48 protein-coding genes, 1 tRNA gene and 2 pseudogenes (2 of these 51 running past the window's edge) are annotated in these 57671 nt (G+C 68.7%); 32 read left to right on the top strand and 19 right to left on the bottom strand.

What is annotated here, in order from left to right; genetic code table 11:
* On the top strand, nucleotides 1-765 hold the 3' end of the coding sequence (locus ACYVLT_RS12335; protein ID WP_461120275.1) for an ATP-binding protein. It extends 4068 nt beyond the left edge of the window; only the last 765 of its 4833 coding nucleotides appear in the window; its start codon lies beyond the left edge, outside the window; it ends in the stop codon at nucleotides 763-765.
* Between the two features lie 25 nt (nucleotides 766-790).
* Here the strand turns inward: ACYVLT_RS12335 and ACYVLT_RS12340 are convergent, their stop codons facing one another.
* Nucleotides 791-1339 carry a TetR/AcrR family transcriptional regulator gene (locus ACYVLT_RS12340; RefSeq protein ID WP_461120377.1) on the bottom strand — a complete coding sequence of 183 codons (549 nt, stop codon included), beginning with the start codon at nucleotides 1337-1339 and terminating at the stop codon, nucleotides 791-793.
* Between the two features lie 164 nt (nucleotides 1340-1503).
* Between ACYVLT_RS12340 and ACYVLT_RS12345 the strand changes: the two genes are divergently transcribed.
* The 8 genes from ACYVLT_RS12345 (at nucleotide 1504) to ACYVLT_RS12380 (ending at nucleotide 9288) form a co-directional block, all read left to right on the top strand.
* Entirely contained in the window at nucleotides 1504-2649 is a 1146-nt protein-coding gene (locus tag ACYVLT_RS12345; RefSeq protein WP_461120276.1) for an acyl-CoA dehydrogenase family protein, read from the top strand.
* A 20-nt stretch (nucleotides 2650-2669) separates the two neighbouring features.
* Complete coding sequence (locus ACYVLT_RS12350; RefSeq protein WP_461120277.1) at nucleotides 2670-3872, top strand: acetyl-CoA C-acetyltransferase; 1203 nt, start codon at nucleotides 2670-2672, stop codon at nucleotides 3870-3872.
* Nucleotides 3873-4634: an SDR family NAD(P)-dependent oxidoreductase gene (locus ACYVLT_RS12355; protein WP_461120278.1), complete on the top strand. Its 762-nt coding sequence runs from the start codon at nucleotides 3873-3875 to the stop codon at nucleotides 4632-4634.
* Nucleotides 4635-4716: 82 nt separating this feature from the next.
* Nucleotides 4717-5922, top strand: a complete 1206-nt coding sequence (locus ACYVLT_RS12360) for a hypothetical protein (protein WP_461120279.1) — start codon at nucleotides 4717-4719, stop codon at nucleotides 5920-5922.
* Nucleotides 5919-7379, top strand: coding sequence for a vWA domain-containing protein (locus ACYVLT_RS12365; RefSeq protein WP_461120280.1), 1461 nt, complete (start codon nucleotides 5919-5921; stop codon nucleotides 7377-7379). Before ACYVLT_RS12360 ends, ACYVLT_RS12365 begins: the two co-directional genes overlap by 4 nt.
* On the top strand, nucleotides 7366-8121 hold the full coding sequence (locus ACYVLT_RS12370; RefSeq protein ID WP_461120281.1) for a hypothetical protein: 756 nt from the start codon (nucleotides 7366-7368) through the stop codon (nucleotides 8119-8121). The genes ACYVLT_RS12365 and ACYVLT_RS12370 overlap by 14 nt, the downstream gene beginning before the upstream one ends.
* 22 nt (nucleotides 8122-8143) lie before the next feature.
* Complete coding sequence (locus tag ACYVLT_RS12375) at nucleotides 8144-8728, top strand: TetR/AcrR family transcriptional regulator (RefSeq protein ID WP_461120282.1); 585 nt, start codon at nucleotides 8144-8146, stop codon at nucleotides 8726-8728.
* Nucleotides 8725-9288, top strand: a complete 564-nt coding sequence (locus ACYVLT_RS12380) for a DinB family protein (protein WP_461120283.1) — start codon at nucleotides 8725-8727, stop codon at nucleotides 9286-9288. The genes ACYVLT_RS12375 and ACYVLT_RS12380 overlap by 4 nt, the downstream gene beginning before the upstream one ends.
* Before the next feature lie 253 nt (nucleotides 9289-9541).
* Here the strand turns inward: ACYVLT_RS12380 and ACYVLT_RS12385 are convergent, their stop codons facing one another.
* The 3 genes from ACYVLT_RS12385 to fabG form a co-directional block, all read right to left on the bottom strand.
* Entirely contained in the window at nucleotides 9542-10180 is a 639-nt protein-coding gene (locus tag ACYVLT_RS12385; RefSeq protein ID WP_461120284.1) for a hypothetical protein, read from the bottom strand.
* A 627-nt stretch (nucleotides 10181-10807) separates the two neighbouring features.
* Complete coding sequence (locus tag ACYVLT_RS12390; RefSeq protein ID WP_461120285.1) at nucleotides 10808-11266, bottom strand: MaoC family dehydratase; 459 nt, start codon at nucleotides 11264-11266, stop codon at nucleotides 10808-10810.
* A gap of 2 nt (nucleotides 11267-11268) precedes the next feature.
* The gene (gene fabG, locus ACYVLT_RS12395) at nucleotides 11269-12030 is read right to left on the bottom strand and encodes a 3-oxoacyl-ACP reductase FabG (protein ID WP_461120286.1); all 762 of its coding nucleotides are present in this window, start codon (nucleotides 12028-12030) and stop codon (nucleotides 11269-11271) included.
* Nucleotides 12031-12135: 105 nt separating this feature from the next.
* On the opposite strand from fabG, the gene ACYVLT_RS12400 reads away from it, so the two are divergent.
* Complete coding sequence (locus ACYVLT_RS12400; RefSeq protein WP_461120287.1) at nucleotides 12136-12948, top strand: SDR family NAD(P)-dependent oxidoreductase; 813 nt, start codon at nucleotides 12136-12138, stop codon at nucleotides 12946-12948.
* 5 nt (nucleotides 12949-12953) lie between these two features.
* On the top strand, nucleotides 12954-13907 hold the full coding sequence (locus ACYVLT_RS12405; protein WP_461120288.1) for a quinone oxidoreductase family protein: 954 nt from the start codon (nucleotides 12954-12956) through the stop codon (nucleotides 13905-13907).
* A 154-nt stretch (nucleotides 13908-14061) separates the two neighbouring features.
* Here ACYVLT_RS12405 and ACYVLT_RS12410 read toward each other — a convergent pair whose 3' ends face one another.
* Complete coding sequence (locus tag ACYVLT_RS12410; protein WP_461120289.1) at nucleotides 14062-14499, bottom strand: DUF6319 family protein; 438 nt, start codon at nucleotides 14497-14499, stop codon at nucleotides 14062-14064.
* Nucleotides 14500-14646: 147 nt separating this feature from the next.
* On the opposite strand from ACYVLT_RS12410, the gene ACYVLT_RS12415 reads away from it, so the two are divergent.
* The gene (locus ACYVLT_RS12415; RefSeq protein ID WP_461120290.1) at nucleotides 14647-14949 is read left to right on the top strand and encodes a DUF6401 family natural product biosynthesis protein; all 303 of its coding nucleotides are present in this window, start codon (nucleotides 14647-14649) and stop codon (nucleotides 14947-14949) included.
* On the opposite strand, the gene ACYVLT_RS12420 is transcribed toward ACYVLT_RS12415, so the two are convergent.
* The 6 genes from ACYVLT_RS12420 to ACYVLT_RS12445 all read right to left on the bottom strand — a co-directional run bounded on the left by ACYVLT_RS12420 (nucleotide 14946) and on the right by ACYVLT_RS12445 (nucleotide 20210).
* Nucleotides 14946-15653, bottom strand: a complete 708-nt coding sequence (locus ACYVLT_RS12420) for a RibD family protein (RefSeq protein WP_461120291.1) — start codon at nucleotides 15651-15653, stop codon at nucleotides 14946-14948. The two genes, ACYVLT_RS12415 and ACYVLT_RS12420, sit on opposite strands and share 4 nt — an antisense overlap.
* Nucleotides 15654-15923: 270 nt before the next feature.
* Nucleotides 15924-16841 (bottom strand): membrane protein, encoded by a 918-nt coding sequence (locus ACYVLT_RS12425; RefSeq protein WP_461120292.1) that lies wholly within the window; start codon nucleotides 16839-16841, stop codon nucleotides 15924-15926.
* A gap of 112 nt (nucleotides 16842-16953) precedes the next feature.
* On the bottom strand, nucleotides 16954-17181 hold the full coding sequence (locus ACYVLT_RS12430; protein ID WP_461120293.1) for a hypothetical protein: 228 nt from the start codon (nucleotides 17179-17181) through the stop codon (nucleotides 16954-16956).
* 20 nt (nucleotides 17182-17201) lie between these two features.
* Nucleotides 17202-18398: a S8 family serine peptidase gene (locus ACYVLT_RS12435; RefSeq protein ID WP_461120294.1), complete on the bottom strand. Its 1197-nt coding sequence runs from the start codon at nucleotides 18396-18398 to the stop codon at nucleotides 17202-17204.
* 139 nt (nucleotides 18399-18537) lie between these two features.
* The gene (locus ACYVLT_RS12440; RefSeq protein ID WP_461120295.1) at nucleotides 18538-19722 is read right to left on the bottom strand and encodes a cation:proton antiporter; all 1185 of its coding nucleotides are present in this window, start codon (nucleotides 19720-19722) and stop codon (nucleotides 18538-18540) included.
* Nucleotides 19723-19727: 5 nt separating this feature from the next.
* Entirely contained in the window at nucleotides 19728-20210 is a 483-nt protein-coding gene (locus ACYVLT_RS12445; RefSeq protein WP_461120296.1) for a cation:proton antiporter regulatory subunit, read from the bottom strand.
* A gap of 19 nt (nucleotides 20211-20229) precedes the next feature.
* Here ACYVLT_RS12445 and ACYVLT_RS12450 point away from each other — a divergent pair, with 19 nt between their 5' ends.
* The 7 genes from ACYVLT_RS12450 (at nucleotide 20230) to ACYVLT_RS12480 (ending at nucleotide 26300) form a co-directional block, all read left to right on the top strand.
* Nucleotides 20230-21339, top strand: a complete 1110-nt coding sequence (locus ACYVLT_RS12450) for a DUF1015 family protein (protein WP_461120297.1) — start codon at nucleotides 20230-20232, stop codon at nucleotides 21337-21339.
* A 111-nt stretch (nucleotides 21340-21450) separates the two neighbouring features.
* The gene (gene cmk / locus ACYVLT_RS12455; protein ID WP_461120298.1) at nucleotides 21451-22179 is read left to right on the top strand and encodes a (d)CMP kinase; all 729 of its coding nucleotides are present in this window, start codon (nucleotides 21451-21453) and stop codon (nucleotides 22177-22179) included.
* Complete coding sequence (locus ACYVLT_RS12460) at nucleotides 22176-22823, top strand: lysophospholipid acyltransferase family protein (protein ID WP_461120299.1); 648 nt, start codon at nucleotides 22176-22178, stop codon at nucleotides 22821-22823. Before cmk ends, ACYVLT_RS12460 begins: the two co-directional genes overlap by 4 nt.
* Nucleotides 22820-24226, top strand: coding sequence for a ribosome biogenesis GTPase Der (der, locus tag ACYVLT_RS12465; protein WP_461120300.1), 1407 nt, complete (start codon nucleotides 22820-22822; stop codon nucleotides 24224-24226). The genes ACYVLT_RS12460 and der overlap by 4 nt, the downstream gene beginning before the upstream one ends.
* A gap of 37 nt (nucleotides 24227-24263) precedes the next feature.
* Nucleotides 24264-24920 (top strand): response regulator, encoded by a 657-nt coding sequence (locus ACYVLT_RS12470; protein ID WP_461120301.1) that lies wholly within the window; start codon nucleotides 24264-24266, stop codon nucleotides 24918-24920.
* A complete protein-coding gene (locus tag ACYVLT_RS12475; protein ID WP_461120302.1) occupies nucleotides 24914-26050 on the top strand; it encodes a sensor histidine kinase in 1137 nt (378 codons plus the stop codon). The genes ACYVLT_RS12470 and ACYVLT_RS12475 overlap by 7 nt, the downstream gene beginning before the upstream one ends.
* A 176-nt stretch (nucleotides 26051-26226) precedes the next feature.
* Nucleotides 26227-26300 (top strand) — tRNA-Pro (locus ACYVLT_RS12480).
* Between the two features lie 89 nt (nucleotides 26301-26389).
* Here the strand turns inward: ACYVLT_RS12480 and ACYVLT_RS12485 are convergent.
* Both ACYVLT_RS12485 and ACYVLT_RS12490 read right to left on the bottom strand, forming a co-directional pair.
* Nucleotides 26390-27280, bottom strand: coding sequence for a tyrosine-type recombinase/integrase (locus tag ACYVLT_RS12485; protein ID WP_461120378.1), 891 nt, complete (start codon nucleotides 27278-27280; stop codon nucleotides 26390-26392).
* Nucleotides 27211-27561 (bottom strand): annotated as a pseudogene (locus ACYVLT_RS12490) (Arm DNA-binding domain-containing protein); the annotation flags it as partial. The pseudogene ACYVLT_RS12490 and the gene ACYVLT_RS12485, both read right to left, overlap by 70 nt.
* 967 nt (nucleotides 27562-28528) lie before the next feature.
* Here ACYVLT_RS12490 and ACYVLT_RS12495 point away from each other — a divergent pair.
* Nucleotides 28529-30979 carry an ATP-binding protein gene (locus ACYVLT_RS12495; protein ID WP_461120303.1) on the top strand — a complete coding sequence of 817 codons (2451 nt, stop codon included), beginning with the start codon at nucleotides 28529-28531 and terminating at the stop codon, nucleotides 30977-30979.
* On the opposite strand, the gene ACYVLT_RS12500 is transcribed toward ACYVLT_RS12495, so the two are convergent.
* Nucleotides 30976-31899: a serine/threonine protein kinase gene (locus ACYVLT_RS12500; protein WP_461120304.1), complete on the bottom strand. Its 924-nt coding sequence runs from the start codon at nucleotides 31897-31899 to the stop codon at nucleotides 30976-30978. The two genes, ACYVLT_RS12495 and ACYVLT_RS12500, sit on opposite strands and share 4 nt — an antisense overlap.
* Before the next feature lie 189 nt (nucleotides 31900-32088).
* On the opposite strand from ACYVLT_RS12500, the gene ACYVLT_RS12505 reads away from it, so the two are divergent.
* The 4 genes from ACYVLT_RS12505 to ACYVLT_RS12520 are packed head-to-tail and all read left to right on the top strand — an operon-like array spanning nucleotide 32089 to nucleotide 40653.
* A complete protein-coding gene (locus ACYVLT_RS12505) occupies nucleotides 32089-33534 on the top strand; it encodes a PD-(D/E)XK nuclease family protein (RefSeq protein WP_461120305.1) in 1446 nt (481 codons plus the stop codon).
* On the top strand, nucleotides 33498-34574 hold the full coding sequence (locus ACYVLT_RS12510) for a pPIWI_RE_Y domain-containing protein (RefSeq protein ID WP_461120306.1): 1077 nt from the start codon (nucleotides 33498-33500) through the stop codon (nucleotides 34572-34574). The genes ACYVLT_RS12505 and ACYVLT_RS12510 overlap by 37 nt, the downstream gene beginning before the upstream one ends.
* A complete protein-coding gene (locus ACYVLT_RS12515) occupies nucleotides 34571-37981 on the top strand; it encodes a pPIWI_RE_Z domain-containing protein (protein ID WP_461120307.1) in 3411 nt (1136 codons plus the stop codon). Before ACYVLT_RS12510 ends, ACYVLT_RS12515 begins: the two co-directional genes overlap by 4 nt.
* On the top strand, nucleotides 37969-40653 hold the full coding sequence (locus ACYVLT_RS12520; protein ID WP_461120308.1) for a pPIWI_RE module domain-containing protein: 2685 nt from the start codon (nucleotides 37969-37971) through the stop codon (nucleotides 40651-40653). Before ACYVLT_RS12515 ends, ACYVLT_RS12520 begins: the two co-directional genes overlap by 13 nt.
* 126 nt (nucleotides 40654-40779) lie before the next feature.
* Here the strand turns inward: ACYVLT_RS12520 and ACYVLT_RS12525 are convergent, their stop codons facing one another.
* A complete protein-coding gene (locus tag ACYVLT_RS12525) occupies nucleotides 40780-40956 on the bottom strand; it encodes a hypothetical protein (protein WP_461120309.1) in 177 nt (58 codons plus the stop codon).
* Between the two features lie 45 nt (nucleotides 40957-41001).
* On the opposite strand from ACYVLT_RS12525, the gene ACYVLT_RS12530 reads away from it, so the two are divergent.
* Nucleotides 41002-46089 carry an AAA domain-containing protein gene (locus tag ACYVLT_RS12530; RefSeq protein ID WP_461120310.1) on the top strand — a complete coding sequence of 1696 codons (5088 nt, stop codon included), beginning with the start codon at nucleotides 41002-41004 and terminating at the stop codon, nucleotides 46087-46089.
* Nucleotides 46090-46900: 811 nt separating this feature from the next.
* Here the strand turns inward: ACYVLT_RS12530 and ACYVLT_RS12535 are convergent.
* Both ACYVLT_RS12535 and ACYVLT_RS12540 read right to left on the bottom strand, forming a co-directional pair.
* Nucleotides 46901-47971 (bottom strand): integrase core domain-containing protein, encoded by a 1071-nt coding sequence (locus ACYVLT_RS12535; protein WP_461120311.1) that lies wholly within the window; start codon nucleotides 47969-47971, stop codon nucleotides 46901-46903.
* 80 nt (nucleotides 47972-48051) lie between these two features.
* Nucleotides 48052-48216, bottom strand: a pseudogene (locus ACYVLT_RS12540) (transposase); the annotation flags it as partial.
* Nucleotides 48217-48655: 439 nt separating this feature from the next.
* On the opposite strand from ACYVLT_RS12540, the gene ACYVLT_RS12545 reads away from it, so the two are divergent.
* Nucleotides 48656-49417 carry a bestrophin-like domain gene (locus tag ACYVLT_RS12545; protein WP_461120312.1) on the top strand — a complete coding sequence of 254 codons (762 nt, stop codon included), beginning with the start codon at nucleotides 48656-48658 and terminating at the stop codon, nucleotides 49415-49417.
* Nucleotides 49418-49452: 35 nt separating this feature from the next.
* Nucleotides 49453-49968, top strand: coding sequence for a dirigent protein (locus ACYVLT_RS12550; RefSeq protein WP_461120313.1), 516 nt, complete (start codon nucleotides 49453-49455; stop codon nucleotides 49966-49968).
* Here ACYVLT_RS12550 and ACYVLT_RS12555 read toward each other — a convergent pair.
* Nucleotides 49958-51097, bottom strand: coding sequence for an ABC transporter substrate-binding protein (locus tag ACYVLT_RS12555; protein ID WP_461120314.1), 1140 nt, complete (start codon nucleotides 51095-51097; stop codon nucleotides 49958-49960). The genes ACYVLT_RS12550 and ACYVLT_RS12555 overlap by 11 nt on opposite strands.
* Nucleotides 51098-51254: 157 nt before the next feature.
* On the bottom strand, nucleotides 51255-51842 hold the full coding sequence (locus ACYVLT_RS12560) for a DUF1059 domain-containing protein (protein ID WP_461120315.1): 588 nt from the start codon (nucleotides 51840-51842) through the stop codon (nucleotides 51255-51257).
* On the opposite strand from ACYVLT_RS12560, the gene ACYVLT_RS12565 reads away from it, so the two are divergent.
* The 5 genes from ACYVLT_RS12565 to ACYVLT_RS12585 all read left to right on the top strand — a co-directional run.
* On the top strand, nucleotides 51753-52103 hold the full coding sequence (locus ACYVLT_RS12565; RefSeq protein WP_461120383.1) for a hypothetical protein: 351 nt from the start codon (nucleotides 51753-51755) through the stop codon (nucleotides 52101-52103). The two genes, ACYVLT_RS12560 and ACYVLT_RS12565, sit on opposite strands and share 90 nt — an antisense overlap.
* Before the next feature lie 513 nt (nucleotides 52104-52616).
* The gene (locus ACYVLT_RS12570) at nucleotides 52617-54029 is read left to right on the top strand and encodes a family 43 glycosylhydrolase (RefSeq protein WP_461120316.1); all 1413 of its coding nucleotides are present in this window, start codon (nucleotides 52617-52619) and stop codon (nucleotides 54027-54029) included.
* A 184-nt stretch (nucleotides 54030-54213) separates the two neighbouring features.
* Nucleotides 54214-55626: a family 43 glycosylhydrolase gene (locus ACYVLT_RS12575; protein WP_461120317.1), complete on the top strand. Its 1413-nt coding sequence runs from the start codon at nucleotides 54214-54216 to the stop codon at nucleotides 55624-55626.
* A 38-nt stretch (nucleotides 55627-55664) separates the two neighbouring features.
* Nucleotides 55665-57053: a glycoside hydrolase family 43 protein gene (locus tag ACYVLT_RS12580; protein WP_461120318.1), complete on the top strand. Its 1389-nt coding sequence runs from the start codon at nucleotides 55665-55667 to the stop codon at nucleotides 57051-57053.
* Nucleotides 57054-57204: 151 nt separating this feature from the next.
* Nucleotides 57205-57671, top strand: the start of a protein-coding gene (locus ACYVLT_RS12585) for a glycoside hydrolase family 43 protein (protein ID WP_461120319.1). It continues 835 nt past the right edge of the window; only the first 467 of its 1302 coding nucleotides appear in the window; its start codon is at nucleotides 57205-57207; its stop codon lies off the right edge, out of view.

Genomic DNA, 57671 nt, shown 5'->3' on the forward strand with positions numbered 1-57671 from the left:
GCCCGGCTCAAGCACATGCTCCCAACCGACCTCAGGGCCCTGCCAGGGCTGCTGACCATGTTGGTGGCCTGTGACGCCGAGCACATGACCGACCCGATCGTCGAGGTCGTCGAGGACGCGGACCCCGACCGACTCGTGCACCGCCTCGACCTCAACGCGGCGCCCCGCCTGGTGCTGTGGCTGCAACGCCACGGCTACGAGCACGCCGACATCGCCTCCGCCTTGGCGCGGGTGATCGGCACGGCGGTCAAGCGGTTCCCGGTCCGGGACGAGGCCGAGCACTGGGTCCGGGTCGGGTGGGCCGCCGCGGCGGTGCGCCGGGTGGGTGCCACCAGTGAGATTCCGAAGGTCGAGCCGCCGGTGGAGACCAACCGCGTGTTCGCGGCGCAGGTCTCCTGGGGCATGACGTGCCTGCCCTCCCAGGAGTGGACCAGGGAGCAGCTCGAGCTGTCGCTCGACAAGCTGGCGGCGAAGGTGCCGACCTCGCCGAGCGAGGCGTTCTACACGCTGGCGGCGGCGTCCGCGGCCAACCGCACCCAGGAGTTCGTCGCCGAGCGCGACTGGTCCGTGCTGGCCCGGATGACCATCGGTCAGCTGGACGAGTTGCAGTGGATCGGCGGTCGCGACCCGCTCGTCGCGGCGCTGCTGCGCCGGCACGGCGACGCGGTCACCGAGCGCATCCAGCTGATGACCACGTCGTTCGACGACCGCGCCGAGGGAGTGGAGGAGTGGTTCTCGGGCCGGGACCTCGACGACCTGGGCTGACCGCCGGGCGGGGCGGTCAGGACGGTCAGCCGTGGCCGGCGCCGACCATGCGCAGCACCAGGTCGGCGTAGAGGTCGCCGATCTCCGCGGGCGTGCGGCGACCTCCCGGCTGGTACCAGCGGGCCACGTCGATGCACAGCGACAGCACCGCCAGGGCCGCCCCGCGCACGTCCGGCACGTCGAACGCGCCCGCCGCGACACCGGCCTCGACCATCCCGCGCACCGCGGCCTCGATCCGCCTGCGCAGCTCCACCACGTCGGCCAGGTGCTCGGGCGTCAGCGCGCTCAGCTCGTACTGCACGACCCGCGCGGTCGTGTGGTACTCGGCGTGCCACGACGCGAACGCCCGCACCGCCGCCGCCAACCGCCGCGTCGGGTCCACCTCGGACACACCCGTCAGCACCGACAGGGAGGTCGCGTGCCCGATGCGCGAGATCTGGAACAGCAGTTCCTCTTTGGACCGGTAGTGGATGTAGACCGCGGCGGGCGACATGCCGGCCTGCGCCGCGATGTCACGGGTGGTGGTCGCGTGGTAGCCGCGCACCGAGAACGCGGCGGCGGCGGCGATCAGCATCCGACGGGCGGCCGGGGGCGTGACCTCGGACCACGTCTCATCCAGGAGCGCGAACTCCCCACGGGTGGTTCTCACATCCGCCCTCCTTGACACGAGCCCGAACGATACCTCAGGCTAAGCACACGCTTAGACCTAAGCAACCGCTTAGTATGGAGGACCCGAGAGTGCGCCGCACGCTGTTCGAACCCGACCACGAAGCGTTCCGCGAGACCGCGCGGGCGTTCTGCGACCGCACCCTCCGCCCGAACTACGAGCGGTTCGTCGAGCAGCGCCACATCGACCGCGACGTGTGGCTGGAAGCCGGCAAGCAGGGCCTGCTCGGCCTGGAGGTCCCCGAGGAGCACGGCGGCAGCGGCGCGAACGACTACCGGTTCAACGCCGTGCTCGGCGAGGAGCTGTCCAAGGTCAGCGCCGGCATGTCCTCCTGCCTGGGCATCCACGGCGACGTCGTCGCCCCCTACCTGGTCGACCTGTGCACCGAGGAGCAGAAGCAGCGCTGGCTGCCCCGGTTCTGCTCGGGCGAGATGACGACCGGCATCGGCATGACCGAGCCCTCCGGCGGCTCCGACCTCGCGGCGCTCAAGAGCAACGCGGTCCGCGACGGCGACGACTGGATCCTCAACGGCTCGAAGACGTTCATCACCAACGGCTTCTCCGCCGACATGATCGTGGTCGCCGCCCGCACCAGCCCGGAGAAGAAGGCCAGGGGCATCACCCTGTTCGCGGTCGAGACCGGCATGAAGGGCTTCGAGCGCGGCCGCAAGCTGGACAAGGTCGGCCAGCCCGAGTCCGACACCGCCGAGCTGTTCTTCGACCACGTGCGCGTCCCGTCCGAGAACGTCATCGGCGAGGTCGACCAGGGCTTCATCTACATGATGGAACGCCTCCCGCAGGAACGCCTCGGCGGCGCGATCTCCAACCTGGCCCACGCCAAGCAGATCCTGCTGGAGACCATCGAGTACGCCAAGGAGCGCAAGGCGTTCGGCCAGGCGATCGGCTCGTTCCAGCACAACAAGTTCACCCTCGCCGAGCTGGTCACCAAGATCGACGTGACGCAGGCGTTCCTGGACCAGTGCACCGACGCGCACACGCGGCGCGAGCTGACCGCCGTGGACGCGGCGAAGGCGAAGTACTGGAGCGCGGACGTGCAGAACGACGTGATCGACGCGTGCGTGCAGCTGCACGGCGGCTACGGCTACATGACCGAGTACCGCGTGGCGCGAGCCTGGATGGACGCCCGCGTGACCCGGATCTGGGCCGGCTCCAACGAGATCATGAAGGAACTCATCGGCCGCGACCTCGGCCTCTAGGACAGGTAAGGAGCACCGCCATGCCCGAGGCCGTCATCGTCGCCACCTCGCGTTCCCCGATCGGCCGGGCGCGCAAGGGGTCGCTGGTCGACCTGCGCCCGGACGACCTGGCCGCGCAGGTCGTCGCCGCCGCGCTGGACCAGGTCCCCGAGCTGGACCGCGGGGAGATCACCGACCTGCACCTGGGTTGCGCCGAACCGCAGGACGAGCACGGCCAGAACGTGGCCCGCCGCATCGCCGTGCAACTCGGCCTGGACACCCTGCCCGGCACCACGGTCAACCGGTTCTGCGCCTCCTCGGTGCAGACCGCGCGGATGGCGTTCCACGCGATCAAGGCGGGCGAGGGGCACGCGTTCATCAGCGCGGGCGTCGAGTGCGTCTCGCGCTACCGCCACGGCGACCCGCACTTCAACCCGCTGTTCGACGAGGCACGCGCACGCACGCAGCGCACCGCCGAGACCAACGAGCCGTGGCACGACCCGCGCGAGGACGGCGTGCTGCCGGACTACTACATCGCGATGGGCCAGACCGCCGAGAACGTCGCGACGACGCTCGGCATCAGCCGCCGCGACCAGGACGAGTTCGGCGTCCGCTCGCACAACCTGGCCGAGAAGGCCATCGCGGACGGCTTCTTCGACCGCGAGATCACCCCGGTGACGCTCCCGGACGGAACGGTCGTCTCCGCCGACGACGGGCCGCGCAAGGGCGTCACCTACGACGCCGTGTCGGCGCTCAACCCGTCGTTCCGCCCGCAGGGGACCGTGACGCCCGGCAACTGCTGCCCCCTCAACGACGGCGCGGCGGCCGTCGTCGTCATGAGCGACGTGCGCGCCAAGGAACTCGGGCTGACCCCGTTGGCGCGGATCGTGTCCACCGGCGTGTCCGGCCTCTCGCCGGAGATCATGGGCCTCGGCCCGGTCGACGCCACCAGGCAGGCGCTCGCGCACGCGAACCTGACCATCGACGACATCGACCTGGTCGAGATCAACGAGGCGTTCGCGGTGCAGGTGCTGGGCAGCCAGCGCGCGCTCGGCATCGACATGGACAAGCTGAACGTGCACGGCGGCGCGATCGCGCTGGGCCACCCGTTCGGCTCCACCGGCGCCCGCATCATGACCACCCTGATCAACGGGATGCGCTCGCGCGACGCGCGGTTCGGGCTGGAGACGATGTGCGTCGGCGGCGGTCAGGGCATGGCGATCATCCTGGAGAGGTTGAGCTGAATGGGAATCCTGGACAAGTTCCGGCTGGACGGGCAGGTCGCGATCGTCACCGGCGCGTCCTCGGGTCTGGGCGTGGCGTTCGCCAAGGGCCTCGCCGAGGCAGGCGCGGACGTGGTGCTCGCCGCCCGGCGGGTGGACCGGCTCAAGGACACCGCGCGGCTGGTGGAGAGCGCCGGTCGGCGCGCGCTGGTCGTGCAGGCCGACGTGGCGCAGCCGGACGACTGCCGTGAGGTGGCCCGGGCCGCGGCCGAGTTCGGCCCGGTGCACGTGCTGGTGAACAACGCCGGCGTGGCGTCGGCGGTGCCCGCGTCCCGGGAGACGCCGGAGCAGTTCCTCGGTGTCATGGACGTCAACCTCAACGGCACCTACTGGATGGCGCAGGCGGCCGCGGCCGTGATGACCGGCGGCGGGTCGATCATCAACGTCTCCAGCGTGCTCGGCCTGGTCTCCGGCGGGCTGCCGCAGGCGGCGTACTCCGCGTCGAAGGCGGGCGTGATCGGCCTGACCCGCGACCTGGCGCAGCAGTGGACCGGCCGCAAGGGCATCCGGGTCAACGCGATCGCGCCCGGCTACTTCGCCTCCGAGATGACCGACCAGTACCCCGAGGGCTACCTCGAAGCGCACATCTCGAAGCTGCCGATGGGCCGGGTGGGCGATCCGGAGGAGCTGGCGGCGGCGGTCGTGTTCCTGGCTTCGGCGGCGGGCGGCTACACCACCGGCACGACGTTCGTGGTCGACGGCGGCGTGACGCTGGGCGGCTGAATTCCCGACTTGTAACCCACCGCGGCGGCACGGCGATCTAGCCTCGTAGGCAGGGGAGATCGCCGTCCGCCCGGGGGAGTCCGTGGTCGCGAAGAGCTCGACCGAAGAACCCAGCCTGACCATCCTCGACCCGCCGAGATCGGTGTTCCGGCGCAAGCGCTTCCTGCTGCCGTTCGGGGTGTCGGCGGGTATCGCCCTGGTCGGCGCGATCGCGCTGTTCGCGTCCGGCACGGTGGCGCTGCCGTTCCAGCGGATCACCGTGGTGACCGCGATGATGGCGTCCAAGTCGGTGTACTTCCAGGATCCCGAGGTCCGCCGGATCCTGATGGCCAATGGCATCGACGTGCGCGTCACCGACTCGGGCGGGTCGCGGGAGATCGCCCGCGACCGGCAGGACCGGGTCCGCGAGTTCGACTTCGTGATGCCGTCCGGACAGGCCGCGGGGGAGCTGATCCGGGACCGCTTCGGCGGCCGGGTGTTCTTCCCGTTCGCCAGCCCGCTGGTGCTGGGTGCGTTCAAGGAGTACGCCGATGCCCTGGTGCGGGCCGGCGCGGCGGAGGAGCAGAGGCGGCAGGAGGGCAAGGCCGGGCTCTACTACACGCTCAAGCTGGACGCCTTCGTCAAGGACCTGTCCCTGCCCGGTGGCGCGAAGCCGAGGCTGTGGTCGGACCACGGCATCGCGGGCAACCGCAACCAGATCGTCGCCCAGTCCCCGAACCCCTGCGACTCCTACTCGGGTTCGGCGTGGCTGGGCCTGGTCGCGTTCGCCGCGAACGGCTCGGCCGCTCCCACCGAGCAGAACGCCCTGGCCGTCGCCGCGCAGATCAAGCCGGTGTTCGAGATCGAAGGGCTGCACGGCTCCGGCATCGGCACCACGTTCTTCCACCCGGACGGCCGCACCACCGCGCCCGTCGGCGTCATGTACGAGCACCAGTACATGGCCTACCAGCTCGCCGAGGTGGCCAAGCACGGCCGGCCCGACACCGAGCGGGTCCTGCTCTACCCCGACGCGCACCACCGCACCGAGCCGTGGCTGATCGCGTTCAGCCCGGCGGGCGAGAGGGTCGGCGAACTGGTGCGCAGCCACGCGGACCTGCGCCGCCGCGCCCTGGAGCTCGGTTTCCGGCTGGACAACGAGAACTCCACCGCGCTCACCGAGCTGCTCGCGCAACGCGGCCTGCCCGAGCCGGAGCTCAGCCCCACCGAGGGGTTCCTGCCCAAGCCGCCCGAGCTGGAGCAGATGATCAGGCAGGTCGGTCGCTGCCCGGAGATCCGGGTGCCGATATGAGGTGGGCCGCCCTGCTCCTGGTGGCGGCGGTGCTGGCGGGCTGCACGTCGAGCAAGCCCGAGCAGGTCACGTTGACCGTGCTGGCCAGCTCGGAGCTGGCGGACCTGCACACCGTGCTGGCCGACCTGCGCCGCGACACCGGGGTCGAGCTGAAGCTGGACCACCGCGGCACCGTGCGGGCGAGCGAGGACCTGGCCGCCGGTGTGGACCACGACCTGGCGTGGCTGGCCACGAACCGGTACCTCAAGCTGAAGTCCGCCGACCTGCCGCTGTCCACCACGACCATGCTCTCGCCGCTGGTGCTGGGCGTGAAGCAGGGCACGGCCGACGCGCTGCGCGGCGCGTCGTGGGCCGACGTGGCGAGCCGTGCGGCGGCGGGGGAGCTGCGGTTCGGCATGGCCGACCCGAGGGTGTCCGGCAGCGGCATGGCGGCGTTGATCGGGGTGGCCACGGCCGCTGCGGGCACGGGCGCGGCGTTGCGGGCCGAGGACGTCACCTGCGACAAGCTCCAGGGCTTCCTGACCGGACGGGCGTTCGGCGCGCCCGGCGCGGCCGAGGTCGCGGACGAGTACGTGCAGCGGCAGGACGAGGTGGACGCCGTGGTCGCGTACGAGTCGACGGTGCTGTCGCTCAACGCCTCCGGGCAGCTCCGCGAGCCGTTGGAGGTCGTGTACCCGCAGGACGGGATCGTGCTGTCGGACTACCCGTTGATGCTGCTCAAGCCGGACAAGCGGGCCGCGTACGACCGGGTGGTGCAGTGGCTGCGCACGCCGTCGGCCCAGCGCTCGATCATGGAACGCACGCACCGCAGGCCGGTGGACCCCCAGGTCGAGCGCACGGAGAAGCTGCGTGAGCCGATCGGCACCGCGCTGTACTTCCCCGGCACGCAGGAGGTCGTGGACACCCTGCTCGCCGCCTACGACCGGGCCGGTCAGCCGGGCCGGGTGGTGTTCGTGCTGGACCACTCCACGTCCATGGCGGGCGCGCGGATCGCTGGGCTGCGGGAGGCGTTCGCGACGTTGAGCCGGGCGGGCGGGTTCGACCGGTTCCGGGTGGGGGAGACGGTCGTGCTGGTGCGGTTCGCGGGCACCGTGCTGGAGGAGCGTTCCGTCGTCATCGGGAGCGCCGCGGACCTGGAAGGGCTGGCCACCGCATTGACCACGGCGGAGCTGGTCGAGAGCGGCACCGCGATCTGGTCGGCGCTGGACCACGCCTACCGGATCGTCGGCGACGGCACGGTGGTGCTGATGACCGACGGCGAGAACAACGCCGGCATGAGCGCGGACGAGTTCCTGGCCGCGTGGCCGGACCCGCCCGCGCGCACGTACGCGATCCGGTTCGGCGAGGCCGACCCGGTGGAGCTGGGCCGGGTGGCGGGCGCGACCGGGGGACGCGTCGTGGACGCGGGCGCCGGGTCGCTGCTGGAGGCGGTGAAGGAGATCCGTGGCTGTCGATAGAGGACTGTGGTGGTCGGTGTGGTGGCCGTGGGCGGTCGTGTGGATCGCGACCGCGCTGGCGATCGTCGTGGCCATCGGCGTCGGCCTGTGGGCGTGGCGGTCGCGGCACCGGTTCGCGCCGCCCCGCGAGGTGCCCGGGTTGACCATCTACCTGCACGAGAAGTCCGTGATGGACCTCTACCAGGTCGGGCGGTACGGCGACGCGATGACCAAGGAGGTCGTGGACCGGGTCGGCGTCACCAAGGACGGCAAGATCGCGTTGAAGGGCCTCGACCTGGGCGTGGAGGGGGCGCGGACGTCCGGCCGCGAGGTGGTGAAGACCTACATCGAGCAGTACGAGCCGATCGCGGTGGTCGGCGTGCTGCTGGACGCGCTGGAGTCCGCGTCCGGGGTCGTGCACGTCGACCTGCGCGACCTGACCGTGCTGCGGAACACGGCGTTGGAGCAGCACCTGGAGACGACCGACGCGGTGCGGCTGCGGCGGATCGACTCGTACGTGTCGGTGAAGGGCGTGTTCCGGGTGGCGTCCGACGGCGACGGCACCACGGTGTTCCTGGCCCCGTTCGGCGACCCGGACGACCCCGAGCAGGGGCCGCAGGTGCGGGTCGAGTGCTACAACGCCGGTCTGCGCGACGACGTCGTGCCCGAGGGCGGCTTCCAGGCGCGGTGCCTGGGCAAGGTCCAGTCGTGGAAGGCGGACGCCCAGCAGCTCGTCATCCGCCCGATCGCGATGTTCCAGTGATCGGTCGTGCGATGCTTGGCCCATGGCATCGGTACCGGAGCGGCTGATCGACGCCGCGACGCGGTTGTTCGCCGACAGGGGCTTCGACCGGGTCGCGGTGCAGGACATCGTGGACCTCGCCGGCGTCACCAAGGGCGCCATGTACCACTACTTCGGGTCCAAGGACGACCTGCTGCACGAGATCTACGGCAGCCTGCTGCGGATGCAGACCGAGCGGCTGGACCACTTCGCGTCCGGGTCCGCGCCGGTCGCCGAGCGGTTGCACGCGGCGGCGGTCGACGTCGTGGTCACGTCGGTGGACAACTTCGACCAGGCGCGGGTGTACTTCCGCTCGGCCGACCACCTGGCCGAGGACAAGCGGCGGGAGATGCGGGCGGAGCGGCGGCGCTACCACGAGCGGTTCCGATCGCTGGTGGAGGAGGGGCAGGCCGCCGGCGTGTTCCGCGCCGACGTGCCCGCGGACCTGACCGTGCACTACTTCTTCGGCAGCGTCCACCACCTCGGTCAGTGGTACAGCGCCGACGGGCCGCTGTCGGCCAAGCAGGTGGGCCGCCACTTCGCCGACCTGCTGCTCGCGTCCTTGCGTCCCGTGGAGGGTTCGTCGTGAAGTCAGACCTGCACCGCTACCTGCGCACGGCGCGCGAGGCGATGCTGTGGAAGCTGGACGGCCTGTCGTCCTACGACGCCCGTCGACCGCTGACGCCGACCGGCACCAACCTGTTGGGCCTGGTCAAGCACCTGGCCGCGATGGAAATCGGCTACTTCGCCGACACGTTCGGCCGACCGTTCGGCGAGCGGTACGAGTGGATGGGCGAGGACGCGGAGCCCAACGCGGACATGTGGGCGACGGCCGACGAGTCCCGTGAGGACATCGTCGGTCTCTACCGCCGGGCGTGCGAGCACGCGGACGCGACGATCGACGCGCTGGACCTCGACTCACCCGGCGAGGTGCCGTGGTGGGGACCGCAGCGGCGGGTCGTCACGCTGCACCTGATCCTGGTCCACATGATCGCGGAGACCAACCGCCACGCGGGCCACGCCGACATCGTCCGCGAGCTGGTCGACGGCGCGGCGGGCCTGCGCGCGGACAACGACAACATGCCGTCGGTGGACTGGCAGACGTACCACGCGAAGCTGGAACGCACCGCCCGGGAGGCCAGCGCCTGACCCTTCGCTCTCGCAAGTGGGCCCATTCGGATGTGGCGTGATCATCTCAGGCGTGAGCCGTAGACATGTCCCGACATGTCTACGGCCACACCGCAACAGCTTCGACTTTTCATCCAGCTGGAGCTGCCCTACCCTAGGGCTGCGAGCCTCGCAAGCCATGCGCCCCTTCCCAAGGATCTTGGCTTACGGCCCGGTGGTGACCGGCGGTCCCGACAGACCTACTAAGACCGGTCACCGTCTGGTCGGTGACGCATCACTGAACCTCTTTCTTCTGGTGAAAGCCGTCTTGTGATGGCGGCTCAACCGGTTCAAATGCCAGACTCTTCACGAATGCTGCGATTCGCGCTGCATCAGCGCTCGTGAGATCCACTGGCAAGTCCAGATTGACAAGAAGATCAGGGCGAAGTGGCAACTGGTACCGGATCAGTCCAGGAACGAGCGTGGTTTCTTCCGGTGACGGCGGCGGAGGTTCCGCACGGAGGCTCTTCCTCTCGTCCGCAACGCTCTTCGGCGTGGTAGGTGGAGCGCTTGGGGGCGCAACCTTCTTCGCTGCGTTGTTGGCTTTGGTTCGCCTCTTGAGGGACGATTTCCAGTTCGGGTCTTTGTCAAGCCATGCCAAGAAGAGCGCTACGGACTGGCGGAAACGCCCCTTGTAGGTGTTCAAGCTCGAAGTGCTGTACTTAGTTCTGTTCCGGTTCTCGAACCGTTCGAGAAGTTGGTCAACATCAATCTCGCGAAGGTTGACTTCTTCAGGATTATCTTCGATGTTCAAGATGTTCCGCGAGGCGCTAGTAAAAGCCGCAGCTGTCGCCGGATTCATCTCACCGCGTTGGCCAGCCCAGGTAAGGAACTGCAGCAACCCGGCTCCGGTCGCCTCCTCCGGTGCGGTCATGACTGCCTCCTTCCTGGATCGCCGTACGTCTGTATGGACTAGTAGAGCACCCTGTCTAACCTGTGTCAAGCGGTCAGACAGACCGTGTACACGGTCTTATACTTGATCTAGCAGAGGTCTGGACATGTATATTGCCTGGTGGGGCGATGTTGGAGGCTTCGCATATGACGATCTTGTCGATGCTGTCAGGCGGTCGGCGCTGCTCTCAGGCATGGCTAACGGCAAAGAGCAAGTAACCGGTAGACGTCATCAGCGAGGCCTGAAGCTCGATGGGCGGCCGATGACAGGGCGTCGATGGACTTTCCCTGTCGGGATCCCCGCGAAGCAGGGCGAGCTCAAGAGCTGGCAGCGTGACAGCGCCATGCTGGCAGGACATCGGCCTGGTGCAGTTACTGCCGACGTGCGACCACCTAGTTCGGCGGCCGGTTGACAAGCTGCGGGAGTGCGTCCAGACGTGGAGGTCGGCGACTCGAGCGAAACGCCCGATCAAGGTTCGAGACGACCCTGCGCTACAGAACGCCTGCAGCGCGAGTTGAGAAGGTGCTCCGACGTTTCCGGGCTGACCTGGACGAAGGCGACGGCACGGCACTCGTCGGGGGAGTGCCGTGCCCGTCGGGTCTCTCGGACTCAGGCGGCCGGGACGAGCAAGACCACGGTCTCCGCGACGCACGCGGGCTTCGGGTTGCCCTCGATCTCGACGGTCACCTTCACCACTGCCTGCTTGCCCTGCGCCACGTCGGTGATCTCGGCCAGCTCGGCGCCGGCCCGCACCCGCGACCCGACGACCACCGGGCTCGGGAACCGCACCTTGTTCAGCCCGTAGTTCACGCCCATGGCCAGGCCCTGCACCGTGTAGACGTCCCGCACCAGCATCGGGATCAGCGACAACGTCAGGAACCCGTGCGCGACCGGCGCGCCGAACGGCCCGGCGGCGGCCTTCTCCAGGTCCACGTGGATCCACTGGTGGTCGCCGGTGGCGTCGGCGAACAGGTTGATCTCCGCCTGCGTGACCTCGTGCCACTCGCCGTGACCGAGGTGCTCGCCCTTGGCGGCCACGAGCTCGTCGAGGTTCGCGAATACCCGCATCGTCAGTCCTTCGGTCCGCCGGCGACGTAGATCACTTGACCGGACACGAACCCGGCGCCCTCGCTGACCAGGAACGACGCCGTGTGCGCGATGTCCTCGGGCGTGCCGACTCGCTGCACCGGGATCGCCGCCGCCGCGCCCTTCTTGAAGTCCTCGAAGTCGATGCCGACCCGGGCCGCCGTCGCGGCGGTCATGTCGGTCGCGATGAACCCCGGCGCGATCGCGTTCACCGTCACGTTGAACTTGCCCAGCTCGATCGCCAACGTCTTGGTGAAGCCCTGCAAGCCCGCCTTGGCCGCCGCGTAGTTCGCCTGGCCCCGGTTGCCCAGCGCCGACGTGCTGGACAGGTTGACGATGCGGCCCCACTTCGCCGCCGTCTGGAACGCCTGCACCGCCCGGCTCATCAGGAACGAGCCGCGCAGGTGGACGTTGATCACCGCGTCCCAGTCGTCGTCGGTCATCTTGAACAGCAGGTTGTCCCGCAGGATGCCCGCGTTGTTGACCAGCACGGTCGGCGCGCCGAGCTCGTCGGCGACCCGCTGCACGGCCGCGTCGACCGCCGCGCTGTCGCTGACGTCGACACCCACCGCGATCGCGGTCCCGCCGGAGGCCTTGATCTTCTCCACGGCCTCGGCGCAGCTGTCCTCGGAGAGGTCGAGCAGCGCGACGGCCATGCCGTCCCGCGCGAGCCGCGTGGCTACGGCGGCGCCGATGCCGCGTGCGGCACCGGTGACGATGGCCACCCGTGCGTCCGTCTCGGCCACGGTCAATCCTCCTTGATCTGCGGGCCTAAGCAACCGCTTAGTAACCTACCGGCGAGGTCGTCTTGACGCCAGAGCGCGTCGGAGGAACCATACCGACTGGTCGGAATGTCAGCCAGAGGAGGCGCGGTGGAGTTCTCGGGCAAGGTCGCACTGGTCACCGGAGCCGCGAACGGCATCGGGGCGGGGGTGGCGCGCCGACTGGCCGCCGCGGGCGCGTCGGTCGTGGTCGCCGACGTGGACGACGCGCGGGGCAAGGCCGTCGCCGACGAGGTGGACGGCGTGTTCGCGCACTGCGACGTCCGGGACCCGCGGCAGAGCGAGGCCGCGGTGGCGACGGCGGTGGAGCGGTTCGGCGGGCTGGACATCGCCGTGCTCAACGCGGGCATCGCCACGGGCTTCGGGCTGGGTGAGGACTTCGACGCCGAGCGGTACCGCACGGTCATGGGCATCAACCTCGACGGTGTCGTGTACGGCGTGCACGCGGCGTTGCCCGAGCTGCGCAAGCGCGGCGGGCACATCGTCGCCACCGCCAGCATGGCGGGCCTCATGGCCATGCCCATGGATCCCCTGTACGGCGCGAACAAGGCCGCCGTCGTCGGCCTGGTCCGCGGCCTGGGCCCCGGGCTCGCCGCGGAGGGCGTCACCGTCAACGCCGTGTGCCCGTCGTTCGCCGACACCGCGATCATCACCGGCTTCAAGTCCACATTGGAGGCCGCCGGGATGCCGGTGATGAGCGTGGACGACGTGGTCGACGCGTTCGTCTCCGTGTTGCGCGACGGCAAACCCGGTGAATGCTGGTTCGTGCAGGCCGGGCGACCCAGCGCGCCGTTCGCCTTCCCCAACCCACCCGGCCCGCGCACCGCCACCGGCGAACGCGTGCGGCTCGACCACGACCCGATCGCCACCAAGGAGAGCTGACACCCGTGCGTGCCATCCAGATCACCGAGTTCGGCGGACCCGAAGTCCTCACCGAGGTCGAGCTGCCCGACCCCGTCGCGGGGCCGGGCGAGCTGCTCGTCGACGTCAGCCGCGCGGGCCTGAACTACGCCGACACCCACCAGGCCGAGAACTCCTACCTGTCCAAGATGGAGCTGCCGCTGGTGCCCGGCGGCGAGGTCGTCGGCACGGCGGGCGAGCGGCGCGTGGTCGGCCTGACCAACTTCGGCGGGTACGCGCAGAAGGCCGCGGTGCCCGAGGCGACCGCGTTCGACGTGCCGGACGGCGTCGACGACCTCACCGCGTTGAGCATGGTCGTGCAGGGCGCGACGGCGTGGCTGCTGCTGCGCAAGAGCGCGCACCTGGAGGCGGGGGAGACCGTCGTCGTGCACGCGGCCGCCGGCGGGGTCGGGTCGCTGGCCGTGCAGCTGGCCAAGAAGTGGGGCGCGGGCCGCGTCATCGCCACCGCCAGCACCGAGGACAAGCGCAAGCTCGCCCTCGACCTGGGCGCGGACGTCGCGGTCGACTCGACCGCCCCGGACATGACCGACGTGCTGCGCGAGGCCAACGGCGGGCGTCGCGTCGACATCGTGCTGGACATGACCGGCGGCGCGGTCACCGACCAGAGCATCGCCGCGCTCGCGCCGTTCGGCCGCCTGGCGTTCTACGGCATGGCCAGCCGCGAGAAGCCGACGCCGGTCGACCCGGGCCGGCTCCTGGTCCACTCCACGGCCATCGCGGGCATGTGGCTGCCCCACGCGTTCCGGCTCCCCGGCCGCGTCGTGCACCGCGCCATGGCCGAGCTGTTCGACCTGGTCCTGGCGGGCGACCTGCGAGCCGTGCCGGGCGGCGAGTACGGCCTGTCCGAAGTGCGCCAGGCCCACGAGGCCCTCCGCGCCCGCCGAACCACCGGCAAACTCATCCTCGACCCCTCCCGCTGACCCGAAGGACACGGAGTCGCGCTGGTGCGCTGGCTACTTGCTGCAACGCCTGGCGCCGGTGCTGGGGCCCGAGGGGTGACGTCCGCACGTCACCTGTTCGCGGGACCGGGGGCCGTCGCCCGTGGTCGGGCGGCGACCCCTCGGTTCCGGCAGGTCAGTCGCTCAGCTCGGCCAACGCGGCCTTGACCTTCGCGAGCTCGGCCTCCAGCTCCTCCATCCGCGTGCGGTGCTGGCTGCGGGCCGCCTCGATCACCTCGTCGATGCCGCCCGCGATGTCGTCGTGCAGCTCCTTGGCCGCCCGCGACACCGCCGCGGCCGAGATGGTCAGACCCTGCACGACCCGCTTGGTGCCGTGCACCAGGTCGGCCTGCCACTCGCCGTCCGCGGTGCCGGTGACGGTCAGCGTCAGCTCGACCGTCCGCGTCTTCTTGGCCGTCGACTTCGGCCGCTTCACGGGCTTGGCCTCCGGCTCCGCCGGCTGCTCCGAGGGCTGCTCTGCCTGCGTCACGGGTGCGACCTCCTGCTGCACGGGTGCGGCGGGCGCCTCGGCGTCCACCGTCTCTTCCTGCTCCACGAGCGTGTCCGCCTGCACGTTCTCGTTTCCTCTCTGCGCATCCGGCTCGACCCGGCGTGATCATAGAACACGTGTTCGATGGTGGGTCGATCGCCCCGCACAGCGTAGGGTGTCGGCCTTGTGAGCGGTTGGAGGCACTTCTCCGCTCGCCGGTTCTTGGACCGGTTGAGCGACGAAATCGGTTTCGCGGCGGTGCTGGCGCCCGGTGTCCTGGCGCCCGGGGTGCTGGCCGCGGTCGACCAGCACGGTGCGGCGGTGCGCGACATCCTCGCGTTCGGCGTGCCCGCGGCGGCGGTGGCGGGCGTGGTGCTGCTCGCCGGGTACGCCAAGGGCGTGCTGGACGAGGCTAAGGCGCACGGCTGGGAGCCGCCCGCGCTCGTGGACTGGGCGAACGCCGACTGGCTGACCCTGAGACTGGCCGCCGTCTGCCACCTCGCCCGCCACGACGAGCCCGCGCTGGAGCCCTAGCCCCGCACCGGCCGGCTGATCAGTCGCACGTCGGCCCCGGACCGGGTCACGTCCACCAGTTCCAGGCGCAGGATGCCGGACATGCTGCGGACACCGGCGTCACCCAGCCCGCTCTTGCCGGAGCCGAGCAGGGCGGGCGCGACGTAGTTCACCACGCGGTCGACGAACCCGTGCGCGATGAAGCCGCCCGCCAACGTCGGCCCGCCTTCCAGGAACAACCCCCGCACACCACGCGCGTGCAGACCCGCCAGCACCGCCGGCAGGTCCAGGCCCCTCTCGGCCCGCCGCGCCCTCAGCACGTCCGCCACCCCCGCGAGGTGCGAGGCGTCGGCGTCCTCGGCGACCACGACGAGCGTCGGCGCGGTGTCGTCGCACACCTTCGCGTCACGCGGCGTCCGGGCGTTGCTGTCGATCACCACGCGCAGCGGTTGGCGGTCGGGGACGGCGTCGCCGCGCACCGCGAGGCTCGGGTCGTCCGCCTGCTGCGTGCCGGAGCCGACGACGGTCGCGTCACAGCCCGCGCGGAGCAGGTGCACCTCGGCGCGGCTCTCGGCACTGGTGATCCACTGGCTGGTGCCGTCCTCGGCGGCGATCCGCCCGTCGAGCGTGGCCGCGAACTTGTAGACGACGAACGGGCGCCGCAGCGACCGGTTGACCGCGTCCCACTCGTCCCGACCGACCAACTCGTCAACGCTGAGCGCCACCCGCATCCCCTCGACCCCGGTTGACCGGCCCCCGAGGACACCCGCGCGACCAGCGCCCGGAAGTGTCCTCGGCGATCAAAATTGTCAGACCCCGCCGGCAGAATAAAAGCAGGGGTCCCCTTGGCGAGGACCCCTGCGAAGCGTTCGAACTGCCCGCGTCCTGGTGGCGGAGCGGCTCCCGACGGTTCAGGAACGGCTGCGGAGCGTTCGAACGGCGTGTCGTAGCGCGAGCCGTGCCCGGTCGGCGCTGTTCTCAGGCCGGGTAAGGCGTCAGTGCTGCTCGCCGGGCGGGTACTGGCCCGGGTGCGGCTGGACCGGTCGGGTCGGGTCGGCCTGCGGCACCGGTTGGCCCACCGGCGGCGTCGGCATGCTCGCCGCGTGCGCCGGGGTCTCGGTGATCCGGGTCGTCTGCTCGGAGGGCGAAACCGGCGCGCCCTGGGCCGTCCGCTGCACGTCCTCACGCCCGCGCTGGTAGGCCTCCGCCTGCGCCTTGGCCTGCGGCGCCTCGTTCTCCGCCTTCGTCAGCCAACCCTCCCACCGCTGCTGCATGGGCTTGACCAGGCCGCCGCCGACGCCGACGACCGCGATACCGCCGACCGTCGCCAGGATGGTGATCAGGATCGGGGTGGTGACCGTGGTGGCGACACCGATCTGGTTCAGCGCCGCGATCACGCCGAGCGCGATGATGAACCACGAGGCGATCTTGCCGAGCGTCGCGCCGTACGACAGCCCGCCGAGCGCACGCGTCAGGATGTCCTGCACGGCCCGCGCGATGGCGGCGGCGACCACGATGATGACGATCGCCACGATCGCCCGCGGCAGCCAGGCCACGATCTCGGTCAGCAGGTCGCTCACCGGGTTCGACCCGAACAACCCGAACGCGATCTGCAACGCGATCAGCAGCACCGCGTAGTACACGAGCTGCGCGACCAGTCCCGAGGCGTCGAACTTGGACTTCGCCAGCGCGTCACCGATCCCACCGCGCTGCACGGCGCGGTCGAAGTGCACCCGCTCCAGCACCTTGTTCACCGCCGTGCGCAGCAACCGGGCGACGATCCACCCGATGAGCAGCACGAGGAGGAACCCGACCAGCTTCGGCAGGAAGGTCACCACGGAGCGCAGGGCGTCACCGGTTGCGTCACCGATGCCTTGAGCCTGCACCGTCTGCGCGGCGAGCAGGGCTTTCATCGTCTTCGACCTCCTCGGACGACCGGTACGTCTCAGCGAACCGGTTACCCGAGGTGCCGACGCCGAACCCTTCGCCCCTCCACCGGGTGACACCCAGAGGTAAAAGCGCAGGTCAGGCCTCCGGCGTCGGTGGTAGCCGCACGGTGCGGTCCACCTCCACGTGCGAGACGCCGGGCACGGCGCCGAGCAGGTCGCCCCCACCAGGGGCGACCGACCCGGTGACCACGCCCAGCGTCTCCAGCACGTCCTCCACCACCATCCCGGCCGCGCGCAGCGCCGAGACCACGGTGGGCAGGTCGGTCAGGCCGTCGTCGGCGACCGAGACCACGACCCTGTCCACGGAACGCCTCCGTCACCTGATCAGGGAGCCTGGACCAGGCCCGCACCCACGTCCGTGGACGGCAAGCCCAGCCGGCGCCCGCTCTGCGACAGCCTGGCCCACAGCTCCCACCCGCGCGCGTTGTGCTTCTCCGCGATGAGCGCCGCGACTCCGGCGACGTGCGGCGTGGCCATGCTGGTGCCCTGGATGCGCTTGTGCATGCCCAGCCCGCCGTCCTCGACGTTCCAGCTGGAGTAGACGTCCACGCCGGGGCCCGAGAGGTCCACCTGGCCGATGGTGTCGACCGTCCCGCAGGAGAAGGGCGCGATCGCGCGCTGCACGTCGACCGCGCCGACGGAGAGGATCGACGGGCAGTTGGCGGGGTGGCCGACCGGCGCGACCTTGCCCGGCCGCTTGCTGTCGTTGCCCGCCGCCGCGACGATCAACGTGCCCTTGGCCAGGGCGCGCGTGGCGGCGTGCTCGAAGATCTGCGAGTGCGGCGTGCCGGGTCGCACGGTCGCGCCCAGTGACATCGAGACGACCGCGCAGCCGTTGGCGATGGCCCACTCGATGCCCGCCAGGATGCCGCTGTCGGTGCCGCTGCCCTTGTTCGACAGCACCTTGCCCGCGTAGATCTCGGCCTCGTGGGCGACGCCGTAGCCGGGGCCGCCGCTGGCCGCCTTGCGCGGTCCCGCGGCGGAGCCGATGCAGTGCGTGCCGTGGCCGTGCGCGTCGTCCACCGTCTCACCGTCGATGAACGACTGCGTGATCACGGTGCGGCCGGCGAAGTCGGGGTGCGCGACGGTGAAACCGGTGTCGAGCACGGCGATCCGCACGCCCTTGCCGGTGACCGAGCTGAGGTTCGCGCCCACGGCCTGCAAGCCCCAGGTGAACACGGACTCGTCCACGGCGGCCGCCTCGGCCTGCTCGGTGTCCGGCGTCGCCGAGTAGGCGTGCACGACGCGCTCGGCCTCGACCACGGCGATCGGGCCCGGCGCCTCGGCCGCCCTGGTCAGCCTCGTGACCTGGTCCGGCGACGCGCTGACCACGGCGATGCCCAGGTCCTGGAAGATGACGCCGTCGGCCGCGGCGAAGTCCGCTCTGGTGGCGGCGTCGGCGGTGCTCGCGGCGTTGATGCCGGCGACCCGGTTCATCTCCCGCGCGCCGGCGGCGACCGACTTGTCGTCGAGGAGCACCAGGTAGCGGCCAGTGGTCTCGGTGCCCGTTGGTTGTGACATGACGACCCCCTTCGGGGTTGGACGGCAGTCAGGTGTAACCCCGGATCACGCCCGCGCTCAATCGCCCGGAAGAGTTGGCGACTTGCGCGAACGTGGGCCTATGCCGTAGTGGAGCCGTCCCGGCGGGAAGAGATACAGGTCAGGCCGTTGCCGGAGCGGTACCACGCTTTCGGGTGAACTTCCTGGCCAACGGCTCCACCACGCGTGCCGCGACCGGCCCAAGCACCGCCATCAACAGCACGTACGCCGTCGCGAGCGCCGCCAGCTGCCCGTCCACCGCGCCGGACGCCACCGTGAGCGACGCGATCACGATCGAGAACTCGCCCCGCGCGACCAGCGCCGCCCCCGCGCGGGCCCGACCCATCCGCCCGATGCCCTGCCGCCGCGCGGCCCACCACCCGGTGGCGACCTTCGTCAGCGTCGTCACCACGGCCAGCGCCACCGCGAGCACCAGCACCGGCGGTATCGACGCCGGATCGGTGTTCAGGCCGAACACCACGAAGAACATCGCCGCGAACAGGTCCCGCAGCGGCTCCAGCATCCGGGTCGCGTTCTCCGCCGTCGACCCGGAGATCGCGATGCCCAGCAGGAACGCGCCCACCGCCGCCGACACCTGCAGCTGCGAGGCCACGCCCGCGACCAGCAGCGCCGCGCCGAGCACCTTGAGCAGGAACACCTCCGGGTCGGGGCTGTCCACCAGCGCCGACACGTACCGGCCGAACTTCAGCGCGATCACCAGCACCACCGTGATCGCGGCCAGCGAGATGCCCACCGCGGTCAACCCGCCGACGAAGCTCACGCCCGCCAGCACGGCGGTCAGGATCGGCAGGTAGACCGCCATCGCCAGGTCCTCGAACACCAGCACCGACAGCACCACCGGGGTCTCCCGGTTGCCCAGCCGGCCCAGGTCGCCGAGCACCTTGGCGATGATCCCGGACGACGAGATGTAGGTGACGCCGCCCATCGCCAACGCGCCGACCGGGCCCCAGCCCAGGATCAACGCCGCGATCACGCCCGGCGTCGCGTTCAGCACGATGTCGACCAGGCCGGCCGTCCACGACTTCTTGAGCCCCGTCATGAGCTCGGCGGCCGAGTACTCCAGGCCGAGCAGTAGCAGCAGGAGGATGACGCCGATCTCGCTGGACAGGTGGGTGAAGTCCTCGATGCCGTGCAACGGCACCAGGCCGCCCTGCCCGAAGGCCAGGCCGCCGATCAGGTAGAGCGGGATCGGGGAGATGCCGACCCGCCACGCCATCTTGCCGAGCAGGCCCAGCCCGAAGAAGACCGCACCCAGTTGGATCAGTGCGATTGCGGTGTTGTGCAAGGTGCTCAGCCACCGCCCAGCAACTCGGCCGCGGCGGCGAGGCCGTCGGCCGTGCCGACCACGACGACGAGGTCGCCGCCCGTGAAGACGAAGTCCGGGCGCGGCGACGCGTGCACCGAACCCGCCCGCACCACGGCCACGATGGACGCGCCGGTGCGGGTGCGCAGCTCGGTCTCGGCCAGCGGGCTGCCGTCGAACCGGGAGCCGGGCACGATCGGGAACTGCTTGGTGGAGATGCCCGCGACCTCGCGGTGCTGCTCCTGGAGGTGCGCGACCAGCTGCGGCGAGCCGAGCAGCCCGGCCAGGGTGCTCGCCTCCGCCGGGGTCAGCGCTATCGACGCCGCGCAGTCGTCCGGGTCGTCGAGGTGCGAGACGATCAGCTCGAACTTGCCGTCACGGTGCGTGATCACCCCGATCCGCCGGCCCGCGCGGATCATGAAGTCCTGACGGGTGCCGATCCCCGGAAGCGGCGTCACCTCGACGTTCACACCATGTGATCCTAGTCGAGTGACAGCACGCGTTCGGGCGATCAGCCGTGGGTGGGTGGTGCGCGACCGCGTGCCGGGGCCGGACGTGGACGAGTTCGCCGAGCCGGAGCGGATCGTCGCCGCGCTGGCCCGCGCCCGTCCCGGCACGCTGCTCGCGGTGCAGCACCCGCACCGCACGCCCGCCGCGCTGGCCGCCGGGTCGAGCCTGCTCGACGCCCTGCCGCACGCCGTCGCCGAGCTCGCCCACCTGCGCCGCACCGCCTACCGCGAGGTGCGGGACGTGGTCGCGCCCTACCGGGTGGACGGCCCGGACGGCACCGCGCACGGCCTGCTGTGCATGGTCGACCCGGCGGCGGTCGGGCACACCGAGGACGTGTACCCCGACGTGGTCGCCGAACGGGCGCGCGTGCTGTCCGGCCTCGGCTGCGTGACCAGCGCGGCGATGCTCGTGCCGGTGGCGCGCGAGGTCGAGCTCACCCGGCTCGTGGCGGACGTGGACGACGAGCCCGCCGTGTCGGTCGTCGACCCCGGCGGGCGGCGGCACTGGCTGTGGCTGGTGGGACCGGGCGAACGGCAGGACGCGTTGCTGGCCGCCGCCGGCGAGCACCCCCTGATGGTGGCCGACGGCAACCACCGGGTGGCCGCGTCGGCCGGGCTGTCCGGGCTGTTGGCGCTGGTCACGGCCGGTCCCGACCTGCGGATCGGGCCGATCCACCGTGCCGTCGCGGGCACCGGGCTGTCGCTGGCCGACATGGTGGTCGCGTGGCGCGCGCTCGGGCTGGTGGTGACCCCGGTCGACGCCGCGACCCGTCCGTCGCCGGGGGTGGTGGTCGCGGTGGCCGGTTCGGCCGCGGTCCGCGTCGAGCTGCCGTCGACGGGCGTCGACCACGCGTTCGTCGAGGCCGTGCTGCTGGACAAGGCGCTCGGGCTGGACCCGGAGAGCCCGCACGTGCGGCCGGTGACCGGTGACGTGCCCGACGGCGCGCCGGCGGACGCGGTCCTGCTGATCGCCCCCGTGCCGCTGGCCGACGTGCTGGACGTGCACGCGGCAGGCGGCCGGATGCCGCGCAAGAGCACCTACTTCACCCCGAAGCCGCGCAGCGGGCTGCTGCTGGCCGACCTGGGCTGACCGCGCGGGCGGCGCGGACGGGGCACGACAGGCCACCTGATGTGGGTGTGACGGGCCGCACCAGGCACAATTGGAGGTTGACGACCGTCGTCGCTTGAGGAGGAACACCCCGTGGGACACGGTGAGCTGCGTGGCGTGGTGGCCCTGGACGGGCCTTCCGGCACCGGCAAGTCCTCCGCGGCGCGGCGGCTCGCGGCGACCCTCGGCGCACGCTACCTCGACACCGGGGCCATGTACCGGGCGGTGACGCTGGCCGTGCTGCGCGCCGGTGTCGACCTCGCCGACCAGGTCGAGGTCGCCCGGGTCGCCGCGGCGGCACCGCTCGTGCAGGGCACGGACCCGGACCGCTCGACCACCTCCCTCGACGGCCACGACGTCGGCGCGGAGATCCGCGGCCCCGAGGTGACGCTGGCCGTGTCACCGGTGTCGGCCGTGCCCGCGGTGCGCGAGCTGCTGGTCGCCGAACAGCGCCGGATCATCGCGCGGGCGGTGGACGAGGTGGGCGGCATCGTGGTCGAGGGCCGCGACATCGGCACCGCCGTCGCACCCGACGCGCCGCTCAAGGTCTACCTGACCGCCGACGCCGAGGCCCGCGCCCAGCGCCGCGCCAGGCAGGACAGCGCGTCCGGCCGCGAGTCCACCCTGGACGCCACGCTCGCCGACGTGCAGCGCCGTGACGCCTACGACTCGTCACGAGCGGTGTCGCCGTTGCGCGCCGCCGAGGACGCCGTCGTGCTCGACACGACGACGCTCGACCTGCCCGGCACGCTGGCCGCGTTGCTGGAGCTGGTGGACTCCCGCGGGCTGCTGGCCCAGCCGAGCGGACGGGTGCGCGGGTGACCGACCAGCTCCCCGACGGTGCGACGCCCTGGCTGCACGACGTCGGCCGGTGGATCTCGCGCGGACCCTTCCAGCTGCCGTTCCGCGTCCGCACGCACGGCGTCCCGCGGATGCCGCTGGACGGCCCCGTGGTCATCGTGGCCAACCACAGCTCGATGGTGGACGGACCGATATTGTTCGGCCTCCTGCCCCGGCGCGTGGTGTTCTTGATCAAGCAGGAGATGTTCAGGGGTGTGGCGGGCACGCTGCTGCGCAGGATCGGCCAACTGGCCGTGCGCCGCGGCGAACCCGACCGGGCGCCGCTGCTCGCCGCGCAGAAGGTCCTGCGGGCCGGCGGCGTGGTCGGCGTGTTCCCCGAGGGCACCCGGGGCACGGGCGACGTGGCCGAGGCGCAGGCCGGCGCGGCGTGGCTCGCCCGCACGACCGGCGCGGTCGTCGTGCCCATCGCGTGCCGCGGCACCCTGCGCCCGGCCGGAACCCGACGGCGGTTCCGGCCCGTGGTGGACGTGCTCGTGGGTGAGCCGTTCGAGCTGCCGACCGACAAGGGTCGCCAGGCGCTCGTGAAGGCCACCGAGCAGGTCCGCGACCGCTTGGCCACGTTGGTGGCCGAGCTCGACAGCCAGCGAGGAGAAGCAACACCATGACGGACTTGGACGGCACCTGGGCGGACGAGTCCGACTGGACCGCGTTCGACGAGACGGTGGAGGGCGAGGAGGGCGGCCCGCCGCCGATGCCGGTGCTCGCCGTCGTCGGCCGACCGAACGTGGGCAAGTCGACGCTGGTCAACCGCATCATCGGCCGCCGCGAGGCGGTCGTGCAGGACGTGCCGGGCGTGACCCGCGACCGGGTCGCCTACGACGCGCTGTGGAACGGCCGCAAGTTCACCGTGGTCGACACCGGCGGCTGGGAGCCCGACGCCGTCGGCATGATGGCCGCCGTCGCCGCGCAGGCCGAACTGGCCATGGCCACCGCCGACGCGATCCTGTTCGTGGTCGACGCCTCGGTCGGCGCGACCACCAACGACGAGGCCGCCGTGAAGCTGCTGCGCCGGTCCAAGCGGCCCGTGCTGCTGGTCGCGAACAAGGTCGACGACGAGCGGCTGGTGGCCGAGGTGGCGTCGCTGTGGTCGCTGGGCCTCGGCGAGCCGATCCCGGTGTCCGGCCTGCACGGCCGCGGCTCCGGCGACATGCTCGACGCGATCCTCAAGGCCCTGCCGGAGACGCCGCGCGAGACGTTCGAGGCCGTCCGCGGCGGCCCGCGCCGGGTGGCCCTGGTCGGCCGGCCCAACGTCGGCAAGTCGTCCCTGCTCAACCGGCTGACCGGGGAGAACCGGTCGGTCGTGCACGACGTCGCGGGCACCACCGTCGACCCGGTCGACTCGCTGGTCGAGCTGGACGACGAGATGTGGCGGTTCGTCGACACCGCGGGCCTGCGCAAGCGGGTCAACTTCGCCTCCGGCGCCGAGTACTACGCGTCGCTGCGCACCAAGGCCGCGATCGAGTCCGCCGAGGTGGCGATCGTGCTGCTGGACGCGTCCGAGCCGATCAGCGAGCAGGACCTGCGGGTGCTGACCATGGTCGTGGAGTCCGGGCGTGCGTGCGTGCTGGCGTTCAACAAGTGGGACCTCGTGGACGAGGACCGGCGCCACGCGATGGTGCGTGAGCTGGAACGCGGACTGGTCCGGGTGCCGTGGGCCGAGAAGGTGAACATCTCGGCGTTGACGGGACGTGCGGTGCGCAAGCTCGCGCCCGCGCTGCGCACGGCCCTGGCCTCGTGGGACACCCGCATCTCGACCGGTCAGCTCAACTCGTGGCTGACCGACCTGATCGCCGCCACCCCGCCGCCGGTGCGCAGCGGCAAGCAGCCGAAGGTGCTGTTCGCCACCCAGGCCTCCACCCGGCCGCCGACGTTCGTGCTGTTCACGACCGGCTTCCTGGAGGCCGGCTACCGGCGGTTCATCGAGCGCAGGCTGCGCGAGGAGTTCGGCTTCCAGGGCAGCCCGGTGCGCATCTCGGTGCGCGTGCGGGAGAAGCGCACCAAGAAGTGATCGGTTGCCGGCGTGATCGGTTGCTCCGGCAGGCCGAATGCTGTTGCCTGGCATCGTGCCGGTGCGATTGGTCCTAGCTGACGACGAAGCGCTGCTCCGCCGAGGGCTGAAGGTGCTGCTCGAAGCCGACGGCCGGGTGCAGGTCGTGGCCGAGGCCGCGGACGGCGCCGGCCTGCTCGACGTCGTGCGCCGGTTCCGGCCGGACGTGGCCCTGGTCGACGTGCAGATGCCGGGCATGGGCGGGCTGGCCGCGCTGAAGGCGCTGCTGGCCTGGCCCGACCCGCCCGCGCTCGCCGTGCTGACCACGTTCGACCTGGACGACTACGTGGCCACGGCGTTGGAGCTCGGCGCCCAGGGCTTCCTGCTCAAGGACGCCGAGCCCGACGCCCTGGTGCGCGCCGTGCTCGACCTGGCCGCCGGGGGAGCGGTCCTGGACCCCCGGATCACCGCCCGGTTGCTGCCGAAGCTGCGCACCTCCCGGCTGCGGGGGAACGCGCAGCTCGACGGGCTGAGCGCCCGTGAACGGCAGGTGCTCGAACTGCTGGCGAGCGGGCAGCCGAACGGCGCCATCGCCGCGTCGCTCGGCCTGAGCGAGGCGACGGTGAAGAGCTACGTGTCCACCGTGCTCACCAAGCTCGGCGTCGAGAACCGCGTCCAAGCCGCCCTCGTCGCGCACCAGGTGGGCACGTGGTGATCCTCTTGGAGCTCCTGGTCGTCGTCGTGCCGGCGGCGATGGTGCTGCTCGCCGACTACGTGCCGTACACGTGGTCCATCCCGACGGCGCTGGCGGCCTGCCTGCTGCTGCCGGTGCGCCGTTGGCGGCCGTGGATAGCCGCCCTGGCCTGCCTGCCCGGCCTCATCGGCGGCCTGGGCTGGCCACCCACCGTGGTCGCGATGTACCGGGTGGGCCGCAAGTGCACCGTTCGAGCGATGATCACCTGGGTGACCCTGGCCACCGTGCTGCCGTCCACGCTGGTGGTCGTCAGCCAAGGCCTGGCCCCCGGCGCGGCCCTGCTCACGTTCGCGTTCAGCCTGTTCATGGCGGGCGCCCCCACCGCGCTCGGCGCCCTGATCACGACCAGGCGCGAGCTGACCGCGAGCCTCGCCGAAGCCTCCCGCGCCCGCACGGCCGAGCTGGAGGCCCGCGAGAGCGGCGCCCGTGCGTCGGAACGTGCGCGGATAGCCCGTGAGATCCACGACGCCGTCGGTCATCACGCGACGCTCATCGCGGTGGAGTCGGCCGCCCTCGCCGCCACCACGCAGGACGTCAAGACGCGTGAGACGGCCCTGCGCCTGCGAGCGTTGGCCAAGGAGGCCCTGGCCGAGATGCGAGCCGCACTGGGCCTGCTCAACACCGAACCGACGCCGGGCTTCGAGGGCATCCGTTCCCTGATCGACCGAGCGAAGTCCGCGGGCCTCACCGTTCGCTACGAGGACCAGAGCGGCCAACCCCCACCACCGGCCACGGGCCGCGCCGTCTACCGGGTGATCCAGGAAGCCCTGACCAACGTCACCAAACACGCCCCCGGCGCTGCCGTCCACGTGCGACTGTCAAAAAAGGACGGACGCCTCCGCCTGACGATCGTCAACGGCCCACCGACCACCTCGCCGCCGTCGTCGTCCCCGTCGCCGTCGCCGGACCAGGGCGGCCACGGCCTGCACGGCCTGACGGAGCGCGTGACCCAAGCCGGCGGCACCCTGACCACCACCACGAGGTCCGACGGCGGTTTCGCCCTGGAAGTCGACCTACCCTCAAGTCCGTCGAAAGTTGACACAGATGACTCGACTTTCGGCGGTAGTGCACGAAACCCGGCAAACGCATAGTGAGCCCGGGGCGTCGACTCGGGGGAGCGGTGCGACCGAGGGGAGCAGGGGCCCGCCAAGCGCGGGCCTCTGCCATCTCCGCAGGTAGGCTATCCGGGCGGCCCTCCAAGGGGGCCGCGTCGGGGGCCCGTTGCGAGTGCGCTAAGCTATCCGCGCACCCCACAACGGGATGCGGCCGGGACGTGGCGCAGCTTGGTAGCGCACTTGACTGGGGGTCAAGGGGTCGCAGGTTCAAATCCTGTCGTCCCGACGGTCGTGACCAGCGGGTTCACCTTTGTGGTGAACCCGCTGGTTTTGTTTTCGGGCTTATGTGGTCGCGGGGTGGTCGCGTCCTGCCGGTCAGGCGGCGTCGGCCTCGTTCAGTGCGTCGGCGATGACGTCAACGGCGTCGTGGGCGACGTGGCGTAGCAGGTGGCCGTAGACCTCGGTGGTGGTGGAGAGGGTCGAGTGGCGCATCGCGCGGGAGATCACGGCGAGTGGGATGCGTGAGTTGAGCATGGTGGTGGCGGCGAAGTCTCGCAGGTCGTGGACTCGACTCCTGGGCAGTCCGGCCGCCGCGGTGAGGTGGTGGAAGTGGTGCAGCACGTATTCGGGTCGTAGTGGGTTGCCGTCGCGTCGGCTGAAGACGAGGTCGCGTCCGGGTTGGCGGAGTCGTTGGCGATGGAGGGCGGTGACGACGCGGTCGGAGAGGCCGATCCAGGTGCGGCTGTTCTTGGCCTTGGGGGTGGTGAGGACCGGGTGGTGTGGTTGATGTTGGACAGGGTGTGGCGGATGAAGGCGACGTGGTCGGCGAGGTGGATGTCGTGCCAGTGCAGGGCGAGTGTCTCGCCTTTGCGCACGCCGGTGCCGATGATGAGTTCGTACAGGTCGGCGAGTGGGTCGGCGTGGTCGTGGCAGTAGCGCAGGAACTTCGCGGCCTCGATCGGTGACCAGCAGGTGGGCTCGTATTCGGGTGGTCGGGGGACCAGGGCGTACCGGGCGGGGTTGTGGGGGAGCCGTCGTTGCCGGACGGCGTCGGTGAGGGCGCTGGACAGGGTGGCGACACAGCGCCGCAGGGTGACCGGTCCGCGTCCCGCGGCGAGTTGGTCGCCGATGAACAGCGCGACGTGGTGGTGGCTGAGTGCGTCCAGTCGGGTGGTGCCGAGCGTTGGGATCAGGTCCTTCGTCACGTAGTCGTGGTAACGGGCCACGGTGGTCGGCTTGAGCGTCAATGCTTTGGTGCGCAGCCACGTGGTCAGGTAGTCGGCGACGGTCTGTTTGTCGTCGGTGACGATGCCGGTGCGCTCGTACTCCAGCACCTTGCCCAAGGCCGCCTGCGCCTCGGTCCTGGAGGCGAACCCGCCCCGTCGCCTGGTCTGCCGCCGACCGTCCGGGGAGGGCAGGTCGACCGCGAACGTCCACCGCCCGTGCTTGCCGCCAGCCAGTTTGGGGCATCGGGCGCCGAGCTGCCTGCCGACCGTGTCACGGCAGGCGCAACGTCGGTAGACACGCCCAGGTTGAGGGTTGCTCATTATGAACTTCTCTCGTGTTCCACGTCCCGGTCGGACGTGGAACACGAGCGTGCGCCGCGTGCGCCGCGTGCGACCACACGGCGACCACAGGCGCCGTGGCGGCAGGTCCGGGCCGCAGCACTTGTCGCCATGTCACTTTGTGCGGCGGGAACATGATCTCAAGCAGGCTTCGGTACTGCTCTACCAGCGGACGGTGACTTGAGGCGCACGATTGGCTGCGGGCGGGTACCGGAAAGGTTCCCGCCCGCAGCAGTTTCTAGCGGGACCTCGTCAAGTGGATCCTGGCCGACACCTCGTACTGGGCCCGCAGGGCGGACGACGGCTTGGGCGGGGTCGGAGCCGTAGTAGGACGGCGCGTGCCACGGCCCCGCCGCGGCACGCCCCGCGGCGGCCAAGACGGCTTCCGTACACGCCCGAGAGTGCGCAGAAGTGCGGTCTTTGGATTGCAGGATGAACGCATCGGAACTCCTTCGTGTTCGTATTCGTATTCGATGAAGCCTCGAGTTGGTCCCGACCGTCGGAACCCGCTCGTGGGTGCAGGCAGTCTTGCAGGCTCTCTCGAGAGGCCTTTGACCGCCTGCGTGGGTCAAGCGTGGGTCGAGCGTGGGTTGACGATCTACTCACGACTGGACAAAGGTGAGATGATGCTTGCATCGAACAGAGCGACCGCCTCGATCCAACAGTCCGAGCGCACGGGGAATCCATGGACATACGCCTTTTGGGTAGACTTGCCGTCCACGTGGAAGACCAAGAAATCGACATCAGGTCGACCATCGCCCAAGGCTTACTCGTAGTTCTCCTCTTGGCGCCAAACCAGAAGGGTGACCACTTGTACGTCGCGGATCGGATTTGGCCTGGCGAGCGCGTGCCTCCGCAGAAAGTGCGGGATGCCAGTCGTGAGTTGCGGAAAGTACTGCCGCAACTCACTCCGGACGGGAGCAATCGACCGGGTTTCTGTGAGATTCGGGTGAAGCGAGACGAGGTCGACTACTTCCGATTCGTCGACGGTGTGGTCGAAGCAAAACGATTAATCGGTAGAGAACGCATGGACAGGCTGGGGCGAGCTCTTCAAGAGTGGGGCGACGATCCGCTCAACGATCTCGGGTTGAGGAAGTTCAACCTGAGTCGGGAGCGAGCGATCCTGGACGATCAGCACCGGAACGCCATGGCCGACTATCTGACTGCGGCAGTGGAATGTGGCGAATCGGCGCACTTCCGGTCGCACGCACGCCGGGCCTTGAAGAAGTGGCCACGCGATCCGACCCTGGTCACACTTATTGCGGAGGTACTTGCCAGTACCCACTCGGAAGCCGAGGCGCGGGCCTTCCTCGTGAAGCATATCGAGGAGAACGGGGACTCGAACGGCGATTTGGGGGAAATCCAAGCGAAATTCGCGCCTTTCGAGTCCGGAGTGGGGCCGGTCCTCGCCGTGCCTCGACAACTTCCAGGGCAGCGCGGTGCCCTGATAGGACGCGACATCGAGCGGAACACTTTGACCCGTCTGCTCTTCGGAGCCGAGTCCGGGGTTGCACGGGTCGTGGTGGTTAACGGCATGCCCGGCGTCGGCAAGACGTGCTTGACGTGCACGTGGGCAGCCGAGGTGGAGAAGGAGTTCCCTGGTGGGACGTTGTACGCCGATCTCAACGGCTATGGTCCGTTGAATCCCGAAGAGCCTGCGCAGATCCTCGCGAGGATGTTGCTCGACCTCGGTGTCGACGCCCCGACATCGACGCTTGACGGATTGATCACGGCTTTCCGTTCGGCCACCACCGACAGGTCGCTCCTGGTCGTCCTGGACAACGCGCGCGACTCGGCCCAAGTGCGGCCGTTGCTGCCGGGAACAGGCTCAGCCGCGATCGTCACCAGTCGTGTCCGGTTGGGAAGCCTGACCGTCCGGGAGGGCGCTCACCAGTTCACCCTCGAGCCACTCTGCGAGGCGGATGCGCTGTCCCTGTTGACCAAGTCGTTGTCTAAATCCCTGGGGGAGGTGCCGGTGCGCCAGGCAGGGTGCCTTGTCGAGGACATCGTCAGTCTCGTCGGCAGACTGCCGTTGGCGTTGGCGGTCGTCGCAGCACGGGTGATTGGACGTCCGACGGCTGCCGTCCGAAAGATCCGCGACGAACTCCGGGAGACCAAGACTCGGCTGGACGCGTTGGTGCACGGGCGGGACGCGGACCTCGACGTCCGACTGGCGCTGTCGTACTCGTACAGCGGTCTGTCCGACGCGACAGCGGACTTGCTGCCCCTGCTCGCCCTGCATCCCGGTCCGACGATCAGCCTGCCGGCCCTGACGGCTCTGGCCGGGCGAAACTGCGAGACCGAGGTCGATGAATTGGTCACGGCACATCTGCTCGCCGAACCGGTGTTCGAGCGGTTCGCCATGCACGACCTTATCCGGGATTACGCCCGCGAACTCGTCGAGAGTCGGCCCGCTGAGGAAACCGCTCAGATCACTCGTCGAGTGTACGAGTTCCTCCTTCAAAACACGTGGACGTGTGACAGGACTTTGGTGCCTGGGCGCGACCTGCCCGTTTTGGCCACTTCCGAGATGCAGGTCGTGTCCCCGCGGACTCCAGAGGAGGCGATGGCCTGGCTGGACGTCGAGTACCCGACGATCACCGCAGCGCTCCGCCAAGCGGAGGAGCAGAGGGCCTACCAGTACACCTGGCTGCTGGCGATGGCACTGGTGACCTACCAATGGCGTCGGAGCCGGTTCGCCGACGCCGCCCGCTACCTATCTTCAGCAGCTGACGCCTCGGAGCGGGTCGCCAGCCTGTCCGACCAGGCCATGGTCTATCGGATGCTCGCGGGCTCGCGGTGGAACATGGAGCAGTACACCTTGGCCGGGGGAGCGCAACGACGGTCGTTGCTCCTAAGCAGGCAGGCGGCGGACCATCGCGGCGTCGCGTACGGTCACATCGGAATGGCCGCTCTGCATCTCGGAGAACACGAGCACGACGACGCGGACGCCGAGTACGAGAAGGCCCTTGAACTTTTCCGAGAACTGGGCGACTCCCTTGGCGAGGCGGACGCGGTGAAAGGGATCGGCCAATCGGCATTGGCGCGAGGCAACCTCGATATGGCGTTCCAACACTGCTCGGCGGCCCTTCGCCTTTACGAGCAGAGCGACGACGTGAACGGACAAGCCGGGGCGTTGGCCGCCCTCGGGGATGTCCACGCCGCACGGGCTGAGTTCTCCCGGGCGGCGGCCATCTACGACGCTGCAGTCTCGCTGTACCGCGACATGACCCGCCACAGCCATGAGGCGCGCACCCTCGTGTCGCTCGCCAGCGCATTGCGGCTGGATGGACGGACGACGGAAGGCCGTTTCGCTATGGCAAGAGCCCACGACCTATATGCGGAACTCGACGACGATGCCGGACTGGCGGTGGTCAAGGCCATGATGAACGACAGTTAAGAATCCGCATCCCTGCGGAAGGTCGACAGCCAGTACCAGCGCACCGGGTCGGGCTTCCGGCCCGGTCGGGGTGCCGCGCTCGAGTCGGGGAGCACGGGACGCAACGTTTCCACTACCTCCTGGGTGCTTCGCGGTCGATCGGTGGGATCCGACGCAATCATCCGCAGTCCTACCTCCCTGACTGTCGAATCCAGTGCTTCGAGAGCCGGGAGGAGATCGTCGGAAAATGGCGAAACCGTCGCAGGTTTTCCTCCCGTCTTGTTGATGTAAGGAAGTCGCATGATCGACATGCCGAAAAGTAGGCAACCCAGCGAAAAGATGTCCGAGACTGCTGTGGAAGGAGCTCCGTCGATGATTTCAGGCGCGGTGTACCCAGGAGTTCCCGCCGGGTACCTCTCGGAGCCGATCCGCACGGCACTGCCCAAGTCGATGAGCCACACACGACCGTTGTCGTCGATCAGCGAGTTGTCGAGCTTGAGGTCTCGGTGGGTCCAGCCTCGAACGTGCAGTTCGCCGACGACAGCGCACAGTTGTGTGATGACTGCCGCCGTTCGCACGGATGAGACCGGACCTTCGCCCTCGACGAACGCCGTGAGGTCACGGCCGCCGACCTCCTGCATGACGTAATACCTGCGACCATGGTGGTCACCCTGATTTAGGGCGTGGACAAGACCTTCCACCTCTCGCAGGCGCCAACTCGTCGACGCCTCCTTCTTGATCATGCGTGAACCGTCCGCGTAATAACGGGTCGATTCGAGGAACCTAGGCGGCTGGATCTTCAGGGTCAGGTCTCGAGAACTGTCCCTGTCGTAGACGGCGTATACCTCTCCTGAGGCACCGGAGCCAAGCACGTCACGTACTTCGTAGCGGTCGTCGATGACCTCGCCAGGGTAGAACCTGCCTCCAAGTTCCCAATCCACGAACAAGACCTCCCAACATCGTCTGATGTCTTGCGAAAGAAGCCGATTATGACACGATGGGAACCCCCGTCCGGGGTGTCCGGCGACTCCGGTCTGATAAAAGTATCAGTTGGCATGCTGAGTCCGGCGAAGTTCCGATGCCCGGCACGGGACGCCTTGACCGCCCGTCCCCGGTATCGGCCGACCAGCGTGGTCCCGCGCAAGCCCGAAGTGCTTGAGTCGTTCACCAACGGCCCGTTCATGAAGGTCATGGACCTCGTAGAGCACCGGGGTCTCGCCGCAGACCGTGCCTTGCAGAGGATCGTCCACGAGCCTGGGGACGGCGGCGTTCACGACTCGATTCGGCAGTGGACAACGCACGCTGTGAGTGGATACATGAAAGCTTTTTCCACTGAAGTCGATGAGAGTTTGGCACCGTATCGCGGACAGTGGACGTACGAAAGTATGCTGCCGCATCCTGATCAGCGCGGAGCCAAGCAGTACCGCATCACGGTCTGGGGGCGCTGTTACAGCACCCGCGACGGCAGGGTACGCGAGGTGAGGCTGTTGGTGAACCGGCTGAGCAGTCGACAGAGGACCGACGCCGAGATTGCAGTCGCCGCACTGGTGCTGGCCTCCGGCGACCCGGCGAACCCTCCAGATTGGATCCGGATCCGGCAGTTCGGGATCTTGGAAGGAGAGGCTGTCACGTTGTTCGACGGTTCACGGCAAGCGGCGCTCGACCTCTACGACGTGGCGGGAAAACGAGCACTGGCCCAGATCGTCGACGCGGGGGACCCGGTGGACTACCGACCGGGAACGGTCTGTGCCGACTGCCCGTTCTCCGCCGTCTGCCCCGCGCTCCAACGCGTGCCGGGTTTGCTGGGGGTGCAGGACCGTCGACGTCCACGACGTAGCTGGTCGGCTACGTCGGCACGTAACCACGCCAAGTGCCCGGCGCTGGACTATGCGCGGAGGCAGCGCCTGCCTGTCGACCAGACCGTCGAGCGTGGACGGGCGGCCGAGCGAGGGCGTGCGATCCATCGTTACCTGGAGCGTCGGCACCAAGCTCCAGGACCGCCGTGCGGAGCTCGAGTTTCCTCAGAGTGGGTGCCCGAAGGGTTCCGCCTCCTTCCAGAGGATCAAGAGCTCGGTGTCACGCTCCTCCAGCACCACGCCGCGGTCTGTCCATTGCGGCTCACCCGGCTGCCTGACGACCTCCGGGTGGAGCCGGAGCTGGTCTATGAGGACTCGGACGCCGACACCGTCGTGTTAGCCAAGCCCGACCTGATCTACCACGACGGTGAGAGTTGGGTCTGGCGAGAGGTGAAGACGTCGATCGTCGCGACACGCGGCACCCGACCGTGGTTCCAGCAGTACCCGCAACTAGCACTCGCCACCGTGCTCGCGTCGCGAGGGAATCTGGGACCAGGGCTCGGACGCGTCGAACTGGAGATATTGAGGCCAGCCGGGGTCGACCTGGTCACGTTCGACCCGCACACGACCGAGGTACGGCGCATGGCCGAAGAGGTCCTCCGTCAATCCTTCCAGCGTTGGCACACCGACGACCGGTTCCAACCGGAGCCCGGACCGCAGTGCGCTGACTGCGAGATGGCCCGATGGTGCTCGGCCAAGCAAATCGGGAGGCCGGCATGACGACCTCTTGGGTCGAGAAGAGCGGGTTGCTCGATACGGTCGCTGGCGGCGTACTCGCTCTGTCCTTCCGCGACAATCCGTCATCCAGCGTTCCGCCGTACCCGGATGAGACCCAGCAAGCTCTGGATCACGTCGTTCTCAGGTGCTTGCACAAGCAGATCACGCCTCCGACGGGTGTACCTCAACTGATCCGGTGGTGTACGGATCTGACCAGGCGCGAGTGGTCGGCGCTCGGGATGGGGGGACCGCCGCTGGCCATTCCGCGGCTGGTGGACCCAATCCACCGTACGCGGACGCGGACATGTGCGGAGTTGGCCGGCCTGAGCCAGGTTGCCGACGAACTGATGGCGACGATCTCGGCCGACGCTGCCCCGAGCGAGGTTGTCGAACGACGATGGTTCGTAGGTTCGCAGATCCTGGTCGACCCGAGGGGGCACCGGGAGCTCCTGATGAGCAACCCTCGAACAGCGGTGATCTTCAAGTCCGTGAAGGACTTGTACGGTCCTGTCCCTGAAGAATGGGTCGTCCGCGACATGATCGCGCTGTGCCCGCAATGCGGTTTGCCGGCTCTGCCGGGCTCTTCGGATGACCGGTTCACGATGTGGTGCGAGAGTGAGATCTGTCCGCCGAACCTCCGGATCGAACGCAGGTACCCGGCGATGTCGACACTCGTGCTGCACCCGGCTCTGCGCCTGTTCGTCTCGCTGAGTGCCAAGACAGAAGAGCGGATCTACGGGGACTTCGTACTGGCGAAACTCGGGTTGCGTCGCCTGATCCGCGCCGGTCGTTGTCAGGGCGTGGTCTCTTATCGGGGCGCGGAGCTGGTCCTCCAGGTTTATGACCGCGCGGAGCCCGCGCTGCTCGCCTACGACGCCGTAGCCGATCAGGTCGATCTCGCTGTGGTGTCGTCCGGACTCCTGACCGTGCGACCGGACTTCCACCGGGCTCTCATGGATGCCTTGCCGAACGGTGCTCGGGTGAACCTCGTCACTGACGACAGCCTGGTGGCGTACTTGACCGACGACCAGAAGGGTCGATGATGCGCAATCCGGAGTCGGTGCTGATGCCCTTGACGATGAAACTCAGAAACGAAGGGAAGCTACGGCCAGAACAAGCCGCCTTGCTGTGCGAGATTGAACTCGGCCTTTACTTGCACAGCCAGGTGAACGCGACTGAGGGCGCGGGCAGTGCGTGGGCCTTGTTCAGCGGGTTCCCGTACGCGCGCGGTCGCGGGCTGGTGGGCGACGCGACAACCGCGGAAGCCCTGCGATCCGCCAGGTATTCCTTGTGGACGCTGCGCAGGCGGGCAGCCTGGCACGACGCCCTGGAGAGGTACCAGAAGCTCGACCGCTCCGTCCGGGCGTACGACGTGACGGACCTGTCGACTCCTCCGGCCCGCATCCCGACGGAAGGGATTGCCGACGACCGCTGGGACTGCTACGACAGTCTCCTGCGTTCGGCGCCGCCTTTCCAAGGCAGATCCGCGACGTTCGCCGCAGATGGTCCGCACCGGTTCCAGGTCGGCAGGGGGACGACTCGAGTCAACCTGTCTGACACCTCGACGCTCGGTCGCCCCATTGGTCATGACGTCAACCTCGCTCCAGCCAAAGGTGGGGAGCCGATCAGTATTGAGTGGGCTGACCTGGTACGCACAGCTGCGGAGATGGATCAACTCGAGTTCCGCAGCTGGGAGCAACGGATGCGATCCGTCAAGCTCCGCATTCGTGGGAAGCGCAGCTTCCGCAAGTCGAGTGGGTTCGACATCTCGCGCATCCAGCACCTGCTGGGCATCGTCGGCGCTGGAAAGAGCACCCTGCGAGACGTGCTGACCGTGCACCTCGCCAATCGAGGTCATCGTGTCACAGTGGTGGTCGGCGACGTCGCTGAGACGTTGGAGTTGGTCAGGCTCTACAACAAGTACACCCTCAACAAGGCAGCCCCAGTCCTGGGCGCATCCGGCAAACAGCGGCACGCCCAACGGATGCACCGGCGAATCTCAGGGCGCGGCAAGCCCAACCTGCTCGCTCATGACGACCCTGGATTCACTTATCTGAGCACGTCGTGCGTCATCAATGCCCTCACCGGCGACTCGGATGACGTGCTCGCCTTCAACCAGGCGCCGTGCACCCGCCTTCAACGGCGGTCGAACCGCACTGGGACACAGACCAAACGGCAGTGGTCACCTGCACAGTTGATCTGCCCGTACTGGGGTGGGTGTCCACGACACCGCGGCGCACACGACCTGGTCTCTGCCGACATCTGGGTGGCGACACCCGCTAGCCTGGTGGACTCAGCCGTCCCCTGGCCGCAGAACGCCGAGCGGGTCCGCTACCTCGAACTGGCGTGTAGGCGCAGCGACCTAATCATCATCGATGAGGCGGACCGCGTACAGATGCACCTCGACCGGATGTTCGCCCCGGCGGTTCCCCTCATCGGTGGATTGGGTAGCAGGTCACTGCTGGACGAGCTGAACACCCATAAGATTCGCGAGCTGTCGGAGGGCACCAGGATCCAGTTGTCCGATCGCGACGTTGAGGACTGGACGGCTGCGGTCAATACGGTCACCGCCGCCACCGACCGTCTGTACGCGATGCTGGTGGCCCGTCGTGAACTCCGCGACTGGGTCCACATCGGTTACTTCAGCGCCTGGACGCTCCAGCTCCGGCTCATCGAGGAGCGGTACCCGGAGGGAGATCCGACTGTACGAGCGCCTCGTAAGCAGCTCACCGATCTACTGGACGAGTTCCGCGACAACCCGTTCGGGGATCGCGCCAAACCCGGAGTGCAAGACCTGACGGTGATCGTCAACGAACTGCTGACCACGAACTACCAGGCGTCAACGCGTCGCAAGCTGGGCGTACTCATGGTACGTCTGTTCGACCTCGAACCGGTGCTGCGGGACAAGCAGAAGATCTACGACGCCGAACAACAGCGGTCCTTGTCCACGGCGAAGGGGAAGAGAGGGCGAAAATCCGCGCCTCATCCCGATGCGTGGTTGGACGAGAAGTGCCGCCAGTTCGAGTTCACCCTCCTCCTCTCCGCGTTGGAACCCAAACTGGCACTGATGAACGCGATGTGGCCCCGAGTGGAATCCGTGCTCAAGCTCGGGTTCAACGAGATGTACCAGCGACCACCGGACTACGGCCCGATAGTGCCCGAGGCGCCTATGGGCAACCTGCTGGGCTTCCAATTCATACTCGATGGTCCACCCCGGCAGGGCGTGCAAAGCGGCGAGTTGCGGTACTTTAGGTGCAGCGGTGTTGGTCGGGAGTTGCTGCGTGCCATGCCTGGAATTCCCGAGGCCGACGGCCATCCCAACACGAACGTGCTACTGATGTCCGGAAGTAGCTGGGCAGGTAGTTCCAGCCGCTACCACGTTCCTGTTCCGGTCGGCGTCATCCTCCTTCCGGACCCCGTCCACTTCAGAACGATTGTCACCGAGACCCGGATGCGGTTCGAGTTCCTCACGACCTCGAACGACCGTGCCCCATTGCAGCTGTCGGGGGCTGATCTGGACGAACGGCCGGAAATCCTGCGCAGGATGGCGGTGCGGTTGGGAGAGCGGGATCACGACGGCAGCATCCTGGACCGTGAGCTGCGCACCCTCCCGGACAGCAGGCGACACATCCTGTTGTTGGTGGGTAGCTACGAGGAAGCCGCACTGGTGGCTGACACCCTGCACACCTTGCGAGATCGGTGGAAAGGTCAGGTCGTGCGGTTGGTATCGGATGACGACGAGGTGCAGGTCGGTACAACCATGCCGGACTCGGATCGACAAGCGCCGATCTTGCGACGCGGCGATGTCGACAGCTTCGACGACATCGGCGCCGCCATCCTGGTCGCGCCGCTGCTCGCGGTCGAGCGTGGCCACAACATCCTGAACGACGAGAAGGTCGCCGCCATCGGAACGGTGTACTTCCTCGCCAGGCCGAATCCTAGGCCTGACGACCTGGGTCTCGCGGTGCACACGCTCAACGACTGGATCGTGCGGTACATCGACAGTGGCGAGTTCGACACGCAGATGCGAAACGCCACCGGAATCGACGAAGGCGCCGCCGCGATCCGTCAAGAGGCGCGGAAGCGGTGGTACCGGGCACTCGCCAGATCGTTGGGGTGGTCCGCGCTCGGTGCCGACCGCGACACCGTGACCTGGGACCTCCTGGTCTTGATGTGGCAGGTGATCGGCAGGTTGGTGCGCGGCGGTGTGCACGCTCGCGTCGTATTCGTCGATGCGGCGTTTGCGCCGAAGCGCGCGGAGGGCAAGCCTGCCGAGGAGACGTACGAGACCAGCCTGTTGCACAACATCCGAGCCGTTCTGGCTCCTTACTTCACCAAGCGGACAGGTTTGTTCGTTCACGATCGTTACATCGTCAACGCGCTCTACCGACCGCTCTGGGTCGCGCTGGGCCGTTGCCTGAAAGACAGGGCAGTAAAATGTACTCCTTGATTAGACCATGCGCCTACGAACCAGACCCCGATGCCGGTCCATGGGTCGAAGACCTCCATGTGATGACCTTCGCCGAGCAATGGCGAACAGAACTCACAGACCTCTACGCACTCGGGTGGCGCAGCCGTGAACCCTTCGTAGGCTTACCGGTGCGGAAATTGAACAGCCTGTTGCGGGCGGTGGCACCGGGCGTGCTGGCGACCGGTCGAGGAGCCACCGCAGACAACTCCGTCCCCTGGATCTACGCTCGGGACCGAGTGCCCGCCGACGTTGTCCTACCTGCGTTCCTGACCTGGATAGCCGCATTGCGGCCCGAAAGCGGCCACCAAGAGGCTGTTCTTCGCATGCTCGACTCCGTTCGGCACACCGTGGCCGAGTGGACCACCTGCCCTGTGGAGCTGTCCGGCACGGACGTGTCAACCGGTGGGACTGGGGAGCCTCATCGGAGGCTCTACGCCCTTCTGCCCGAACTGCTGGGCCTACGCCTGGCGAAGCGTCCTTTCCGCGCGGAAGGCGCCGCCACCGACACCTGGTTCCGCGTGGTCAGTCGAGATCAAGGGGTCGAACTGGTGGCATGGCCACCACAGGTCTACCGAGAGGGCGGCGTGGATCACTACTACTCAGCCCTGGTGACGATCACCCTGCACAGCGTTCCCTTCACCCCTCGGTTCCGGGTTCACGTCTCAACCGGCATCCGACGCTGGGTGACCAAGACACCCGTTTGGCTACCGAGCAACCGCGGTGCCACCGTTCTGTTCGACACGCCACTGCCTTGGGAGGACCAGGCCGGTACCCGTCCCGTCCGCCTGGTCGGCAACACCATGGAGTTCCAACCCCGGCTGGGGCGGACCGCATGGCGGAGCCACAGCTCCGTGGAGATCCTGGCGGACCTGGACATCGTCCGGCGGTACCCGAAGCCCGAAGACTTGATCACGGCGCCGCAGGACTGGTTGAACGGGCAGGGCGGCATCGCCGCTGGAGTCGTGCACAGCACGGCGATGGGCACCCACAAGATTGGAGCGGGGCTGATGCCGGGGGAGCGTGCCCTCCTCGACGCCTGGGTGGCTGATGGTCTGCGCCCCTTCTTCCGCAGAGTGCCCGCCATGACCCGTTGTTTCCGCACCAACAAGCCGGTCCTGTTGCCCAAAGTGCCTAGGAAAGACGTCGTACGCCGGGCCGCGGTGGAACTGCGGGCGGTTGCGTCCCGCCGAGCGGCTCTGCGGGCGGCGCTTGGGGGGAGGTCACTCCACGTTGACATCATCACCATCTACCCGGAGACCGGGCAACTGCTGGTGCAGCAATTGGGGCTGCTGCTGGGAGTCGCCCCCTCTGGGATCAGCGACACACCGTCGCAACAATGGTCGGTGGACGGCTTGGAGGTCCACGTCCACCTGTCTGATCTCGGATCGCTGGGCAATGCGCTGACAATCTTTCCCGAGCCCGGCGGGAAGCGTGACACCGCTGTAGAGGCGGTTCGTGCTCGCCGGGCAGCGGTGGCGTCCCGGTTCCCCTCGCGGAATGGCCAAACGGGACTGGCCCTGGTCGAGATCCCCGGTGCGACGAGGTTCACCGCGACGGGGTCCGATCCCAAGTTCGCTCTGCGTCTCGGTTTCGCTGACACCGGCCGGGTCTCCCAATTCATCCAAGTCCCCGATGGCAGCACTGCCGACCCGGCTACTCGGGCGGCGGCCGCCTGGTTGGACGGGTTCCGCCAACTTGGAGCATGTGGGCTGCCTGCCCATCGCGCTGGTACCGAAATCCCGGTCGACCTTCAATACGTGGCGCTCTGGGTGGTTCGCAAGCAGGCCATCGGGACAGGTAGAGGTGGCCGCCACCTCATAGCAGTGCGGATCCGCCCAGGGGACGACGCGCACCCGATTCAGGGGTGGGACGACAGCCGTAAGGAGTGGGTCCCTTATGCCACCCTGTTGGTCGCACTGGCCTCGGGGGACAGCCAGGATGCGGGGCGCGGCGAGGGGCGACGGGGCACGACCGTCGCGGAGGAGCGGGCCGACATCGAGCGCCGTGTCCGGTCCATTCTGTTCCAGGTGAGGGACCGGCCGACCCTTCTCCTGATGAACGCGGGCAACATGCGGGATTCCTGGCGCTGGCTGGGCAATCGCAACCTGGTCAAGGACAAACTCGGTTTCACCGACGAACCGGACCAACGGCTTGCCGCGTTCGGCGCGCAGCTCCGGATCGTCCTCCTGCGCGACCGCAACAGCAGGGAAGAGGTGCCGCAGTGGTACGCACCAGGGGGAGACAACGACACGCCTGGTTTCGGGGTGGGGCTCTGGGCTCCCCACGGCAGTGACCGTGACAATCGCGTGTTCGCCAGCACCGCCGACCTGCCCAAGAACTTTCCCAAGATCCGACGCGGTCTCCGCAAGATCAGCAAGGAAGAGGGACGGACGTCAGCTCCCACCGTGACGGCCTGGAACCCCCAGTACCTCGAACTGGTCGTACTGGGCTGCCGGTCCGCGGAGGCCCTGGCTGAAGCTGGATCGTTGCACCAGCTCGCCGACTACCCGGCCAGCTGGGCCGCGCTGGCCCACCAGCTCCGGTTCCACGACGACTACGTCCCCCTGTCCCGACCGCTGCCGATGCACATCGCGAAACTTGCCGAGGAGTACCTCAACCCGTCGCCTTCGGAGGAGGTTTCCTCGGAATGATCAACCGAAGGTGGGCTGGTCAAGTGAGGAGCGCCTTGTGATGTGCGCTAATCCGTTTGATCGGAACCTTGGCGAGGTGTGCAGGGTGCCGAAGGCGGATCTTGTCCGCAAAATTGCGGTCTGTATTCATAACGGTGTGGTTTCGGTGGTATCGCTGTGTGCGTCCGTGACGATGAGCACGATGGTCTGTTCGGCGGCAAGGGAGGGGGGACGGCTGTGGTGAACAACAGGGCTGAGCCGAGTCAGCGAGGTGCGGCTGTTGATCGAGCGGTACGGCTTTTCGAGTTCCTCGCGCGGAGCCAACAGCTCAAGTCGAACCCGCCCCGCACCACCGACAGCTACGACTCGGTGCTGTGGTTCGGGCAGTTGCCCGACCACCCCGCCATCCAGTCCGCGCACCGCGAGGACGCGCCTGAACCCGGTGCCGCCCTGCTCACGGTCGAGCGGGTCTCGCACAAGGAGCCGCCCGAGCCGGAGGCGGAACTGCGAGCCTGGCTGGACGGGGAGTGGGACGACCCGAGCGCCCCGCCGCGCCTGCGCGAGTCGATTGGCGAGGGCGAGCAGCGCACCCCGCTGGACGACGTGCCCGAGGTCCGCGACGCCCACGTCGAGTGGGAGGCCCGCTGGTCGGAGTGGGCGGAGCGCGAGCGGAGCGATCGACCGGCACGGAATGTCTACAACGACCTGTTCTCCGCCTACGTCACCGCGGCCGGGCACGCCGAGGAGCTCGAACTCGTCGTCGGGACCGGCTGCCTGTCGTGGTCGCCGTCCGGCCACTACGTCGTCCGGCGGCACCTCGCCAGCGTGCCTGCAGTGATCCACTTCGACGACGCCACCGGGCGGCTGGTCCTTCAGCAGGCCGAGGTCGCGGACGGTCTGAACATCGAGTTGGACATGCTCGACCCCGGTCGCGTGGCCAACCCCTCGCACGTCGTGCAGATCAGGAACGAGGCCCGCGAGGTCACCGCCGCCGTCCTGCACCGCGACGCCGTGGGCGGAGTACTGCGCCGTCTGGTGCACGCCCTCGACGGCGATGCCGCCTACCTCGACGAGGACGACCCGCAGAAGCCCGGTACGAACGCCGTGGCGGCGTTCGCCCCGGCCGTCATCCTGCGCAGGCGTTCGCGGCAGGGAATCGTCGACATCCTCGACTCGGTCGCCGTGCAGCTTGGCCAGTCCGGTGTCGTCCCGGACGGGCTGCTCCCGCTCGTCGACCCGGACCACCGGCCCGCGGCGGAGCGCTCGCCCGAGCCCGGCGCTCTGGTCGAACTCGATGCGGACCCCTTCTTGCCGCTGCCGGTCAACGACCGCCAGCTGCGCGTCCTCACGCAGGTCGACGCGAAGGCCCAGACCCTCGTCCAAGGCCCGCCTGGGACGGGCAAGACCCACACGGTCGCCGCCCTGCTGTCGCACCTCCTCGCGCAGGGCAAGCGGGTGCTCGTCACCGCGCACACCGACCGCGTACTGAAGGAGGTGCGGGCGAAGCTGCCGGCGTCCATCGCACCGCTGGCCGTCTCGGTCGTCGGGTCCTCGCGTTCGGACCTGGCCGATCTCAAGGTCGCCGTGGAGCGGATCAGCCACGTGGCCAGTGAGTACGACGCCGAGGCCGCGCGTCGGGCCATCGAGGACCACGTCGCGGCGATCGAGGGACTCCGCCTGCGTCGGGCAGGACTGTACCGGCGCCTGCTCGACGCACGAGGCGAAGAGGTGGCCGAGCACGAGGTCAGCGACTACCGGGGCACGCTCGCAGCCCTCGCGCAACGTGTGGAAGCAGAGCGGGAGCGGTTCGGTTGGGTGACCGACCTGACCACCGTGACCGGTGTCGGCCCGTCCCCGGTCGCCGCGAGCGACATCGTCGAGTGGCACCGGAGTGTCGTAGACGACACCTTGATCGCCGACGAGCCCGAGTCGAAACTCAGGCTGCTGCTCCTCGCCGACGTTCCCACCCCCGAGGTGTTCTTCGCGCTCGTGACAGCGGAACGGCAGGCCATTTCGGCCGAGGAAGGGCACGGCAGTCTGACGCAGCACACCGCGTTCGACGCCGTCCGCCGCTTGGACCAGTCCACGCGGACAGTGCTGCGGCAGCGGCTCAACGGATTCGCACGGGAGGCCGAGGATCTGTCTCGGCGGCGCGAGCAGTGGATGAACGACGCACTGTCTGACGTGCTCGCTGGCCGAGCGAACCACTGGCGGTCGCGCGGGAACCAGATCGCCCAGCTCATCGGGCGCGTCGGTCCTCTCGTCGATCGCCTCGGTCCGCTCACCGAGGTGGGCGTCGGCCCCGCCGACATGGGCGCGCTCGTCGCGTTGGCCGGGGCGCTCCGCGCGCACGTCGGCGACGGCGGCAGGCTCAAGACCAACCCGGACGGCTCACCCAAGACGGGGGCGTTCGCGCCGAAGGCCGTGAAGCAGGCCCAACCCCTGTTCCAGGCGGTGAGGGTCAACGGCGTCCCACCCACCAGCGCCGACCGGCTCGACGTGTTCCTCATGTGGGCCGACGCCACCAGGACGTTGGACGCGCTGGACCGGGCGTGGCCCGACTCAGTGCACATCCCCGCCGAGGACACGCTGAGTGAACGGCTCCAGTGGCACGTGACCGAGCGGGAGCAGCTGCGCCGCGTGCTGGCATTGGGAGAGGCCCTCGAAGGGGAAGAGCGCGGCTTGGCGGGGCTTGGTCTACCGCGCCCGAACTGGACCGACCTCGACGCCGTCCAGACCTACGCCCGGCTCGTCGACGTTGCCGCCGCGTCCGACGCGCGCACCGCCGCGACCGTGCCGCTGCTGGAGGTCGTGCGGACCATTGCCGAGGTGGCGCAGTGGGCGGACGCCGCGCCGTGCGTGAAGCACCTGACGCAGGCTGCCGAGGAGCGCGACCACGAGTCGTACGCGGTCGCGCACCACAGGCTGGTGCGCCTGACCGAGGTCGTCAGGCTGGCGCGTCGTCGGGACGAGATCGCGGCGACGCTGACCCGGTTGCTGCCCGGCGTGCACGAGGCCGTGTCCGCGGACCCGCGCGACCCCGCCTGGGTGGAGAAGTTGGCCGACTGGGACGCCGCGTGGGCGTGGGCCGTGGCACGGGCATGGGTGCTCGAGCGCGGCGACGAGGACGTCAACGCCCTCCAGACGGAGGTGCTGCACGTCGAGGAGCAGGTGCGCGGCCGGGTCGAGCGGTTGGCGGCCGAACGGGCGTGGGGGCACGCCGTGTCGCCGGAGCGACTGTCCGGCAAGGCTCGTGCCGACCTGCTCCAGTACGCCCAGCTGGTCAAGCTGCTCGGCAAGGGCACCGGCGTCTACGCGAACCAGCGCCGGGCCGACATCAAGGCGGCCATGGACCGCTGCCGCCCGGCCGTGCCGGTGTGGATCATGCCCGTCTACCGGATCGCCGAGCAGTTCCGCGTCCAGCCGGACATGTTCGACGTCGTGATCGTCGACGAGGCGTCCCAGGCGGGACTGGAGGCGACGTTCCTCCAGTACCTCGCACCCAAGATCGTGGTCATCGGCGACGACAAGCAGGTCTCGCCCACGGCCGTGGGCACCGACCAGCAGCAGCTGCGCGACCTCGCCGAGCAGTACCTGTGGGACGACCCGTACCGCGCGTCGTGGCAGGACCCCAAGCGCAGCCTGTTCGACGAGGCGAAGATGCGCTTCGAGGGCATGACCACACTCGTCGAGCACCGGCGCTGCGTGCCGGAGATCATCGGCTTCTCGAACCGGATCGCCTACGAGCCCGACGGCATCCGGCTGGTGCCCGTGCGCCAGTACGGCGCGGACCGCCTGGAACCGATCAAGCCGGTGTTCCTGGACGACGGCTACGAGCGCGGCGTGACCGACAAGGTCAACCCGGTCGAGGCGGACGCCATCGTCGACCAGATCGAGAAGTGCATCGCCGACCCGCGCTACGACGGCCTAACGTTCGGCGTCGTGTCGCTGCTCGGCCGCGCCCAAGCCAAGAGGATCGAGAAGCGCCTGCTGGAGCGCATCCCGCCGGAGGAGTGGAAGGCGCGTGACCTGCGGTGCGGCGACTCAGCGGACTTCCAGGGCTCCGAGCGCAACGTGATGTTCCTGTCCATGGTCAAGGCCCCTGAGCCCGGCAAGCGGATCGGTTCGCTGACCCAGGACCTGTACGTCCAGCGCTTCAACGTCGCCGCGTCCCGCGCCAAGGACCAGATGTGGGTGTTCCACTCCCTGCGCCTGTCCGACCTCGGCAACCCCGAGGACATGCGGTTCCAGTTGCTGGACTACTGCTACGCGTTGTCCGGGCGCGTGGACGGCGTGGACGACGCCAAGCGCACGACTGTGCCCGAGGACCGGAAGGTGGAGCCGTTCGACTCGCTTTTCGAGCAGCGGGTGTTCAACCGGCTCATCGACCGCGGGTACAGCGTCGTGCCGCAGTTCCCGGCCGAGGGCTACCGGATCGACCTGGTGGTCGTGGGTGCGAAGGCCAGGCTGGCGGTCGAGTGCGACGGTGACGCGTGGCACGGGCCCGACGCGTACGAGCGCGACATGGCTCGGCAGCGCGACCTGGAGCGGTGCGGCTGGCGGTTCTTCCGCATTCGCGAGTCGGAGTTCTACGCGGACCGGCCGACGGTCATGTCCCGACTGTGGGACGCATTGCAGGAGCTGGGCATCCATCCCTCGGGGTGGATGTCGGACGGCGACGACCCGTCGGCCGTGGTGCCGCGTCCATCGGTGGCGGCCGTAGAGCACACGTCGGTGACGATCTTGCCTGAACCGGTGGTGCCCGAACCGGTCGTCACCGAGCCGGTGGTTCCGGAACAGGTCGTGCGCACACCGGTCGCGGTCGAGCCCGTGGTGGTGCCGGAGCCGGTGGTGACCGCAGACATCCCAGAGCCGTTCGTGCCGGTAGTAGTGGAGCACGAGGGCGAGTTGCCACCTGCAGTCGTCGAGGAACAGGCGCCACCTACCGTGGATTCCGTGCTTGCTGCGTACGAGACGTTTACGGGGACTGTGGTCCAGGTAGCCGAGGCATCACGACGAGACCTGCTCGACGGCCTTGTGCGTCTTGTCGAAGCCGAAGGGCCCGTGCTGGGCAGCCGGCTGCACACCGCTTATGTCCGAACCTCGGGCTCCATCAGGGTCACGAAACTGGTCGCGGGCGAGTTGAACAAGGCGATCGCCCAAGCGGTGCGTGAAGGGCGACTTCTTGAGGACAACCCGCTCGGCGAGAGCGGCGTCAGGCCACGTACGTACCGGTTGCCCGGCCAGCCGGAGGTGCGGATGCGCCATGTGGGATCGAGGTCTTTCGAGGAGGTGCCCCCGAGCGAGCTGGCGGCGTTGCTCGACCACGTCGCCGAGCGGGACGAGAGTAAGGGCGAGGAGGCGTTGCAGCGTGCCGTGTTGGAGCTGCTGGGCTTGAAGCGACTCACCGACAACGTCAAGAACCGCTTCGCCGCCGTTCAGGCCCTCCGATCCTGATGTCGTGATCGTCCGGCTCCCTGATTGCCATCGGACGGGGAGCCGGAAGCGGCGGTGCGGACGACCTGTCAGTTCACTCACCTCGGGTACTTGTGGGGTGCCGAAAGGCGGCGTAGTAGCTCTGAACTGCGGATTCAACGCCGTAGTTCCGTTTCTGCCGATCAAGTCGTATCGCTGGCGGGCTGTGGCGGCTACGGCTGTGCTGCTGTCTGCGGGGATATTGGTCACTTGATTTGCGCACAGGCGTTCGACGCCCGCAGCGGTCGACACGGGCCCGCAGTGGGAGGAAGATGGGAGGAAATTGGGAGAAGTCAAGGTGTGGCAACAGGATCGAGCTGCGCTCAAGTGCATCCAACTGCGCCGTGATGACCTGCTGATTCGACGTTTTCGCAGGTCACGTCATGATTCGGTCCACCCTGGGGGTCAAGGGGTCGCAGGTTCAAATCCTGTCGTCCCGACGGTCTGAAGAAGTCCGCTCGATCTGGATGTTTGCCCAGGTCAGCGGGCTTTTTCGTGCGCTGGTGTCGATCTTCATTTGGTCACGTAACTTTGCGATCTTGGTGAACGGTGTTTAGGAGCGAAATCAGGAGCGGGTCGCTCCCGATTTTTGACCAGCGCCAAATGGGGTCGCCTCGAACGGGTGAATCCCGCCAATCGACGCCAAACGCCACCCGTTGGGGTGAACCGCTTCCACTATGCGCCGAGCGTCCTGGACGCGCCCTGACCTGCCGATATGGTCGCATGGTGACCTGAACCGACGCGATCGGACGCTGTGGGGTGCCAGAAGTCGGCCACATTGTCTGACCTGCGGTTAGGCTGCTCTGGGTTCGTACTCGTTGATCAGGCCGCCGAGGACTGGTCGGAGGCGTATCGAGGTGCGGCCCGGCTCTGCGCTCGGCCGGTCCGATCGTGGTGGTGTGAGTTGCAGTGCCCGGTGGGGTCGGCGGTGGTTGTAGTGGGCCGCGTAGCGGCCCAGCACGACCCGCAGGTGGTTTTCGTTGATGATGAGCAGTCGGTCGGTGACTTCGCGTCTGACGGTGCCGACGAATCGTTCGGCGTGGGCGTTGGCTCGTGGGCACTGTGGTGGGATCTTCACGACTTGGACGCCTGCGCCGGAGAAGACCGCGTCGAACGAGGTGGTGAACTGGCCGGCCCGGTCTCGGATGAGGAATCGGAAGTCGTCTGCCTGGTCGCCGAGGTTCATCAGTAGGTTGCGGGCTTGTTGGGTGGTCCATGCCCCGTCGGGGTGGGTGGTGGTGCCGAGGATGTGGATGTAGCGGGTGGCGACCTCGATTACGAAGAAGATGTAGACCCGTTTGAGCGTCAGGGCGCAGTCGACGTGGAAGAAGTCGCAGGCCAGGATGCTCGAGGCCTGGGCGCGGAGGAACCGTCGCCAGGAGGTGTCGGTGTCACGCTGGGGCGCGGGCGGTATCCGCAGGCGCTTGAGCACGCGGCGCACGGTCGACGCGGCTACCCGGTGGCCGAGCTTGAGCAGCTCACCTTGGATCCGGCGGTAGCCCCACGCGGCGTTCTCCCGGGCCATCCGCTCGATCAACGCTACGACGGCGTCGTCGACCGGTGGACGCCCGGTGCGCTTCGGGTGGGTCCACTTCTTCGCGACCAGACATCGGTGCCATCGCAGGAGGGTTCCCGGTGTCACTAATCGGTGTTCCCGTAACCAGCTGGGTAGGCGTCGGACCAGCGCGGCGAGCATCGCGCGATCGGCCCAGTCCAACCGTGGGCGAGGGTTGGTTCGGCGCAGCACGGCGACTTCGTGCCGCAGCACGAGCAACTCCACGTCCTTGGCCGCCGATGATCGGCCGAGCAGAACCAACCAGCCGACGAGCCGGACGAAGATCAGGTACAGCAGTCGTAGCACCACGCCTCACGATCATGCTCCTGCAGCACGTGGTGCGCGATCACCGCAGCTCAGCGCCTCAGTGCAGAGTTCTGAAACCCCACAAGCTCCTGCGGCAGGAACTCCCACTGGATCCCGGTGTGCAGCACGAACAGGATGCCCTGCAGGCACAACCGGTCCGGCACCCGCTTCCGACCGGCGTTGCGGGTTCTGCGCGGCACCACCGGCAACAACGGCTCGATCCGCTCCCACAGATCGTCCGGGACGATCCACGGCGGCGACTCACCCTTCCTCACGACCGAACATGATCCACATCGGACAGGCTCATTGCCACCACGATGATCATTTTGTTAGGACCGGTAGGTCCATCAGCAGGTTGCGGGCCTGCTGGGTAGTCCAAGGACCATGTGGGCGCCGAGCGCGTGCGGGACGTGGAGCCGCCTTCCTGGCCGGACAGCGAAGGGTGGGCGCGCACGCCCCAAGCTCGCGTCCTACCGGTCGACGTCGCCGGGGAATGCCGCGGGCGTGCGAACCCCGCGTGCAGGCGGGTGGTTGACCTTCGCCCGTTCGTGCGGCAACGAGTGGCCCGCCATGTGCACGAAAGGGTGAATTACCGTTCCGTCCGAGCGTAGTACCGGTACTGCTCCTGCCTTGCACGACGTCGGCCGCCGTAGCGTCGGGAAGGAGCTGAGCACCAGGGAGACGCGCATGCTGTGGAGCAGTGTCCTGGTCGTGGGTGGCGTCGTCGTCACGAGCGTCCTGGCGGCCGGGTTGGTGGACCGTTTGATCTCCCGTGAGGCGCGGGCCCGGTACCACGACGTCTCCGGGAACTTCTTCGCGGCGGTGGGCGCCTTCTACGCGATCCTGGTCGCTTTCGTCGTGGTCGCCGTGTGGGAGGACATGGAGGCGGCCAAGAAGAACACCTACGCCGAGGCCAGTGCGTTGCCCGGTCTCTACTTCGCCTCCACCGCGTTCTCGGATGAGGACAAGGCCGCCCTCCAATCGATCACCGTCGACTACGCGCGGGCGGTGATCGTGGAGGAGTGGCCGTTGCTGCGGGAAGGCCGAGCGAGTCCCGCCGTGGACGAAGTGGCCAAGAGGATGCGCCGGGCGATCGTGACGATCGAGGTCGAGACACCGCGTCAGCAAGGCCTGTACTCGGCCATGATCGAACGGGTCAACACCGTCAACACCATGCGCAGGGAGCGGTTGAACGAGGCGACCCCCTCGGTGCCCCGGTTCTTCTGGGTCGGGCTCATCGTCGGCGGCATCCTGGTCATCGGCTTCGCCTTGTTCTTCGGCACCCCCACCTTCCTGCCGCACGCGTTGATGATCGGCGTACTGGCCTCGCTCGTGGCCGCGTCCCTGTACTTCACCCACCTCATGGACCACCCGTTCCAGGGCACCGTGGCGGTGTCCCCGGAGGCGTTCCGCATCGCTCTGGTCCAGATGGGACAGACACCACCGTGACAGCACGCGTGAGAGATCGAGGAGTGACTATGTCCATGACGTTCGCACGTCCCTGGCTCCGGTTCGGCGTCCTCGTTGCCGTCGTGGCCGTGCTGCCCGCGGCCACGGCCGGCGCCGGTCCCGCGGAACGGACGGCGCACCGGGAGTCGGCACCGGCCCGGACGGTCGAGTTGATCGCCCAGCGCGGGGTGCTGAGCCTGCCGTCCACACCTGCCGTCGGCGCACCGTTCGTGGCAGGCGGCGACCTGCTCGACCCCGCCGGCACCAAGGTGGGCGAGGGTTATTCCAGTTGCCTGATCGCCAAGGTCGCGCTGCCGGAGTTGACCGCGCACTGCACCTCGGCGTTTCGTCTGGCCGACGGCGAGATCCACCTGTCCAGCCTGCGTGTCTACACGGTGCAGGAGGTCACTACGTTCAAGGACGGGCCGATGGCGGTCGTCGGCGGCACGGGCGCGTACCGCGACGCCCGTGGCGAGGCCAGCACGGTCAAACAAGCCGGGGACCCGACGAAGCCAGTCTCCTACAAGTTCACCATCACGCTCACCGACTGATCCTCAGTTCGCCGTCGAGGTCCACGGCGGCCGCCCGGTCGTTCGCCACGATGCGCAGCCGTGGTCGTCCGCCGGCGTTGTGCCACTGGCCTCCGGCCAGCGCCAGGGTGGCGATGCCCGGTGCCGGGCCGCGAGACCAGTCGAGCCTGCCCGCGATGGTGTCGACAGCGGCGTCGCACAGCGCCTGCCCGACGGCTGAGCGGTCCTGCGGGTCGGCCGCCGTGCGCAGCGCGTGCACCGCGACCTCCAGCAGCGCGTGTGCCAGGCCCAGCAGGGGGAGCCAGGCGCGTCCGGTGTGGCGCTGGTAGTCCGTTGCGAGCCGGGCGGCGGTGGTCCCGTCCACACCGGACGCCCAGCGGTGTCGTGGTGACCACGCGACCACGGTGGCGACCCGGTCCAGGGCGGGGTGGTCGACGCCGAAGGGGTAGGCCAGCCAACGGGAACAGGTGACCAGCCGCAGACCCAGCGCGCCGGACTGCTCACGGAAGCGGACGAGGTCGGCGGTGGTGGCCGCGCTGCTGACTATCCGGACACCGGCCTCGCCGAAGCCGCGCACCGCCTGGGTGAGATCGTCGACGGGTTCGCGGTAGCCGCCAGGGTCGACAAGCCGGCGGGCGCGTGACGCCGGGGGCAGGAAGCCCATGTCACGCGTGCGCAGTGCGGTGCCCTGCGGGCCGTCGTTCCACAGCAGACCGACGGGGTCCGTGCCGGGCACGCGGGACCACAGGTCGGTGAAGGTGCGCGCGATGTCGTCCAGACCCCAGCAGAAGTGGTACGCCCAGCCGCCGTGCTGGACGGCGGCGCGGTAGACCTGCCAGGGCAGGGCTGTTGACACGCACGGCAGGCCCAACTCGACCGCCGCGCGGGCGATGACGGGCAACACGGTGGTGCCACCCAGGCAGACGACGATGGCGGCCTGCTGCCGTGCCAGGTGGCACACCGCCGATCGGGCACCGGCCGCGGTGGACCCGTGGTCTGCGGTGACCAGCTCGACCGTGCGGGCGCCGACGTGTGGATCGAGCGCGCGGAAGCGCTCCACGATGTAGGCCAACGGCTCGCCCAGCGGTGCCAGTCGACCCGTTCGGCCGAGGACGATCCCGATGCGCAGGGCGCGCCGCCGTGGCCGCACACGAACACCACGCGGATCGGAGCGCGACGTTTCCGTATGTGGCCGAGTCGCGTGCACGGTCGTCACCTTCTGCCCGTGTGCGCGGCCGGCCGCGACCGTCGCCGGGATCGCTCCGTCGGCCGGGATGTGTCGGGTGGTGACGGGTCCAGCCAGATCATCATGGCGGCTCCACCGGAATGATCCAGTTCCGTGTCACGAAGCGCGGACGCACGATGCCGATTAGGGCACAGTGGACGGCATCCGGGCAATGGGCGTCAACGCTTCGAGGGACAGTGCGCACTCGGACGAGTGGAGGTGTTCCCCGGCGCACCCCTAGGTGGTGCCGTCGATCACGAGACCGTTCGCCATCGCCGACCGGCGGCGCACCGAGATTGGGTCGTCCGTCCAGACCACCACGGCGCGCTGAACTACCGACGGTTGGTTTGTTCAGGCTCGGTGAGAAGTGCGGCGCCCCGCGACCTCTGCCGGAGAGGTGCCCGAACGGGTGAAACCTCAGACCTCCACGACCGTTGCCAGCGACAGCGCCTGTTCGCGGGTCATCTCCATGCCATGCCATGCCGTGCACGTCCCGTGCGTGCTTCTGCGCGTCCGCCACCAACTCATCCTCGGTCTCGCCGCGCACCACGTATCCGCACTCGAATTGATGATCAGACTCATGACTGCCTCCTTCGCCCGCGAGGGGGACACTACGAAGGGCCGTTGGCGCGACGTTGGCGTCATGTTGGAGGCGGGCATGCGGGTCCACCTGCGACTGCTGGGCCTGATGGCCATCCGGGCCGGAACGGTGCTGGTACGCGGCTCCGAGTTCCCGGGACGGCAGGGCAGGCTCGCGCTGGTGTACCTGGTGATCCAGCGGCGACCGGGCACCTCGAACACGCCGGGGTCGCGATGCGCGCCGGACGTCCGGACGAGGCCCTGCCCGCCGCGTATGCGGTGTGCGACCGCGCACTCCAGCGCCCTGCGGTCGGCGGTGCGGAGCTACGTCAAGCCAGACCGGCGCGACTGAACGAGATCGACAGCGCCGCCTCCTGCACGCGGATCAGCCGCCCTGCGGATCCCGATGAGGAAGAGCCACCTCCCAGGTCGCGGCCCTCAACGACCGGATGCGAGTTCGGTGAACGGATTCAGCAGCTGCGGGGAGCGCTCCAACTCCGCCTGTGGTTGGCGTCCTGGTCCGCGAAGGCGCTGGACACGCTTGCGCGAGCCGCGAGAGTTGGGACCTCACTCCCTGTTATCGCTAACAACGTCGTCGTTGGATGGGATCTAGGACGCCCAGCCCGGTTGGATCACGGATGTGAACCGCGCTGCACTGGGCATCATCTGGTCTGTTTACTAATGCAACTGTCTTATACGGCCGATCGGCGGGTGCGCGGCTGCCAGAAAAGGGCACTTTCTGGAAAGTAGGCCTTGAGCTGCAAGGAGGGTGCTGTTAGCGTTCACACCCCGCGTCACCTCGACCCCACGATGGAGTGGACCGATGAGCGCTGCTGTTCCGAGGCGGTTTGTCCGGAGACTGGCTGTGGTCGCGTTGGCGGTCGCGACCGCGTTCGCAGGCCTGGTGGTGGTAGTGCCCGCGGCGCACGCGTCGCCCGCCGTGCGGTTCACGAATCCATTGGCGGAGCAGCGGGCGGACCCGCACATCTTCAAGCACACCGACGGCTTCTACTACTTCACCGCGACCGTGCCGGAGTACGACCGGATCGTGCTGCGCCGCGCGACCACGATCCAGGGCCTGGCGAGCGCGCCGGAGACCGTGATCTGGCGCAAGCACGCCACCGGTGAGATGGGCGCGCACATCTGGGCGCCGGAGATCCACTTCATCAACGGCAAGTGGTACGTCTACTTCACCGCCGGGCGGTCCGACGACAAGTGGCGCATCCGGATGTACGTGCTGGAGACCGCCGACCCCAACCCGCTCACCGGAGCCTGGGTGGAGCGCGGGCGGATCGTCACGCCGTGGGACACGTTCTCGCTCGACGAGACCACCTTCGTGGCCAACGGCGTCCGGTACCTCAGCTGGGCGCAGGCCGAGCCCGGCGGCGACTCCAGCATCTACCTCGCCCGGATGGGCGCCGACCCGTGGACGATCACCGGGACGGTGACGAAGCTGTCCTCGCCGACGCTGGTGTGGGAGACCCGCCGGAACAGGGTCAACGAGGGACCGGCGGTGATCCAGCGCGACGGCCGGATCTTCCTGACCTACTCCGCCAGCGCCACCGACGCGAACTACTGCCTCGGCATGCTCTCCGCGTCGTCGACGGCCGACCTGCTCAACCCCTCGTCGTGGACCAAGAGCCAGACGCCGGTGTTCGCCAGCAACTCCGCGACGAGCCAGTACGGCCCCGGTCACAACTCGTTCACGGTGTCCGAGGACGGGCAGAGCGACATCCTCGTCTACCACGACCGCAGCTACCGCGACATCGTCGGTGACCCGCTTCTCAACCCCGACCGCCGCACGCGCGTGCAGAAGGTCTACTGGAACGCCGACGGCACGCCGAACTTCGGCATCCCGGTCGCCGACGGCGTCACCCCGGTGCGGCTCAAGTCCTACAACTTCCCGGACCGGTTCGTGCGGCACTGGGAGTACCGGGCCAGGGTCGAGGCCGACGTCAACCCGTTGGCGGACTCGCAGTTCCGGATCGTGACCGGCCTCAACGGCTCCGGCACGGTGTCGCTGGAGTCGACCAACTTCCCGGGCTACTACCTGCGGCACCGCAACTACGAGTTCTGGGTGCAGCGCGACGACGGCACGGCCCTGTTCAAGGCCGACGCCAGCTTCTTCCAGCGCGCGGGCCTGGCCGACAGCTCGGCGGTGTCGTTCGAGGCGCAGAACTTCCCCGGCCGCTACCTGCGCCACAACGGCACCACCGTCAACCTGACCACCGCGACCGACGCCGTCGCCCGCGCCGACTCCACGTTCATCCTGGAGTGACGCTCCGAGCCCACCCGATCGTGGAGCCGGTCCCTGTGTCGTGCAACGCGGCCGTGCGCGCCCGCACGAGCCGAACCCTGCGGAAACCCCCGGAGTGGTCATGCTGCCTTCGCCGCCCAGTCCAGCCCCCTCCAGTCCCTCCCCTCGACGCCTGCTGTCGCTCGTCGCGGCCTTGCTCGTGGCGTTGTCATCGGTCCTGATCAGCCAGAACGTGGCGGTCGCGGCGGCCGGCCCGTCGTTCGTCAACCCCGTCGTGCCCGTGCCGAACAGCGCGGACCCCACGCTGGTCACCTACAACGGCGCGTACTACTACGTTGCGACGACGTGGACCTCCGACATCGTGATGCGCAAGTCGACCACGATCGCCGCCCTGCGCAGCGCCCCGGAGCAGAAGGTCTTCACGGCGACCCAGAACGACGGCTGCTGCACGATGTGGGCGCCGCACCTGGAGCAGATCGGCAACCGCTGGTACATCTACTACTCGGTGCAGCCGAAGGCGGGGTTCGGCGAGCGCCGCACGCACGTGTTGGAGAGCGCGGGCAGTGACCCGCTGGGGCCCTACACCTACCGCGGCATCCTCAACCTGATGCCCAACGGCGGCTGGGCTATCGACGGCGCGGTGCTCAAGCTCAACGGCGCCAACTACTTCCACTTCTCCGCGTTCGGCTCGGACGGCCTCCAGTCGCTGTTCATCGCGCCGATGGACACGCCGTGGTCGGTCTCCGCGTTCGGCACCCGCATCTCCGCGCCCACGCTGGCCTGGGAGCGCCAGGACGGCAACGTCAACGAGGGCTCGTTCGCGTTGCAGCGCAACGGCCGCACGTTCCTGACCTACTCGGCCAGCGCGTGCTGGGGCCCCAACTACAAGCTGGGCATGCTGGAGTACACCGGCGGCGACCCGCTGGCCGCGAACTCGTGGAAGAAGTCCCAGGACCCGATCTTCCAGCGCAACGACGCCAACGGCGTGTTCGGCCCCGGCCACCACTCGTTCTTCACCTCGCCCGACGGCACAGAGACGTGGATCGCCTACCACGCCAACGACTCGGCGTCACAGCAGTGCGGCACGACCCGCACCACCCGTGTCCAGAAGATCTCGTGGAACGCCGACGGCACGCCGAACCTGGGCACCCCGGTCTCCACCTCCACCGTGCTCCAGGGCCCCTCGGGTGAGACCGGCGGCCCGGTGGCGCGGGTGCACATCAAGAACCGGCACAGCGCCCTGTGCCTGGACAACTACAACTTCGGCCTCAAGGCCGGCTCCGAGGTCCGGCAGTGGACCTGCAACACCGCGTCGGTCCAGGACTGGTACCTCACCCCGGTCGGCAACGGCTACTACGAGATCTTCAACGGTTACAGCGGTCTGTGCCTGGACAACAAGGACTCCGCCACCACGGCGGGTTCGCCGGTGCAGCAGTGGACGTGCAACGGCCTCGCCGTCCAGCAGTGGCGGCTGACCACCACCAACGGTCGCACCACGCTGGTCAACAAGCACAGCGGGCTGTGCCTGGACAACTACAACTGGGGCACCCAGCCCGGCGCCGAGGTCCGGCAGTGGACCTGCAACGGCCTGGCCGTCCAGCAATGGGACTTCGCCTGATGCGCACACAGCGGCACGGATCGCGAAAGGAAACGATCATGGTACGGCTCGCCCGGCCGGCCCTCTGCTGGCTAGCCACGGCAGCGCTCGCCGTCGGCATCGGCGGCGCTCCCGCACAGGCCCAGACGGCCGACGCCGCCTACGTGATGGGGTACTTCAAGGAATCCCTGAACGGCTCGGGCAACGTCAACGCCGTCCACCTCGCCGTCAGCAACGACGGTCTGGAGTGGACCTCTCTCAACGACAACAACGCCATCCTCACCCCGACCGCCGGCACCAAGGGCATCCGCGACCCGTTCATCACCCGGCTCAACGACGGCACGTGGGTCGTGCTGGCGACCGACATCCCGGTGGGTGGCTCGTTCACCAGGCCCAACCAGAACATCCACGTCTGGACCTCGCCGGACCTGGTGAACTGGTCGGCCGACCGGCTGCTCAACGTCAACTCGACCAACACCACCTCCTTCAGCTGGGCACCCGCGCTCCACTGGGACCCCTCGCGCAACGCCTACGGCATCACGTTCTCCACCATCCCCCCAGGCGGCTCGTACGCGGTGATCTCCGTCTCCTACACCACCGATTTCGTCACCGCGACCGCGCCGGTCGTGTTCTTCGACGGCGGATCGGCCGGCGTCATCGACTCCCACGTGATCACCGGCGTGAACGGGATGAACTACCTGTACTACCGGAACAACGCGACGACCGGGATCATCGGCGCCCGCTCGACGTCGCTCCAGCCAGGCAGCTTCACCCGCTACAGCGGCGCGATCGGCGACAACCGGTGCACCGAGGCACCGACGCTGGTCAAGTCGCTGACCGCGAACAAGTGGTGGCTGTGGGCCGACACCTACTGCCCCAACGCGAAGTTCGACCTGTGGGAGGGCGACCTCGCTGCGGCGACGTGGACCAAGGTCGGCCGCCAGTCCTACACCGCGCCGTTGAACGGCAAGCACAACACCGTCCACACGATCACCGCGGCCGACCGCGACCGCCTGCTCGCCCGCTACGGCGGCACGAGCTGGAACCGGGTCAAGTCGCTCAACTTCCCGGGCCACTTCGTCCGGCACGCGAACTTGGTCGGCCGCATCGACGAGCAGCCGTTCGAGCCGTACCAGGACTCGCAGTGGCGGCTGAGGCCCGGTCTGTCCGACGCGAACGCGGTGTCGTTCGAGTCGGTCAACAGGCCCGGCTACTTCCTGCGGCACCAGGGTTTCGAGGTCAAGCTCATGCAGAACGACGGGACATCCGGTTTCGCCGCCGACGCCACGTTCACCCAGGTCGCCGGCCTCGCGGACGCCTCCTGGTCGTCGTTCCGCTCGGTCAACTACCCGACCCGGTACCTGCGGCACTGGGGCTTCGTGCTGCGCATCGACGAGATCACGACCGCGGCCGGTCGCGCCGACGCCACGTTCCACATCGGCTACTGACCCGGGGACGGACGTTCCGTTCACCATTAGCGCCGCCGCTGCCATCCGGCGGCGGCGCTAATGGGGTTCGTGCTCGCGCGCGTCCTCGCCGCGGCCCTTCGGCCGACCACCGTTTCACGGTCGATCAACTCACTTCTCCCAGGAGATTCCCATGTCTCGGATCGAGCGTCGTACCCTGTTCAAAGCCAGCCTCGCCGGTCTGGCGGTCCCCGTGTTGTCGGGCGTGGCAGCCCCGGCGCTGGCCGCGGTTCCACCCACGGGCACAACGGCCCGGTACACGATGACGGCGTTCACCTACGCGTCGGAGAACACCGTGCACGTGTACGACTCGGTCGACGCGACGGCGTTCAGCCTGCTGAAGGGTCCGGCCTTCAAGCCGCCGACCGGGTTGTCCCGCGACCCGAGCATCATGCGACACACCGACGGCCGGTACTACATGACCTACACCGCGGGGTGGACGGGCAACCAGATCGGTCTGGCGTCGAGCGCGGACCGGATCAACTGGACGTTCCTGGGCAACATCACGATCGCCGGCGCCGGCGTCGGCAACAGCTGGGCGCCGGAGTGGTTCGTCGACAGCGACGGCAGGGTCAACATCATCCTGTCGCTGCACTACGA

It is taken from the genome of Saccharothrix stipae (assembly GCF_054781895.1).

Bases quoted from the DNA above. Each gene is read 5' to 3' on its own strand.
- ACYVLT_RS12340 (WP_461120377.1), bottom strand. From the start codon at position 1,339: ATGCTGATCGCCGCCGCCGCCGCGTTCTCGGTGCGCGGCTACCACGCG.
- ACYVLT_RS12350 (WP_461120277.1), top strand. From the start codon at position 2,670: ATGCCCGAGGCCGTCATCGTCGCCACCTCGCGTTCCCCGATCGGCCGG.
- ACYVLT_RS12355 (WP_461120278.1), top strand. From the start codon at position 3,873: ATGGGAATCCTGGACAAGTTCCGGCTGGACGGGCAGGTCGCGATCGTC.
- ACYVLT_RS12365 (WP_461120280.1), top strand. From the start codon at position 5,919: ATGAGGTGGGCCGCCCTGCTCCTGGTGGCGGCGGTGCTGGCGGGCTGC.
- ACYVLT_RS12375 (WP_461120282.1), top strand. From the start codon at position 8,144: ATGGCATCGGTACCGGAGCGGCTGATCGACGCCGCGACGCGGTTGTTC.
- ACYVLT_RS12385 (WP_461120284.1), bottom strand. From the start codon at position 10,180: ATGACCGCACCGGAGGAGGCGACCGGAGCCGGGTTGCTGCAGTTCCTT.
- ACYVLT_RS12390 (WP_461120285.1), bottom strand. From the start codon at position 11,266: ATGCGGGTATTCGCGAACCTCGACGAGCTCGTGGCCGCCAAGGGCGAG.
- ACYVLT_RS12400 (WP_461120287.1), top strand. From the start codon at position 12,136: ATGTCAGCCAGAGGAGGCGCGGTGGAGTTCTCGGGCAAGGTCGCACTG.
- ACYVLT_RS12425 (WP_461120292.1), bottom strand. From the start codon at position 16,841: ATGAAAGCCCTGCTCGCCGCGCAGACGGTGCAGGCTCAAGGCATCGGT.
- ACYVLT_RS12435 (WP_461120294.1), bottom strand. From the start codon at position 18,398: ATGTCACAACCAACGGGCACCGAGACCACTGGCCGCTACCTGGTGCTC.
- der (WP_461120300.1), top strand. From the start codon at position 22,820: ATGACGGACTTGGACGGCACCTGGGCGGACGAGTCCGACTGGACCGCG.
- ACYVLT_RS12470 (WP_461120301.1), top strand. From the start codon at position 24,264: ATGCTGTTGCCTGGCATCGTGCCGGTGCGATTGGTCCTAGCTGACGAC.
- ACYVLT_RS12510 (WP_461120306.1), top strand. From the start codon at position 33,498: ATGGTGCTCGGCCAAGCAAATCGGGAGGCCGGCATGACGACCTCTTGG.
- ACYVLT_RS12515 (WP_461120307.1), top strand. From the start codon at position 34,571: ATGATGCGCAATCCGGAGTCGGTGCTGATGCCCTTGACGATGAAACTC.
- ACYVLT_RS12520 (WP_461120308.1), top strand. From the start codon at position 37,969: ATGTACTCCTTGATTAGACCATGCGCCTACGAACCAGACCCCGATGCC.
- ACYVLT_RS12545 (WP_461120312.1), top strand. From the start codon at position 48,656: ATGCTGTGGAGCAGTGTCCTGGTCGTGGGTGGCGTCGTCGTCACGAGC.
- ACYVLT_RS12550 (WP_461120313.1), top strand. From the start codon at position 49,453: ATGACGTTCGCACGTCCCTGGCTCCGGTTCGGCGTCCTCGTTGCCGTC.
- ACYVLT_RS12565 (WP_461120383.1), top strand. From the start codon at position 51,753: ATGACTGCCTCCTTCGCCCGCGAGGGGGACACTACGAAGGGCCGTTGG.
- ACYVLT_RS12580 (WP_461120318.1), top strand. From the start codon at position 55,665: ATGGTACGGCTCGCCCGGCCGGCCCTCTGCTGGCTAGCCACGGCAGCG.